The sequence below is a fragment of the Xanthocytophaga agilis genome (assembly GCF_030068605.1).
Lineage (GTDB): Bacteria > Bacteroidota > Bacteroidia > Cytophagales > 172606-1 > Xanthocytophaga > Xanthocytophaga agilis.
The window spans coordinates 346,029-403,699 of sequence record NZ_JASJOU010000006.1; the positions used below are offsets into that span (position 1 = coordinate 346,029).

Here is a 57,671-nt window from a genome sequence, read left to right on the forward strand (position 1 = left end):
ATTGCTTTTTTGCTCAATGCCAAGGCAAAAGATCGTACTGATAATGGAGTAGCCCGACCTGATGTAGAGAATACAAGTTCATTTGCCAGTACTGATCTGGGATTTTTGGCGGGTGTAGGGTTTAACTTCAAAGTTTCCAAAGCCCGTTGGGTACAAACAGATTTCCGCTTTCAGCAAAGTCTGACTCCGATTCAAATTTCTTCAGCTCCGGATCGTCGCAATACAAGTATCAATATATTGCTGAGTTATGCCTTTGGAGTAGGCAAGAAATACAGAAACTAGGGTTAAAGATGTAACATGAGTCATCCCAGATTTTGAGGAAAATAATATCACATTCCTTAAGAAAAAGAGAAACAAAGGAGTTACAAAGAGAGCCAAGATCACTTCAATCGTGGAAGGTTACGTAGGTGCGTGAGAATAAAAATTCCGCGGGCCTAGCGTTGGCCCTGTGGGGCGAAGCTTTGGAATTTTTTGCTCACGCACCGATCTGGCTCACCAAACTCTCGTTTGGTGCCCTGTTTTTTGGCAAGCAAAAAATGAAGGAGCCTAGAGAAGAGGGATGAAAGTGACTATAAACAAACTCAACTAAAGAGATTGCTTAAAAATTAACCAGCGTCTATACTCTTTTCAAAAGCATAGACGCTGGTTTTGTAAAACAAACTCTCATCCAAAATTCGGGATGACTCATGTTACACTTTTCCAGAAAGGTTTCTGGATGATAATGTATAGACTACATCTTTGTCTCTCTCAACTGGCAACACAATCTGATGGCTGGACAACTCCATGAGCAGTCGGGTGGCTCTACGCTCTGAAATATTGATCAGCTTTGCATACCGCTTGACTGTAATGTATTCATTAGACAAAAGGTATTTCAATAGGTTTTTCACATTTCCAGATTGCAGTAATGTCTTATCTGCATCGTTAGTATAACTTCCCAGATTACGGGCTGTCAGCTTTCCTGTAGGAACACTCTTATCGTGCATACGTACATATACCGTTTCCTCCCCATTTCTTTCTTTCAGCAAATGAGGTTTATCTTCACTTTCAGGTATGGTTACGGCCAGTATTTCCTTCCCATCTATGGGAATAAGCTCATAGCGAATAAGAATAGGCGGATGACAATACATATCTGAAGCTTCTTCCAGCAAGCTGATTATTTCTACTTCAGATTTTATCCCACATATTCTTTTATCATCTGTAACACCTATTAGTACTATTCCTCCTCCAGTATTGGCAAATGCAACTAATGTTTTGGCGATTTTGGCAGGACTTTCAATGGTGCTCTTAAATTCCAGTGTGCTACTTTCGCCTTGCCCAATAAGTTCTATAATATTCAAGTATCAAAATGTTTTATAATTAAAAACGTTTCCCTTATCTTTGCAGCGCCTTTCAGAAAGGCGGCTGCTCTAACATCGGTGTCAGGCACCAGATTCCTCTTATTCAAACTCCAAATCAGGAGTTGTGAGTCTTTTCAGACTTGCACAAATTTTCTTTTATACAAGTTTACTAAGATTTTGATTTTTGATGAAGCGAATTTCTTCATTTGAATCTGTTATTGGCAATGCCTACGGTATTCCGGTGCATCTATTTGCCAATGAACAGGTAAAAGTTGAAAACTCAGCCATTGAAGAATTGCTGGGCTTTCTTGAATTACAGCAGACCCTTGAACAGATACAACAAGCTGATCCCGATTTTTTTGGGACGACAGATATTGGCATTGGCCGGGTGGCTATTACACCTGATTTCCATAAAGGATCTGGCATACCTATCGGAACAACAATTACTACAAAAGGGTTTATTCTGCCTCAGGCTATCGGCAAGGATATTAATTGTGGCATGCGGTTATATATAACGGATCTGTCAGAAGAGCAGGTTCGTTCTAAGCTGAAAGAGATGACAAAGCGAATCCGTCATGTATACTTTCAGGGAGGTCGCGAGTTGCCGATTACACCCCGCCAGAAGAAAGCCTTGCTTCAATATGGTTTACAGGGCTTATGGGAAACCAGTCATGAAACTGTAGGCAAGGGATTGTGGCGTCAGTACAACGCACTACAACAAGAGGCTGATCTGCAACGGATAATCGATCGGGGTTCTTTACAGGCTGGTGGTATTTTCAATGGCCTGGAGAATTATACAAGTATTGATTATACATCCTATGATGCACAATTAGGATCTATTGGGGGCGGCAATCACTTTGTAGAAGTACAACGTGTGGCTGATATTACAGATGGTGCCATTGCCTATGAATGGGGGCTGAAGAAGGATGCTGTTGTGGTAATGATCCATACCGGTTCTGTTAGCATTGGGTATCCTACAGCGATGGCTTTTAAAGATTATCTTACAGATCTGTATCCAACAGGATTGCGAAAACCTGATAACGGAATTTTGCCCTTACCTATATCTGAGAAGTATGCAGGTTTTGTGGAGAACTTCTTTATGGGTTTATACAACGCAGCCAACTTTGCTTTTGCCAATCGGTTGTTTCTGGGACTGATGATGCAGAAAGTGTTTTCAGAGTTTTTTGGTGATACAGATTTTCGTTTGCTGTATGATTCAGGCCATAACATGGTATGGCAACAGAAAACAGTTGGCGAAGAATGGTTCCTGCATCGCAAAGGCGCTTGTCCGGCACGAGGTGCAGAACAGCTACAAAATACACCCTTTGCGTGGACAGGAGAACCTGCACTGATTCCGGGATCTATGGGAACCTCGTCATTTATTCTGGCGGGATGTGGCAATGCGCAAAGTAATTTCAGTGCCAGTCATGGTGCAGGGCGTAGTCTGTCACGTGGTGAGTCCATGAAATACGATGAGGCTGCCTTTTCAAAGTTTCTGGAAGAATTCCATATCATCACGCCTATTGATCCGGAGAGTACAGAAATCAGATCCAGGCGGGATATAATCCAGAAATGGCACGATGAACTGAAAAAAGAAGCCCCTTTTGCATTTAAGCCTGTGCGTCCGGTTATTGACACACAACTGGAAGCTGGTATAGTTCGCCAAGTTGCTGAAACAAAGCCAATTTTTACTGTGAAAGGATAATTTCTGCTCAACTCGTTGTAGGAGGCAATCGTCAGTCATCTCTACAACGGTATAAATTGATCAGAAGTCTGATATTTCTGAGGTGTGATCAATATTCAGATAATTTGGAAAAATGACTGGAGTTCCATTCAAACAGAAATTTGAACTAAACTCCAGTCAAATAAAAAAATGAACACTATTCGAATATTTCCTGGATGTAACCTGTATTCAGTTCAAAACAGGAAGTGATCGGAATTCTAGTCAAAAGCGATCTTGATCAGTTGGGAGTTGGATAATGACAGACCTGATCTATTTTTATAAATTGTGGCACATCGTGGAAGGTTATAAAGAGAAAAGCCTTTTTGTTTCCAAACAAAAAGGCTTCTCATACTTAGCTATAAACGTATTTATTAACAAGCTGCTACTGATTCTTCTTTGAATGACTTACGAGGTTTCAGATTTAATGTCTGGAACAACATTTTATCCGCATCTACTTCCGGATTTGGAGTTGTCAGCAGTTTATCTCCGGCAAAGATAGAGTTGGCCCCTGCCAGGAAACAAAGTGCCTGCTCTTCTGTATTCATACGTACACGGCCTGCTGATAAACGAACCATTGCCCGTGGCATTATAATACGTGCAGTAGCAATCATCCGTACCATTTCCCAAACAGAAACGCGCTCCTGGTCTTCCAGTGGAGTACCTTCTACAGGAACCAATGCATTTACAGGAACAGACTCAGGATGTTCGGGAAGGGTTGACAATACATGTAACATACCTATACGGTCGTTTTCTGTCTCTCCTAATCCAATAATACCACCAGCACATACAGAAATACCTGATTTACGCACATGTTCAATAGTTTCCAGACGATCATCGTAATTACGGGTAGTGATGATTTCGTTATAAAACTCCTCACTCGTATCCAGGTTATGGTTATAGGCATATAAACCTGCATCTTTCAGTTTTATTGCCTGTTCATGTGTCAGCATACCTAATGTACAGCATACTTCCATACCCATCTGGTTGACACCTTTGACCATATCCAGTACTTTGTCAAAGTCTTTGTTGTCACGTACTTCCCGCCAAGCAGCTCCCATACAAAAACGAGTACTACCATTGTCTTTGGCTCGCTGGGCTGTTTCCAGCACTTCCTCTACCTCTAGCAATCTATGCACTTTTACATTGGTCTGATAGCGTGCTGCTTGTGGACAATAGGCACAGTCTTCCGGACAACCACCTGTTTTCACTGAAAGCAAAGTACAAACTTGCACTTCTTGTGGGTCGTGGTGCTGACGATGTACAGTGCCTGCACGATAAATCAAATCTAATATAGGGGAGTTGAAAATTTCAGCGATTTCTTCGCGGGTCCAGTCGTTACGAATCATAATTAATTAAGTTCTGGGTTCTTGGTTTGAAGTTTAACGTTGGCAAGTCATCCCTTATTCAGAAAGAACGCAAGACGTATATTCTCTTAACGAGGCAAAATTACGATAAAAGTACAACAAAAAATCTACCCTTGACAAGGTTTCTGTGTTTTGGATGGAAACGACAGAATCGCAAATAGAGTTTCCTACAAGTTATTGATGATTAAATATACTTTCTGATAGGTCTATACCTTAGGATGGGAAGCCAACAGACTAAGAGGTTGTCTAAACTTATTTTTAAAGGCTGAAAAGTCATCTTTTAGGCTGCACCTTTGCCTGTTTTTCGGCCCATAGTCTCTGACTATGCCCCTCAAAATAGTCTTGGTTCGCTCTAAAATCTGCTCTTTTCGCCTCTTTAAAAATAAGTTAGACAACCTCTATATAAACAATTAAAGTCAATATCTCATACTTATACAATTCTTGTCTACTTTCTAAGAAAAGCTGTGAGAGTCTGATTTATACATTTTCTAAAAATAAATAACCTTACATATTTCGAGTAGCAGATAGCTATAGTTTAATTAAAATAAATGCAATTTCTGTTCTATTCTGTTGAAAACTATCTGTGCTTGTTAATGAGATGATTTTGGTCTGTAATTGTTTTAGTCCACTTTTTAATCATGGAAAAAGTATATTTATTTTTTATGTTCTCACGGGCGATAACTGGAAGATAGTTCATTCTTTTTGTTAACCAAGAAGAATAATTTGCCTCAGGAAGAAAAAATATGCATTTTGCCTGAATAAAAAGCGCATATCTGCATCAAATCTTACGTGAGGTATATATCTTATTATTTTCATATCTGCTTTTTTTTAATTACCTCGCTGTAAATCAGTTGAATAAAATAAAATTATTACATGCGCGTAACATACACATCATATTGCACGTATTGAGTACGAGTAAGCGAATTTATGAGAATTAATAGTTTAGATAAAGAAGACCTGACCATTTTGGTAGTAGATGGAGAGTTAGACGCGAGTTCTTCCATTTTGCTGGATGAATCAATTGAATCGGTGGTTGCGCAGGGAAAGAAGAAAATACTAATTGACGGACGATCCTTGAATTATATTTCTTCTGCGGGGTTAGGTGTTTTTATGTCACATGTACAGGAATTTGAAGAAAAAGGAATACAAATGATTCTTTTCGGCCTGAACGAGAAAGTTCTACGGGTATTTCAGATACTAGGCCTGGACCAGCTCCTTTCCATTACAGCTTCAGAGAACGAAGCCATACAATTGTTAAATGCAAGTTTGTAATATTGAATGACAAAATATTTACTAGTTACAAAGTCTGCATAGGATATAAAATCAATATGTAAGTGAGATGAATTACCACTATCAGTTTTCGTGTGACCGGAGGAATCTGAAATCAGTGCGGGATTTTGTAGCATCTGTACTGCGTGATGAGAATTTTTCTGAAAATGAGATTCCTGCAGTTGTATTGGCTGTAGATGAAATCTGTGCTAATCTGATTGTTCATTCCCATCAATCAGATCCTAATGATGTGATCGAAATTTGGTTAAAAGTTACTCTTGAAACCGTAATTTGTGAGATTATTGATCAGGACAGTATGTTCTATGATTTTTCAGCCCATAAAAATCCCGATATTCACCAGATTGTACGGGAAGGAAAAAATGGAGGAGTTGGATTAATGCTTGTTAAGTGTCTGGTTGATAAAGTAGAAGTAGAACGTCATGGTACACAAAGTATATGGCGTTTGACTAAAGAGTCTCCACGCCCTGTATTTAATTCATAATCAGGATATACTATTTGTTTTTTGCTGATCCAGAGTTATTGCTCTGGATTTTTATTTTCTGGTTTGTATGTGTGATTACCAGATATATGTTTGGTAAATAAAAAACACAGAAAACTTACAACTATCTCTTTATTTTCTGAGGGACAGACTATTTACTTTAAAAAATCGTTAAAATTGCGTTCTGTTTTTACGAAACTTTACGTATGCGAATTTTTCACCGAATAATGCTTGTGGTGGCCCTGCTTTTGTACTGGGGATGTAAGACCAACAAATCGGCCACTCAAAACACTACTACTAATCCAAACGACCCTGTTATCGCCTACCTTGGCCAGTCGCCAGTGTATCGCTCAGAGTTTTTATATGTATATGATAAAAATGGTGGTATTGCAGATACTACCAATCAGGTAAAAAGCATTGCAGAATACCTGGATCTGTATCTTAACTTCAGGCTAAAGGTACAGGAGGCTGAGAGCATGGGACTGGATACACTGGGTTCGTTTAAACAAGAGCTTTCCGGATACCGTGAACAACTGGGAGAGCCTTATCTGGTTGACAGCAGTGTAACCCGTACGCTAATACGGGAAGCTTATGAGCACATGAAAGAGGAGATCAGAGCTTCACATATTCTTCTTTCTGTTTCTCCTGAAGCGCCTCCTGAAGACACGGCAAAAATATATAACCAGATTCTGGACATCAGGCAAAAGGCACTCAATGGTCAGGATTTTAATGAACTGGCACGGCAAAACTCCCAAGATCCTTCTGTGCAAACCAATGGAGGTGACCTGGGATACTTTACTGCTTTGCAGATGGTATATCCTTTTGAGAAAGCTGCCTATCAGACGCCAGTAGGTTCTATTTCACAACCTGTACGTACTAAATTCGGTTATCACCTGCTAAAAATAGCAGATCGTCGGCCAAGTCGCGGAAAAGTAACCGTGGCACATATTATGGTTCGCATCAATCCGGATGCGCCAGAGGCTGACGCCAAAGCTGCAAAGCAAAAAATAGACGAGATCTACAGCCGTATCCAAAAAGGCGAAAGCTGGGATAAGCTTTGTGCTGATTTTTCGGAAGATGGCAACTCACGTAACAAAGGTGGTGTATTAGCACCATTTAGTACAGGTAGTACACTTCCCGAATTTGAAAATGTTGCCTTTGCACTAAACAACAAAGGTGATATTAGTCAGCCTATACAAACACCTTATGGCTGGCATATTCTGAAGTTAATTGAGAAAAAGAACTTAGAAACTTTTACTCAACTGGAACCTACCCTACGCCAGAAGGTAACGAAAGATTCCCGTTCAGAACTCAATCGTAAACTGCTTTTGGACAGATTGCGTAAAGAAAATAAACTAGTTGAGAATGCAGATGCCCGGAAAATTGCTTTTGCTCAGGCTACAGACTCGCTAAAGAGGGCTGTATGGAAATACAACGAGACTGATAAAAACTTGGGTCTGACATTATTTACAATCAAAAGTCAGAAATACACAGTTAAAGAATTTTTTAACTATGTAAAAGCCAATCAACAACCCCGTGAGAAGCTGACACCAGTTTATCAGATGCAATTGCTTTATACAGAGTTTGTCAATGAGTCTCTTATCAAATATGAAAAGCAGCATCTGGAAGAGAAGTATCCTGACTTTAAGTATCTTTTAAAAGAATACCATGATGGAATCTTGTTGTTCCAACGGATGGAATCAGAAGTATGGTCCAAATCCTTGTCTGATACAACCGGACAAAAGCGATATTATGAAGTCAACAAGGCTAATTATCAATGGAAACAACGGGTAATAGGTACTATTTATAATGCAGCAGATAACAGTGTACTTACAGAACTAAAGTCCAAACTGGCAAGCCGGCCTTTCGCTGTTGCTAATCCAAAGTATCCGGCATTATCTTTTGCAAAAAATGTAACTACATTGACCCCTCAGCAAAAAGAACAACTTGATCAGATTATTCAAACTTTGAATTTGGATAAAGCTCTCATAGTGGAAATTTCCGGACATGCAGATAAGAGTGAGAAAGCGGAGACATCAGCAGCCCGTAATCAGGCAGTAAGCACCTATCTGACAGAACACGGCGCAGATATTACACAATTGATTATTCGCGACTTTGGCTCTTCTACTCCTGCTTCCCGTACTGATGCCAAACGCAATTCGCGTGTAGCATTTGCAATTGTGAGCAATGATAAGAGTGTCCTGGAAAGACAGCTGAATGCGAAAAAGCCATTAAGTATAGAAATCACAGAGGGTATTTTCCAAAAAGGAGATAATGTATTTCTGGATCAAGTTGCCTGGAAACCGGGTACATATACCATAAATAATAATGGTCGTGTTGTATATATAGAGATTGTAAGTGTAGAAGAACCTCGTGCCAAAACATTTGAAGAAGCTCGTGGACAGCTGATTTCAGATTACCAGAGCTTTCTTGAAAAAGAATGGCTGAACACCCTTCACCAGAAATTCCCTATAAAACTGGTAGATACAGAAATTGAAGCCTTGAAAAACAGAAAATAGATATACAGCGGATTGAATAATAAAATGCCTGGATATCAATATACTAAATAAGCTCTCTTTTGTTATATCCAACTTTAGAGAAATAGTAGCCTTGTTTAGAATGTTGGTCTTCAGGTGTTTTTGTTCTTAGTCCTTGAAATTAGGTTTAAATATTTTTTTATTTATTTTAGTATATATTTATGTTGTTTTCTGAATCCAGAATGCGAGGGCTTTTGATCTTTGTATTGCTGCTGGGAGTAGGTTTGAGATGTTATTGGTATATTTATGATCGTTCTTTGTGGGGAGATGAGATAGCAATTGCAAGTAATTTTCTTAAGTATGATTTGAAATATTTGCTAACTTCAACCTTAGATAATTTACAAGCTGCACCTCCATTATATATAACACTTGAAAAGTTAGTAATCAGTATATTTGGAAATAAAGAACTTTCTCTGCGATTAGTTTCCTTCATTTCCAGTATTGCTAGTGTATTTATATTTTTCTTTATTTCTGCAAAAATTTTTAATAGAAGAACTACAATAGTATTTGCAAACCTATTATTCAGTATTTCCACCCCACTGATTTATTACTCTGCAGAAGTTAAGCAATACCAGACAGAGATGCTGGCCTCGCTTATTATTTTATGGATAGGCATCAAATATCGTTATTTTTTGTCATGGAAAGGCGCCTGCATAATAGGTGTATTAGGAGGAATACTTCTTTGGCTATCTAACCCTGCCATTTTTGTACTTGCAGGGATAGGATTCTGTATGTTTTTTTGGTTGCTTAAAAAGAAAGATTACTCATCTTTAGTTGCTTTACTTTGTGTGGGTACTTTTTGGTTGTTTTGCTTTGGCTTATACTACCTTCTTATTATCTCTAAAAATCAAAATGTATCTGTTCTTGTCTCAATGTGGCAAGATAAGTTTGCTCCACTGCCAATTTATGGTTCTTGGTATCTCAGAAGCCTTATCTATACATTCAATGATCCTTTGGGTTTGTCTATTGATTATTCTCTTATTCCTAGCCTTTCTATTCAATGGCGCTACCTGCTGTTATTTGGATATAGTGCTTTTATCTTGTTGATTCTTGGAGGTGTAGTTCTGTTTAGGACAAACAAGTATATATTAGGGTTACTCGTTTCACCTATATTACTAACTCTCGTTGCATCTTTTCTTAAACAGTATCCGTTTCATGAAAGATTTCTTGTTTTTTTGGCACCTTTCTTTTATCTGATAATAGCAAAGCCGCTAGATACAAATGAAGGATTTATAAAGAAAAGTTTATCACGCTTTATATCCGTTAAGTTTGTTAAAGCTATGATGATAATTAGTATACTATATTTACTGGTAAATATTATTGTCAAGTTGATGAATCCTGAGCTATTTGGTAATAGCTATAAGTTTTCCAACAAAAGAGAAGCTATAGAGCATATCCGAATAAAAAGCAGTCCAACCAGTACTATATATATATCTATTAAGGATAATCAGACATTTACCTATTATTCACAATTGGCTAAATATGATAAAAAGGCAGTTACATTTTTTCCACCGGATTTGTTTCGGAATAAACTTGAATTTGAGAGATATTTTTTTGATTTGATAAGTCAAAGTTCAAATAAACAGGTTTGTTCTTATATTATGTGTGTGAAGAATAAATATACATATAAAGAAAGTATTCAAGAGCAAACTGTTAATGAGAGCATTGCTCGAGAATTAATGAAATATGGGAAAGTAAGAGAAGTATATAATGGTTTTGATGTTGTAGTTTATGAGTTTACATACTCTAATAAGTAAATTAAATAGGAGTAATTGTTAATGATTTATGGCTGGATTTAATAGGTCCAGTTTATTATCAGTTTGTGGTAGATTGGATCATTATTTGAGTTATAAATGAAGTTTATACTGGATACTATTCTCTTTCTGGGTTGTTTGTATGTGATTGTGTGCATCATCTTATTTTTTCTACAGGAGAAAATTTTATTTTATCCTGAGAAATTGCCTTCTAATCATACATACCATTTCTCGACTTCATTTGAAGAGATTGACTTTCATCCTGACTCTGGTACTACAATTAATGCTCTACTATTCAAACATCCCAGGCCCAAGGGTGTAATTCTATATTTTCATGGCAATGCTGGTTCTCTGCAAAGTTGGGGTGCAGAGGGCGAATACCTAAGCCGGTTTAAATATGATGTACTGATGGTCGATTATAGGGAATATGGGAAGAGTCGAGGTGCAGTAAGCGAAGAAAATCTTTATAAGGATGCACAATATGTGTATGACTATCTGAAAAAAAACTATGCAGAAGAAGATATAATTGTTTTCGGGAGATCGCTGGGTACAGGTATTGCAACATTTGTTGCGTCTCGCAACTCTCCAGGAAAACTGATTCTGGAAACTCCTTATTATAGCATGCGAGCAGTTGCGCAGGATCGGTTTCCCTGGCTCCCCATTCGACTATTGTTAAGATATCCCCTTCTGACCTATGCCTTTATTGAAAAGGTACGCTGCCCTATCTGTATTTTTCATGGAACTCAGGATGAGGTAATTCCTTATCAATTTGGCTGGCAGTTGAAAAAACTACTAAAAAAAGAGGATCAGTTTATTACAGTGAAAGGAGGACATCATAATGATCTAGGACAGTTTTATGAATATGAAAAAGCGCTGACTTTGTTTTTATTATGAAAATAAAATAGGTATAAATTAAAATAGGTAAGTGTAACGGAACGGGTTTATAAATCTATCGGTTTTTATCTTTTTTCATATAATTTCTTTTGACTGCTTGCAAAATCAACTAAAAAATCTTTTTTTCGATGACGTTTTGCAGTGTATACCTAATCACCAAACCACATTGATTTATGTTCCTAAAAAATTACGTACGTGAGACCTCTCTTTTTTTACTTGCTTTAAGTGGTGTATTTCTTTTGAATTCCTGCGGAGGTGAGAAAAAAGCAGATGAGACTACAGCAGTAGATACTGCAGCAACCATGACAGAAGATACTACAGCTGTTGAACCTGCTGCTACATCTCCTATTTTGAGTGCACTTCCTAAAACCAGTGATATTCCTGCTACAATCCAATTGACTGGTGCTGATTTCAATCAGTCTTTGATTAACCCATCCAGTAAAGTTGCAAGTTACACTACTACTAATGACAAAGCTGCATTGAATCTGGGTGCTTATGCGACTGATATCGGCTATTTGAGCGTATACAAAAAAACACAGGATGTTTTGACTTATCTGAAAGGTGCACAGAAACTTTCTGATCATCTTGGATTAAGCAATGCATTTGGTGAAGCTATGCAGAAACGTTTTCAGAACAACCTTGCTACAGAAGATTCTCTGGTTAAGATTGTAGATGAGTCTATGCTATATGTTCGCAAATATCTTGCAGACAATCAGCGCGATGCTACAGGTGCTCTGGTTGTTACTGGTAGTTTTGTAGAAGGCTTGTACATTTCAACAGGCTTGATTAAGAAATATCCAAAAGATGTTCCTGCAGATGTACGTAATGGTGTATTGACTCAATTAATTCTTGATATTATTAAACAGAAACAATCACTGGCAGACTTGATTACAATTCTTAAGAGCGTAAAGCAAGATGAAGCAGTTGTGGCTTATACTCAGAAGCTAAATGATCTGTATGGACAGTTTGAGGCACTAAAATTCGAAGAGAGCCTGAAAAGTAATGCAGGAAACTTTGCTGTAACAGATAAAACATTAACAGAGATTACCAAAAAGGTAGAAGCTATCCGTGCTGATATTGTGAAGTAAGCAAAATATATATCTATATAATAAAGAGCGTGTTTTAGTAATAAGACACGCTCTTGTGTTTTTATACTAATTTTTAATCAGGATTAAACGTTTGCTTTTATTTTCTATCTAACCGCTTAGCAACTCACTACAAATAGTAAGAGATCTTACCGATTACTTTTGTTTTTAACTTCTCTACACTTTGGAAGACAAACAGATTTTAGAGCAGTTCCGGATTGCGGAAACGCGAACTGCTGCATTTAATGCGTTAGTAAAAAAGTATCAGCAAAAAATCTATTGGCACATACGAAAGATGGTCATTGATCATGATGATGCAGATGATTTAACACAGGAGGTCTTTATTAAAGTATGGCACAACCTTAGTGAATTTCGGGCAGAGTCTCAGTTATATACCTGGTTATATCGTATTGCCAGCAATGAGTGTCTCAATTTTCTAAGCAAGAAAAAACGAGCTTCTCTGACATCTATTGATGATGTTGTTGCCAATGAACTGAGCCAGAAACTGGATGAAGGTGTATTGATATCAGGAGATGAGATACAAATTAAACTACAGAAAGCGTTGCTGCGTTTACCCGATAAACAAAGACTTGTATTTAATATGAAGTACTATGATGAACTTACCTATCAGGAAATCTCTGAGATTACTGGAACATCGGAAGGTGCGTTAAAAGCTTCTTATCATCTGGCTGTGAAAAAAATAGAAGAATATCTGATGTCGAATTAAACTTTTATAAAAAAAACAAGTCAAAGTTGTAAAAATCCTGCTGCTTATACCATAAAAATAGATGTAACCGCTTGTGAGTGATGGAATCAAAAATTAATCTGCAAAACCTAACCAGGGAAAATGTTTTTCAAATACCGGAACAATACTTTGCATCATTGCCTTCTGCAATTCAGAAACGTCTGGCAGAGGCAAGCGATGATACATTGAACGATGATAAACCATTGCTGGAATATAGCGCTATAGAGGAAATAACCATAGATCACATTTTTATTACACCTCCCGATTATTTTGAAAATCTTTACCAAAAAATCCAGAGTAAAATATCAGATCAAACCGAGTCCTTGGTTAAACTGAATTTATCTGCATTGGATGGTTTTGAATCAGAACTGGAAAATACACATGGATATACAGTACCTGAAAGTTATTTTGAGACACTGTCAAATCGTATCATGACGCGAATAGCGTCCTCTGAAACAACTAACCCGTTGGACTTTGAGGAGTTGGACAATGCTGAATCAGGTATATTGGCAAGCATACCCAAACAAAATATCTTTCAGGTGCCTGATGCTTATTTTGAGAAACTGAATATCCAACTGGACGAAGATACTGCTATTGAAGAATCAACTACTGAGAAAACAAAATCTATCCGACTAATTCCTTCATGGGCAAGATATACAACTGTAGCAGCTGCCTCTGTGCTTTTATTGATGACAGGGTACTGGTTTTATTCGTCTACCACTCCTTCTTCTTCTCAGGAATGCACAGAATTGCTTTGTAATCTGACGGATGAAGAGATACTACATTATCTTGAAAAACAGGATACACGATTGACAAATACTAAAATGCCCGCTATCTCAGCCAAACACTCGGATAGTGAGATAGTAGACCCGATAGATATAAGTGATGAAGATATATTGAATGCTGCTGAAGGTATAGAATAACAATTATTTTTAACGAACATGATATTTAGAAAGCAGAAGATGAGAACATGGATGCATGTGCTGTTGTTAACGATAAGTAGTATAACTGTGGTTTTAGCTCAGGATGAAGATACAGGAGAAGATAGGGTGCAATCTGCTAAGGTAGCATTGATTACCCGACGGTTGAATCTGACAACAGAACAGTCTTCTCCTTTTTGGGCAGTGTATGACGAATTTGATAAGGAAAGAAAGGAGAATATCCGTTCGCTGAATAAACTGAAAGATCGGTTTCAGGTTGCTTCTGACGAAGAGTTGAAGGCTGGATTAAAACAGATGGTAGAGGTAAGACAGAAAGATGTATCTATTGAAAGAGACTATTTGAATAAGTTTACAAAGGTAATTACCTCACGTCAGACAGCTGATTTGTATAAAGTTGAATTTGAGTTTCAGAAGGCCATATGGGATAGAGTAGTAAAAGGGTATGGAAAAAATGGAGAATCTCTTGAAAGTGAAAGAGTTGCCTTTCTGACAAATAAGATGAAGCTGACCGCCGAACAGGCAAAACAATTCTGGCCTGTTTACAATGAGTTTGAGAAGGAAAAAGAAAAAGCTCAACAAGCAGCATCACAGGTACGGAATAGTATTAGTTCCGGTTCCAGTGAAGAAGAAATAAAAAGTGTATTGAAACAACTGATTGAGCTTCGGCAGAAAGAGGTTGACAGTATGAGACGCCAGGTAGATAAGTTCCTGAAAATAGTCAATAGCCGCCAGGTTGCTATGTTTTATAAAGGAGAGATTGACTTCCGAAGAAAGATTATCCGGGAATGGCGGGAACAGCGTAGGGAACGTATTCAGGATAATATGGGAGGGCGTCGTCAGCAGTTTCAGGAACGCAGAGAGCAAAGACAGGAACGTTTGAATCATTAAAAAAATACCCCGAGAGTTTATCTGCCGGGGTATTTTTATGTAGATGAATTAGATCTTGCCTACCATATCTTCAGGTTTTACCCATTCATCAAATTCTGCTTCGGTGAGATAGCCAAGTTTTAATGCTGTCTCTTTCAGAGTTTTACCTTCTTTATGAGCAGTTTGGGCAATCTCAGCAGCTTTGTAATAACCAATTTTTGTATTGAGGGCAGTTACAAGCATTAGTGAGCTTTCTACGTGTTTGCGAATATTGGCTTCCAATGGCTCAATTCCTTCTGCACACTTGTCATTAAAGGATACACATACATCTCCAATCAAACGGGCTGAATGCAGGAAGTTGTAGATCATAACAGGTTTGAACACATTCAGTTCAAAATGGCCATTAGATCCACCAATATTGATCGCAACATCATTACCTAATACCTGAGCTGCAACCATTGTCATCGCTTCACACTGGGTTGGGTTTACTTTGCCAGGCATGATAGAAGAACCTGGTTCGTTATCAGGAATAAAGATCTCCCCTATCCCTGCACGTGGACCTGATGACAACATACGAATGTCATTACCTATCTTCATCAGACTTACAGCCACTGTTTTCAATGCGCCATGAGCTTCTACAATTGCATCATGGGCTGCTAGTGCTTCAAATTTATTTTCAGCAGTAATAAATGGAAGACCAGTAAGGTTTGCAATATGTTTGGCTACATTCTCTGAATAATTTGGAGGAGTATTGATACCTGTACCAACAGCAGTACCGCCCAATGCCAATTCTGATAAGTGCGCCAATGTATTCTTAATAGCTTTCAGGCCATGATCCAGCTGAGATACATAACCTGAAAACTCCTGTCCCAGTGTTAACGGTGTTGCATCCATGAAGTGAGTACGTCCGATCTTTACTACTTTCATGAATTTTTGCGCTTTGGCAGCTAGCGTATTGCGAAGTTTCTCAATACCAGGAATCGTTACTTCAATCAACATTTTGTATGCTGCAATGTGCATTGCAGTTGGAAATGTATCATTAGAGGACTGGGATTTATTGACATCATCATTGGGATGCAATGCTTTCTTCTCATCTGTAAGGCTTCCTCCATTAATAACATGAGCCCGATAGGCTACCACCTCATTTACGTTCATGTTAGATTGTGTACCAGAGCCTGTCTGCCATACCACCAGTGGAAACTGGTCATCCAGCTTACCTGCCAGCACTTCATCACATGCTTTACCGATCAGATCACATTTTTCTTTTGATAGTACACCTGCATCAAGGTTTGTTAATGCGGCTGCCTTTTTCAGATATGCAAACGCCTGGATAATCTCACGAGGCATCTTATTAATATCCTGAGCTATTTTGAAATTTTCAATGGAACGTTGGGTTTGTGCACCCCAATATACGTGGGAAGGTACTTTTACTTCGCCCATCGTATCTTTTTCAATTCTATAATCCATGCTTCGTAAGTAAGAATTAAAATGAAGAATAAGATAACCAGATGTTTTGTGAATGAGTCTATAGTAAGCGGAGAGCGCTTATACAAAGCTCAGACAGTGGCGCAAATGTACAAAGCAAATTAACTTTTAATGCCTTTAAACCAGATTTTATAAAAGGTTAACCGAAAAAAGTTTCCCAAAAACAAAGCCCCGCAACAGATCTGGTATTGCGGGGCTTTGTTTATTATTTGATCAGATTTTTTTGTCGGAGTATTCGTTCAAAAAATTTAAGATCGTTGTCGGAGTTAAAAATGTTGAAAGGAAGGTGGATAAATTGTCCACGGGATAATACCAGTGTATAGGCATCTTTCTCTTTATACACATCTTTTACCATATCCCAGCCAATCTGCATTCCTTCTTTGGCATTAATCATCGCATTGATCTGCTTGGTATTGATGTCATAAGAGAATTTATCAAACATCACTTTGTATTGCTCAAGCTGAGAGATACCAGTAAACTGAATGGCCCAGAACAAAACATAACCCAATGCTACCAGAAAAGCAATAAGATAGATCCACCAGTTGGTATATACTTTTGTTATATTCAGAATAATGTTTAAAACAATAATTCCAACAGGCACAAATACCCAGTACCACTGAGTTTTAAGCAGATGTGTCATTCCAAGGCGTACATATACTTTTTTATCCATCTGATACTTTTTCGTCTTTGCGCCAGGTACAGGTACCGCCTGCTGTTGCATCATTGGATTACGGAAAAACTGATTTGGATTGCGTGCCATATATTGTGAAAATTAATAAATATGCAATATAGTGTATTTTTTAATTGGTTGATTACTAGATGTGTATATGGTGGTTTTGCTGTTTTGCCTAAAATTGTATAATGAAAAGAATGATAAAAAAATGTATACTTTTTATGTCTTCACTATGAAATAGTATGAGTTTAAAATAGTTTATACACTTTTCCCCAATCAGGGATACAAAGGTAGATAAGTAATTATAGAAATGAAACCGTTAATAGAGAAGAATTTTAAATATTTTTTTGTTATTTAACTCATTGATTTACAGGTGTTTATTAGATTAGTAGGATGTGAGGTTACAGGAAAAACAGTAGAATAAGGAAACCTTCTAAAAGTAATGTCGTAGAATATAATATACTGATAGTCAAATGCTTGCAATCAGCTATTTTATATTGTTTAATTTTTAGACTACAAAACCTTGCAACTCATGAAAAAGAATTGGATTTTAGCCGTAATTATTGCTGTAGGTGTAACTTTTAGTGGATTTGCCCAAACCACACCTTCTCAAACTACGCCTTCTCAAACAACTCCTTCCGGAAATAAAAAAGATAAAAAGATGGAGAAAAAAGAGAGACGAGATAGCACTAACACACGTAAAGCCCCTGTTCAAAAAACAGATACAACTGGACGTAAGTAAAAGACTAATTACATATAGAATATATATCTGGAGCCGATGCATTGCATCGGCTTTTTATTTTAGAACGCCTTTAGACTAATATCCAGACTTTTAACAGAGTGTGTCAGCGCACCTACAGAGATATAATCTACTCCACTTTCTGCTACAGCCCCTATTGTTTCTTCTGTAATACCACCAGATGCTTCTGTTGGAAAGCGACCATTAATTAATGCAATGGCTTCTCGCATACGATCTGGAGGCATGTTGTCCAACATGATCCGGGTTATATTACCAATTTGTAATACTTCTTCTACTTCTTTCAGATTACGGGTCTCAACAACGATATTTAAGTTTTTGTCTTTCTCCTTCAAATACTGATGAGTGGCCTGAATAGCCTGAGTTACTCCTCCCGCATAATCGATATGGTTATCTTTTAAAATAATCATATCAAATAGGCCGAACCTGTGGTTTAAGCCACCTCCAATAGCTACAGCCCATTTTTCCATAAGTCGGAAGTTAGGAGTTGTTTTTCGGGTATCCAGGAGTTTGGCTTTGGTATGTGAAATCAGTTGCACTAATTGATGTGTATAGGTCGCAATACCACTCATACGTTGCATACAGTTTAATACCAGTCTCTCTGCTTGCAGAATGGATTGGGCTTTACCTGTAACTGTAAGGCCTATATCCCCATATTTTACCATAGACCCATCTTCAATCAGAGTTGTTACCTGTAGTGCAGGATCAACCGCATGAAAGATATATGACGCCAGTTCCATTCCTGCCATCATGCCAGTATCTTTAATGATAAGCCTAGCCTGACGCTGGGCAGTTGCTGGAACAGCTGCTAATGTAGAGTGATCTCCATCTCCGATATCTTCGTGAAGAGCAGTCTGAATGAATGTATCAATAGATCGAGTATTGAGATAGGTAGGACGAAAGTTTAGAGCCATAGATAAATACTGGTTGTTGCATCTGTCCAGAGCAGGAGAGGCGCATTTTTTAGGAATGGTCTGAATGATGCCGAAAACTACATTTTTCAGCGGATAAAATGTAGTTACAGTCTACCATATTTCTATTGTGGTCAAAAATACTGCCTTTTAGGAAGAAAACGTGATAGCTTGTATGAAATTTTAAGCATTTCATTTGTTTACTTGTAACGAAACCTATAATTTTGCCCCCTCAATTTTCAAAGCTTCTGCTACCTACGCCTTCCTTTTATTATGGCATCGTCTTATTCAGTCAAGTTATTTTCGGGTACCGCTTCGCGATATCTGGCAGAGAAGATTGCGTATTATTACGGGAAGCCTTTGGGAACCGTTACTTTACAGCAATTCAGCGATGGCGAAATGTCGCCTTATTTCGAAGAGTCAGTAAGAGGATGTGATGTGTTTCTGATTCAGTCAACATTTCCACCTGCAGACAATCTGATGGAGTTACTTCTGATGATTGACGCAGCTAAACGCGCTTCAGCAAAATATGTAACAGTAGTAGTTCCTTATTTTGGTTATGCTCGTCAGGATAGAAAAGATAAACCTAGAGTGGCCATTGCTGCCAAGTTGGTCGCAAATCTTTTGTCTGCTGCTGGAGCAAGCCGTCTTATGGCATGTGATCTTCATGCGGGTCAGATTCAGGGATTCTTTGATTTTCCTGTAGACCATCTGGATGGATCAGCTGTTTTTGTTCCCTATTTCAGAAGTTTGAAACTTGATAACCTAATCATTGCTTCACCAGATGTTGGGGGGGTAAGCCGGGCAAGAGCGTTCGCCAAGTATTTTGGTGCTGATATTGTGGTTTGTGATAAGCATCGTAAACGTGCCAATGAGATTGCTTCGATGCAGGTTATTGGTGACGTAGAAGGTGCCAATGTTGTTTTGATTGATGATCTGGTAGATACGGCAGGTACTATCACCAAAGCAGCCAAGATCATCATGGAAAAAGGTGCAAAGTCGGTGCGTGCTATTACCACACACCCTATTTTGTCTGGAAGCGCCTATGAAACGATCAATAATTCTGTACTGGAAGAATTGGTAGTAACAGATACTATTCCACTGAAGCAGGAATCTCCAAAGATCAAAGTCCTTACTGTAGCTGAGCTTTTCGCGAAAGCTATTCGTAACGTACATGATCATGAGTCAATTAGTACTTTATTTTTACAAGTATAGTTTATATTTTATTTATTTCACTTAATCTATTTATTTTATGAAGACAATCGAGATTATAGGGTATAACAGAGCAAATCTCGGAAAGAAAACAGCGAAAGAGCTGCGTACATTGAGCCAGGTACCTTGTGTACTATATGGTGGAAAGCAGCAAGTTCACTTTTCCGTTCCAATGATTCTTTTCCGTGACCTGTTGTATACACCAGAAGTTCATCAGGTAGATCTGAACATCGAAGGAACACATTACAAAGCGATTGTACAGGATGCGCAGTTTCACCCGGTAAATGAAATGATTCTGCACGTTGATTTTCTGGAACTGGATGAAAATAAACCTGTAAAAATGAACATTCCGGTTCGTTTACAAGGAACAGCCGTAGGTGTGACTAAAGGGGGGAAATTGATTTCAAAACTGCGCAAGCTTACTGTTAGTGCATTACCTAAAGATATGCCTGACTATGTAACTGTAGATGTATCAGGACTGGATCTAGGTAAGTCTATCAAAGTTGGCGAAGTAAACGCTGAAAACTTTGTTATTCTGAATTCTCCTTCTAACCCAGTTGCTTCTATTGAGATCCCAAGAGGTCTTCGTGGAAAAAGCGCTGAATAAGAACATATATTCGCTCAAACAAAAAAGCTTTCTCTTACAGGAAGCTTTTTTGTTTTATAGAGCAGGTCTCATTAAAATTACACTATAGCATACTCTCTTTAGGATATTTCTTCTTCAGATATGCAAAATATCTCTTAAAGTCAGAGTTGAATTTTGTACGAAATTCTTCTTCAAATTGATTCTGTTTTGCCCGATACCTGATGTATTCCATAAAGAAAGTATTATTAGGCAGAGGTCCCTCCCACCCTAATGGATTGGGTTTCCCATTCACTGTTATTGTATCTTCCGACTGAATAATCTGACGAATAAGTCTGAATTTTAATGTATCCTTTTGCTGAGTTGTTAGTTTATTGGTAAAAGTCTTATAAAGGCTATCCAGTTGCTGAGATCCCCGCAGAATATGGGAATAGTGCTTTTCACGATATATTTTTCTGGATGTGTATTTGGTATACTCAGGAGATTCTTTTCCATATTTATGAATTAGAAAAAGCTTGGCTCCCTCGTCTCCTACAAAGTCAGCAAGGTTTTCATTATATTCTATGTTATCTTTAATAAAGAGAGTACCATGCGTTAGTTCATGAATAATCAGATTGGATAGGCTACCTGGCTGACGATAAAGCATGCTACTCAGAATAGGATCCTTGAACCATCCCAATGTGCTCCAGCCTGCTGCTGTGCCAATGTCTGTGTCCAGACCTTTTCCTTTCCAGATCTTTTCCTCTTTTACTGCCTTCAATGAGTCAAAGAACCCTTTGTAAGGCATACTTCCCAGAAACGAGTACTCCCATTGGTGAGGCTTTAATTCATATGGATCGCATGCCGTTACAACCCACATCAGCGTCTTACCTTTCTGATCAAATAAGGTAGTATAGTTATCGGACTCATTAATACCCAATGAATCTATAGCAAAGCTTCGTATCTCCTGTATAAGTGCTAGTTTTGTTTTTAATGAATCCGGAAAACTCTTATCCTGCATTACCTCAGTTATGGGGCGTGCATTCCAAACAATAGTTAATTGTCCTTTAAGTTGTCCTAGTCCGTAAATGATTAATTGTAGATTCCATACAATCATGATTAAAAGTATACCTACTAAAATAAGACCTGCTCTTTTTAATTTTCGTTTCACAGTTGTTAAAATTTATATAAACTCAGAAGCCTTTAGTCTAAAAAGATGTTATTTTTGAGTTAAAGATAAAAGATACTTTTGAATGCCTGAATGATAAAGTCGTTCTTATTTGAGAGACAGAAAAATATAGTCACCAACTGAACGTTTTTATAGATAGAACACCTTCTTTTTTTATTTGTGACAATTGTCTGATTATCAAAAATGTATATTTTATGTCAAATTTTAATAACCATTTATAATTAAAAAATTATTTTACTCGATATTGGTATTATTAAAAATAATACATACCTTGCATTCGCAATAAGAAACTTTCACGATTAAAAGACCTATACAAATGGCAGAAAAAGATAAGTCAGCAGATGACAAACTAGCAAAACTTAAAGCTCTGCAAACCACCATTGAGAAGTTGGACAAGGCATATGGCAAGGGTACGGTGATGAAGTTGAGTGAGAATAAAATTATGGATATTGCTACAATTTCTACAGGCTCTATCGGTTTGGATATTGCTTTGGGAATTAGTGGCGTACCTCGCGGACGTATTGTTGAGATTTTTGGACCGGAATCTTCAGGGAAAACAACTTTGACGATGCATTGTATTGCAGAGGCACAGAAAGCTGGCGGACTTGCTGCATTCATCGATGCAGAGCATGCTTTTGATCGTGTGTATGCTGAGAAACTAGGTATTGATGTTAGTAACCTATATATAGCTCAGCCAGATAATGGTGAGCAAGCCTTAGAAATTGCAGAGAACCTGATTAGCTCAGGAGCCATAGATATCATCGTGATTGACTCTGTTGCTGCATTGGTGCCCAGAGGTGAACTGGAAGGTGAAATGGGAGATAGCAAAATGGGCTTACAAGCACGTTTGATGTCTCAGGCATTGAGAAAACTGACTGGTACAATTAATAAAACAAATTGTTGTTGCATCTTTATTAACCAGTTGCGTGATAAGATTGGGGTTATGTTTGGTAGTCCGGAAACAACTACTGGTGGTAACGCATTGAAATTCTACGCCTCAGTTCGTATGGATATCCGTAGAATTGGGCAGATCAAAGAAGGTGCTGACAATGTGATTGGTAACCGTACCAAAGTGAAGGTTGTGAAGAATAAACTGGCACCTCCTTTCAAAGTGGTAGAGTTTGATATTATGTATGGTGAGGGTATCTCAAAAATTGGTGAAATTATAGATTTAGGTGTAGAGCTTAGCATCATCAATAAATCTGGTTCTTGGTTCTCTTATGAAGGAAGCAAGATCGGACAAGGCCGTGATGCTGTGAAAAAGATGTTGGAAGACAATCCTGAACTAGCAGTTGAGATTGAAGGTAAAATTCGGAAGAAATTCAAAGAAGGCGCTGATGTGGCTGAGGAACCTTTGACTCCGGAAGAGGCTAAAGAAGCGAAAGAGATTGTAGAAGACGAAGCATAATTATAAAAAGAAGCCTCATTCTTCAATGAGGCTTCTTTTTTATGTGTGAAATCTTAAACAGTAGCTTTATGCAATACTTCAGAAACTTTTGTGAGCATTTCGTCATCAAAATCAAGATGTGTTACAAAACGTATTTGTTCCTTTCCAAATGCTGAAGCCAGAATTTCATTGGCTTTCATATAATGAAGTAACTTTTGGGTGATTTCTGACGAAGGCAATGTGAAGATAACAATGTTAGTCTGAACAGGTAGTATGGACGTAACATAAGGTAAATCATTTAGGGTTCTTTCAAGATCCCTTGCTCTTTGATGATCTTCTTTCAGACGTGTTACATGATTATCTAAAGCATAAATACCAGCAGCTGCCAGATAACCAGCTTGTCTCCATGCTCCTCCAAATACCTTACGGATACGTCTGGCTTTTGCTATATGTGCTTTTGTTCCTACTAATACAGATCCGACAGGTGTACCCAAACCTTTAGAAAGGCAAATGGAAATTGTATCAAAATAGCTTCCAATTTCTTTAGTTGTCTGATTGGTTTCAACCAGGGCATTAAACAGCCTTGCTCCATCCATATGAAGTGGAAGATTGTACTGCTTACAAACCTTATTTATCTCTGCTATTTGGTCTGTTGTATAATAACACCCTCCTCCTTTGTTTACTGTATTTTCTATTTCTACCAATGCTGTCTGGGGGAAATGAATATCATCTCCGTTAATATTAGCTATTACCTGCTCTGCTGTAAATATTCCTCTCTGACCATCGAGCAAACGGATAGAAGCTCCAGAGTTAAAGGCGATACCTCCTCCTTCATAATTGTAAATATGCGAAAGTTTATCACAGATTACTTCATCTCCAGGCTGTGTATGTACCTTGATGGCAATTTGATTAGTCATTGTTCCGGAAGGGCAGAATAAACCAGCTTCCATACCAAACAATTGTGCCGCCTTTTCCTCCAAGGCATTTACAGTTGGATCTTCACCATACACATCATCGCCAACGATGGCTGAAAACATAACCTCACGCATTTCTTTTGTTGGGCGTGTTACCGTATCACTTCGGAGGTCAATAAATTTTGTCATAGTTTGCTATGGTTTTAGTTTTGCAGATGTATATATTTCAGCTATTTTAATTTCCATCGGAACTGCATAATAATTTTTTTACTTTTGCTGCTTCAATTTTAGTAAAAAATCGTATATGAAAATTTCCCTTAACTGGCTTAAGCAATACATTGACCTTCCTGAGTCTCCTGAAGAAATTGAAAAGCTCCTGACTCGGTCAGGATTGGAGGTGGAGCATATTGATGAGATACAGCCTATTCCAGGTGGATTACGTGGATTTGTTGTAGGAGAAGTACTAACCTGTGAGCGATTTGAAGTAAAGGACAAAAAACTTAGTCTGACAACAGTAGATATTGGTACAGACACTCCTTCAACTATTGTTTGTGGTGCTGCTAATGTGGATGCAGGACAAAAGGTGATAGTCGCAACCATTGGTACTACCTTATATGACAAAGAAGGTAAACCTCTTTTTACCATCGACAAGAGAAAGGTATATGGACAACCTTCTGAGGGGATGATCTGTGCAGAAGATGAAATAGGCATAGGAACATCACATGATGGGATACTGGTGTTACAGACCGATTTGCCTAATGGTACACCTGCTGCAAAGTATTTCAATATTGAACCGGATTATGTATTTGAGATTGGGCTAACACCTAATCGGGCCGATGCAGCTTCGCATATAGGAGTAGCTCGTGATTTGAAAGCATTACTGGATAGAGATATGACTCTACCAGAAGTATCTGGATTTGCAGCTATAAAGGATACTACATTAGTTGAGATACTAGTAGAGAATAAGGAGGCTTGTCCTCGTTTTTGTGGAGTTTCTATTGAAGGAGTTAAGATAGGTCCATCACCAGACTGGCTACGCAAGCGACTGGAGGCGATAGGATTGAACCCGATCAATAATGTGGTTGATGTAACTAACTTTATTTGTCATGAGTTAGGACAACCCATGCATGCCTATGATGCAAATGCATTAGCAGGGAATAAGATTATTGTAAAAACATTGCCAGAAGGAACTCCTTTCACAACATTGGATAAGGTAGAACGTAAGTTATCCGCAACAGATCTGATGATTTGTGATGCAGAAAAGCCTGTTGGCATTGCTGGAATAATGGGAGGGTTGGATTCTGGAATCAAAGATACAACTACTAACGTTTTTCTGGAAGTTGCGTATTTTTCTGCTGATTGGATTCGGAAGACCGGGCAACGCCATGGTTTAAAAACGGATGCCTCATTCCGCTTTGAACGTGGTACAGACCCTAATCTGAAGCTATATACATTACAACGTGCAGCTTTGCTGATTCTGGAAGTAGCTGGAGGCAAAATTGCGTCTTCCGTTACAGATTTTTACCCTGAACCGATTGGTAACTTTGAGTTTGCTGTTACTTACAAAAACATCAATCGGTTGATTGGTAAAGAACTTGGAAATGCCTACATCCGGAAGACACTTGAATCTCTGGATATTCAGATTCTGGATAAAACCGAGGAAGGTTTCCGTGTGTCTGTGCCTCCTTATCGTGTAGATGTACAACGGGAAGCAGATATAGTAGAGGAGATCCTGCGGATTTATGGTATTGACAATATTGAACTGTCAGACAATCTGAATACAGACTTCCTGGCACAGTTTCCGGAACCAGATCCAAATACCTTACAAGCAAAGATTACTTCTCTGTTGGCATCCAAAGGGTTTCATGAGATTCTAACCAATTCACTAACCAAGCCATTCTATGTACAGCAGTTTCCTGCTATAGCCAATGGGGAGAATGTAGAGATTCTGAATTATCTGAGTGAAGATTTGATGGTGATGCGTCAATCGTTGTTATTCTCAGGGCTGGAAGTGCTGGCTTATAATATTAACCGTCGTCAGAAGGATTTGAAAACCTTCGAGTTTGGTAAAATCTACTATAAGAAAGACGATAAGTATATAGAGAAGAAAAGGCTTTCAATATTTATAACAGGTGATCAGCATACGGAGAGTTGGATTAGCAAAAGTCAGCCTGTAGCATTTCATGATCTGGCAGCTGTAGTACTACAACTGCTACACCGGATGCAGGTAAAGAATATTGATAGTGTAGAAACAGAGAATTCTATCTATTCCTATGGATTGAGTTATCAGGTCAATAAACGGGAGATCGTATCATTAGGCTTATTGAAGCCGGGTGTCACAAAAGCAGCGGATATTAAAGTCCCTGTCTTTTATGCTGATATTGATTGGGAGTATTTACTGAAGCAATACAATCCAAAAGTAGTATTCGCTGAGATTCCGAAGTTTCCAGAGGTGCGTCGTGACTTGTCATTGGTAATTGATAAATCACTCTCATTTAAAGAAATTAAGGCGTTGGCTGAGCGTACAGAGAAGAAACTTCTTAAAGCAGTAAATGTTTTTGACATATACGAAGGTCAAAACCTGGGAGAAGGTAAAAAATCCTATTCTGTGAGCTTTACACTTCAGGATGAGAGCCAGACATTGACAGATACAGTAATTGAAAAGACTATGCAGAAGTTGATTCAATTGTATGAAAAAGAACTGGGAGCCGAAATCAGAGGTAAATAGTTACCAAAATTCCGGGAGAAGTCAATTTTAGAAAGATTCTCCCGGAAAATTTTATTATATTACTAAAACAACACTCTTTCCACTGTAAGTAACCTATGGAACTCAAAGACCTGATTGCACAGTTTGATCTTTTGGAAAAACGGTTGCAGGAGGTACTGGCAGAAAAGAATGATCTGCGTCGTCAGTTAGAACGTGCAGACGAGGAGCGTGAACAACTGCGAGGACACGTACGTCAGCAAGCAGATCTAATAAAAAAATTACAAAAAAAGCAAGAAACCCTACAAAACAATTTTCAAAAACAATTTAATATTACTAAAATTGTAAATTCAATAGGTGCAGATGTTAAAGATACTGCAGAGTTGAAGGGAAAAATAGAAGCTTATATACAAGATATTGATAAATGTATTGCGTACCTGAGTCAATCGTAACGCAGCATGGATGAGGTTATTTCGATTAAGATAAAGATTTTAGATAAAGAATATCCACTGCGGATTCCTGCTGCTGAAGAAGAATTATATCGTGCAGTAGGGAAAGAGCTAAATGAACGTTGCCGCGAGTTTCGGGAAAACTATGGGGCACGGGCTGACAAGCAAGACATCCTGTCTATGGTAAGTTTTGTGGCCATGTTGGAAAAATTTAAACTCGAAGCCGAGAAAGACACATTACAGAATACAGTTACTCAAAAGATTGTATCATTACAAAATTTACTCCATCCATCTTAACAGATAGAGTTCTTCTATTATATCTCTCCTGCCTGTTTGTCTGCATTTGCATTTAAAGACAGCATAAGGGTACATAGAGTGTACCTGTCTGTGCTTTACATGTGGTCTACGTTTCACTTAAAGACAAAAGGAAAATGTCTAATACAAATTTTTTGATTCTCTCATTGGTAGTTGAGGTAGTCATCGGTGTAATAGTTTGGTTAGTCCTGTTTCGGATCTTTGCTAAGAAATCTCTGAAAAGACGTGAAGAAGAGATTGACGAAAAAGCACGCCTGATCATAAAGGAGGCGGAAATCCATGCAGAGACTATCAAGAAGGATAAGATACTGGAAGCAAAAGAAAACTTTTTGAAGCTCAGAACGGAGTTTGAAGAGGAATCAAATAAGAAAAAGCAAATTATTATTACGAACGAAGGTAAGCTAAAACAGCGAGAGCAAAATCTGGTGCAAAAGGAACAAGCTGTTTCTAAAGCACTGGAGCAGACTAAACGCAAGGAAGACGAACTGGATAAGCTAAAAACAGATTTAGTCGAACAGCTTGAAGTTGCCACAAAAAAGCGTGATGAGGCTGAAAAAATGCGTTCATCACAAATTGAGCAATTGGAGAAAATCGCCAATCTGAAAGCGGAAGATGCCAGAAATCAGTTGATTGAAACACTGAAAAGTGAAGCTGAGTCAAAAGCATCAACTTATGTTAAAAATATTGTAGAAGAAGCTAAGCTAACTGCTACAAAAGAAGCCAAGAAGATAGTTATAGAAACTATTCAACGTACTGCTGCTGAACAAGCTATAGAGAATGCCGTATCTATATTCAACATTGAGTCGGATGATGTAAAAGGAAAGATTATTGGTCGGGAAGGTCGCAATATCCGGGCATTGGAAGCTGCTACCGGAGTAGAGATTATTGTAGACGATACACCTGAAGCAATCATTATATCTGGTTTTGATCCGGTGCGTCGTGAAATTGCCCGTTTGTCATTGCACCGTTTGGTGCAGGATGGTCGTATTCACCCTGCCCGCATTGAGGAAATTGTAACAAAGACAACCAAGAGTATTGAAGAAGAGATTGTTGAAATCGGAGAGCGTACTGTAATAGATTTAGGTATTCATGGTATACACCCTGAATTGATTAAACTGATTGGCCGGATGCGTTTCCGTTCTTCTTATGGACAGAATCTGCTTCAGCACTCACGTGAGGTTGCTAAGCTGTGTGCCACAATGGCTGCTGAACTGGGATTAAATGCGAAGATGGCTAAACGTGCCGGACTCCTACATGATATTGGAAAAGTATGGCCGGAAGAACCTGAGTTGCCACACGCTATCTTAGGTATGGAACTGGCTCAGAAATATAAGGAACATCCGGATGTATGTAATGCTATCGGCGCTCACCACGATGAAATTGAGATGACTGCAATGATATCGCCGGTTATCCAAGCATGTGATGCTATTTCCGGTTCTCGTCCCGGGGCTCGTCGTGAAGTGATGGAATCGTATATCAAACGTCTGAAAGAACTGGAAGAGTTGGCTGTGAGTTTTGATGGCGTTCAAAAATGTTTTGCGATTCAGGCAGGACGTGAATTACGTGTTATGGTAGATGCTGAAAATGTAACAGATGATAAGGCGAATAACCTCTCTTTTGAGATAGCCCAGAAGATTGAAAAGGATATGCAATATCCGGGTCAGATTAAAGTTACGGTGATTCGGGAGATGCGTTCTGTAAATTACGCGAAGTAATTATCTGAAAAGAATACAAAAACAATCCCTTATTAGATAGTCTCTAATGAGGGATTTTGTTTTATAGTTATGGGTTCGTATATATTTCGTTTAAGTACAAAGATTGTCTAATGCTATAGCTATTATTTTTCGATTCATTTCTACTTTCAATGTTCCTCACATTAAAGAAGATTATACCCTGCTAATTCTGACAGAGGCCTAGCTGCTGATAGTGGAAGTGCCTGATTTAAAAAGTTTTAAATCATATTGCAGATATTCTTTTTTTTTCTGAAACTTAACTTTGAGGAAACATCTCTTCTATTCATCCTCAGTACTTTTACATATATTTTCAACAAACCTTTACTTACAATTTATGCAACATTTTTTACCCCTTACTAAGCGGGTGGCTATGCTGTTGTGTTTCTGGCTATGTAGTTTTACTGCCTGGGCACAAGTATCCATTACAACGCTTAACTCTGCTTATACGCAAGACTTTAATAGCCTGGCCATTAGTGGAACTGGCACCGCCGTTCCTACAGGGTGGACATTTGCAGAAAGTGGTACCAATGCCAATGCAATCTATACTGCCGGGACAGGCTCCGGAACAGCCGGAGATACGTATAGTTTTGGTTCTGCAAGCGCAACAGACAGAGCCTTCGGTGGATTGCTTTCAGGTTCTCTTACCCCAACCATTGGGGCTGGATTTACTAACAATACAGGAAGCACAATCACCTCTCTGACGATTGTGTATACAGGTGAGCAATGGCGTATTGGTGCAACCTCAGCCAACCGGACAGTGCGTGATACACTAAACTTCCAGTTTAGTACCAATGCCACCTCACTAACTACTGGTACCTGGCAGAATGCAGATGTGCTGGATTTTGTTTCACCTGTAGCTCCAGGAACCACTGTTGGTGCTCTGGATGGAAATGTTACTGCCAACCGTCAAACCTTGTCAACAACGCTTACGGGTCTTTCTATCCCTGTAGGTGCTACTATCTGGATACGGTGGGCAGATGCCAATGTGGCTAGTTCAGATGATGGATTGGCTGTTGATGACTTTTCTCTAACTGCGAATGGAGAGGTAGCCAATCCAATCCCAACCTTGACAGTCTCTTCCAGTACAATAGGGTTCGGGGAAATAGCTGCCAATACTACTAGTGTAAAGTCCTTTACGATAACAGGAAGTAATCTTACAGATAATGTAAAAGCAGTTGTTACAGGTTTGGGTTACACCATCTCAAAAGATAGCATCACCTTTGACACATTGGTATCTTTCACATCTGCAGAGGTAAGTACTCCCAAAAAAATATTTGTTCGTTTTACGCCTGCAGCATTTGGTTCCTTCACAGGTACAATAGCCATAAGCACTACAGATGCTATAACACAAACTGTAAATCTGAGTGGTTCTTCTGCTAATCCTTTTGAGCAGAACTTCAATGTCTGCTCCGCCACACTTCCTGGTGGATGGAGCCAGTATAGTGTAACAGGTGCACAAACCTGGGCTTGTACTACTTTTGGACGTACAGGTAATGCTGTGCAAATCAACGGATATTCAGGTGGGGCTGTCGAGAATGAAGATTGGTTGATCTCTCCTGCTCTTGATCTGACCGGACTTACCTATCCGTTACTTTCATTCTGGTCTCGTACTGCTTTTACAGGTCCAACATTGAAACTACTGGTTTCTACCAATTATAGTGGAACAGGAAATCCTTCTGCAGCTACATGGACAGAGTTGAATGGACAGTTCCCATTAATCAATTCAGATGTATGGACGCAGTCAAGTGGTATCAATCTGGTGAACTTTAAACAATCAGGTGTATACGTTGCTTTTGTCTATACTTCTTCACCTGCATTAGAAGCTGCCCGATGGACAATTGATGACTTTTCTATTATCAATTCAACAATGCCGCCTTCTCCTCTTTTAAGTACATCGATTACACCTCTGACAGAGTTGTATTTTGAAAGCAGTGTCAATGTGCCTTCTGCTGCCAGATCGTTTCAGGTATCTGTAGCTAATGCTACATCTGATCTGACTGTGTCTGTTCCTGCACCTTTTCAGCTTTCAAAGGATGGAAATAATTTCTCAGGATCTGTAGTGTATTCGATATCAGAACTTGACTTTACGAATACAGTATATATTCGTGCACTGCCTGCTATTGAAGGAGCGTTTGCCGGACGTATACAGCTTACAAGTGGTTCTATTCAAAGTGCACAGGGGTACGCTACAGCTTCATCTATTAGTAAGAATAAGACTTTTGACGTGGCTACTATGAATGTGGAGTGGTTTGGGCATCCTAGTAATGGTCCTTCTAACAATGCGCTTCAGGCTGCTAACCTTCGTACATTGATTAACCGTCTGGATGTAGATATATTTACACTGCAGGAGATTTCGGATACAGTATTGTTTGTTGATAGTGTAGCCAATCTTCTTCCTGGATATAAATATGTGGTATCCCCTTATGTCTCTAACCCTGAGACAAATGATCCCTACGCACAAAAGGTGATAACTTTGTACAAGACCACTACTGTTTCTAAGCTGAGTTCAAAAACACTACTGACAGGAGTTAATGTAAATACATTGACTAATTATCCGGGAGGTGATCCAACACGTTTCTGGGCTAGTGGCCGTTTGCCTCTTTTACTGGATGCACAGGTAACTATCAATGGAGTAAGTAAGCGTGTTGCCGTAGTAAATATTCACGCACGCGCAAACTCTGGAGATGATATTAGTCGCTATCAGATGAGAGCGTATGATGTAAAGGTGCTGAAAGATACACTGGACGCTTACTATGGTAACGTTGCTTTATTACTTCAGGGTGATTACAACGATGATGTAGACTCTACAGTCGCTCCTATTCCATCGCCACTGATCTCTTCCTATCAGCCTTATGTACTGGATAGCACTCATTACAAAACAGCTACCCGTGTATTGAGTGATGCAGGACTTCGTTCTTATATCACTCAGGCTAATGTGATTGATCATATCACGATGACAGATGAATTGTTCTCAGAACATCTGGCTGGCTCTACCCGTATCGATTATGCCTTGAATTATATTACTAATTATGAGAATACACTGTCTGACCACTTGCCTTCTCTTACTCGTTTCAAATTTAAGTCAGCACCAACTGTAGCTGTAACTGCACCGGCTGCCGGATCTGTCATTCTGAAGGGAACAGACGTGGTAGTAACTGCAACTGCTTCAGATGTGGATGGAAATATTGCAAAAGTTGAGTTTTATAATGGAATAACGTTGTTAGGTACAGACTATACTAGTCCATATTCTTATACCATCTCTCAGGCTGCTACTGGCACATATACACTGACAGCTATTGCGTATGATGATGATAACCTTAAAACACAGTCAGCTTCTGTCCAGGTTAAAGTGGTTGAAACGGGTATTCAGGGTAGTGATTGTGCCACTCCAGGGCAAAGCTATACTTATGAATTATTTGTTGATCCTGCCTCTGTATCCAGTATTAGTTGGTGGGTTAATGGAAGCGCTACCATTGTGAAAGACCCTGCCAATGCACAAAAGGTGACTATTACCTTTACTCAATACAACAGTGCTTCTATACAGGTATATGCAGGTGTATCGTATAAGAAATCGCCTTGGTATACACAATTCAGTAAAGTAGTGAAAGTAGGGGGATGTACTCCTGCAGATACTACAACCTATCCAACAGGGATATCAGGTACTTCATGTGCTACACCTTCTCAAGTATACGAATTTGAGTTGAAGACAAAGCCTACGCTTTCAGTGAGTTCTATCAGCTGGTGGGTAAATGGAAGTGCAACTATTACTGTTGATCCTGTCAACAAGAAGAAAGTAAAAGTTGTATTCACAAAGTATAATAGCTCGAATGTACAACTTATGGCTGGCGTGACTTATTCTTCTAGTCCATGGTATGAGTCATTTACTAAAACCATTCAGATTGGTGGTTGTTCAAACTCTGTCCGTATATCTGATGAACTGTCTTCTGCATCTGCCACTCAAGCTTATCCAAATCCTACAAATGATAGGTTAACTATATCATTAGGTACCTATGCTGCTGGTGAGGTAAAATTGCGGATTCTGGATTTGTTAGGTAAGGAATATGTTCTGGAGAAGAATATTGTTTCAGAAAACGAAGTAGAGCTTAATACAAAATCTCTACCATCGGGTGTGTATATATTGCAAGTAGTATCTTCTCAGAAAACAGAGACACTTCGTGTAATAAAGCAATAACCAATTATATCTAACTACTTATACAAAAAAGTCCTGTCTTCAAAAGACAGGACTTTTTTGTATGACACGAGTCATCCAGATTACAGAGTCACTTGCGTTTAATATGCGGTACTTGGGCACTATGTGCATAGTTCTATGCAAGTAGACGTTTTGCGTTGAATTCCGATCAGATTTTGATTTTGCGGTGAACGATGCGCAAGACAAAAAAGTGATCGGAATTCCGATCAAAAAAAAGTTTGCCGTGAGTTATGCGCAGCAAAGAAAATGATCGGAACTCTGATCAAAACAGAAAGTGATTGGAGTTATAGGCAATTCCTCTGCCAATCAGTTGCTCTGTCTTGCCTTTGCTGAGAAAGCTTTTGCCTTGAACTATGCGCAAACAGAAAATTTCTCTTATACATGCCTATTGCCTTCTATTTAAAATAGATAACCAAGCCAAAATAGCCTTATTGCCATCCACCACCCAGGCTACGATAAAGGTCTATAAGTGAGAAGAACTGATCCCGTTTTACTGTTGCCAGTTCGAGCTCAGCTTCCAGTACACTACGCTGGGCTGTGATAACTTCCAGGTAAGAGGCATAGCCTGTCACATACAAGTCATTGGAAGTAGATACTGCATTTTGCAACACATCTACTTCCTGTTTACGGTAATCATATACTTTCTGAAGGTTCTCTATTCCTTTCATACTTGTAACAACTTCCTGATAGCCGTTTAAGATCGTTTTATAATAATTATAAAACGCTTCCTGATTAACGGCCTGAGATTGTTTGTAATTGGACTTTAAAAGGTTTCTACTAAATAGAGGACCTGTAAGGCCTCCTAAAATACCATAGGCTATAGAGGCTGGGTTAAATAGGACAGAGGCGTTAAAAGAGTTAAATCCTGCATAAGGAGAGATGGTAAGCGAAGGCAGGAAGGCGGCGCGCATGGCTGTCACATCGGCCTTGGTTGCTTCCAGTTCCAGTTCTGCCTGTCGGATATCTGGACGATGCCGAAGCATATGTGCCGGAATACCTGACTTCACTACTGTAGTTAGTGTTTGCTGAAGAATCGGATTGCTTCTTTCAATAGGTTGAGGAAAACCTCCCAGCAAAAGGTTTAACTGATTTTCAATAATTACAATTTCCTGTTGAACACGTCCTTCCAAACTACGGGTATGTAGCAATTGTGCTGTTGACTGTTGTACTGCCAGTTCAGTAGCACGGCCTCCCATTTTCTGAGCTGTAATAGTTTCAACAGCCTTTTCCTGTAATCCGATGTTTTTCCGGATGATTTCCAGTTCATTGTCCAGCCTAAGTAAATCATAGTAAAACTGAGATACTTGTGCTACAAGAGCTGTTACAATGGCTTGTCTTCCTTTTTGTGAAGCCAGAAATCGATTATAGGCAGCTTTTTTCTGATTGCGCAATTTTCCCCAGAGATCTATTTCCCAACTGCTACGCAATCCAAGGAAATAATCAGGAGTAGGATTAGGTATCTTTTTCTTCCCATCTATATTTCCGGATAAATTGGTATCATAATTACCTACCCCGTTCATGGTGTAGTCACCATATTTGTCAACACCTGCTGACGCAATTACATTTAGTGATGGTAGTAAAGCGCCACGACCCAGTTGAAAACTTGCTCTGGCAAACTCTATGCGCTGACGGGCAATGTTTAGATCCGGGTTGTTGTGTAATGCGGTATCTATGAGTTTTATTAATAGTGGATCAGTAAAGAAATCCTTCCAGGCGATGTCACCAATGCTGGTAGTATCAGAGTTGCCAGTAAAAGTTTCCGGCAGTTTAACAGAGCTATGTTGAGTGGTGACTGTTGCGACTTTACAACTCCCTAGCAACAGCACTAAAAGGATGCAACTATATTTTAATGAATGGCTAAGCATTGTTCAAAGTAAGAGTTTATGTATCTTTTAAGAACAGAGGAAATCATTGATTCCTCAGTTCTTAAAAGAATAGGGATGGTTAATAGATTTATGAAGTACAGACAGCACATTACCTGCCTGTCAGAATTATTGTTCAGACTCAGTAGCCGACGCTGTAGAAAGCTGCGCTGGTTTATCCTGAAACTTCTCTGCAAGTGAAGCAAAAAGAACATACAGGCCTGGTATGAGGAATACTCCAAAAATGGTCCCGATCAACATACCACCCGCTGCCGCTGTGCCAATGGAACGGTTTCCCAAAGCTCCGGCACCAGATGCTATACAGAGTGGCATCAGACCCGCAATAAAGGCAAAAGAAGTCATTAGGATAGGGCGTAAACGACTAACTCCTCCTTCCATGGCAGCCTGTAACACAGAGTATCCTTCACTTCTGCGCTGTATGGCAAACTCAACAATAAGAATAGCATTTTTACCCAGAAGACCGATAAGCATTACCAAGGCTACCTGAGCATAGATATTATTCTGTAAGCCTAAAAGCTGTAATGAAAGAAAGGCTCCAAAGATCCCAGTAGGTAAAGACAAGATAACTGGTAGAGGAAGAAGAAAACTTTCGTATTGAGCTGCCAGCAGCAAATACACAAATAACAGACAGACCAGGAATATATAGATAGCCTGATTACCTGAAAGGATTTCTTCACGAGTCATACCAGACCAGTCGTAACTGTAACCTCTGGGTAAAGATTCTTTGGCTACACGTTCTACAGCTTTGATCGCATCTCCACTACTAAATCCAGGCGCTGCATCTCCATTAATCATAGCCGAAGTATACATATTGTAGCGGGTCAACTGCTCAGGTCCATATACTCTCTCCAGTTTGATAAATGTAGAGAAAGGAACCATCTCTCCATGATTGTTCTTAACATATAGTTGGAGCAGATCTTCCGGCTTAGCCCGATAAGTGGGCAATGCCTGAACCATCACTTTATACATCTGCCCAAAACGGATGAAGTTAGAGGCATAATAGCTTCCCAGATAGGTTTGTAGTGTACTCATGGCCTTATCAATTGTCACACCTTTCTTGGCTGCCATTTCCTGATCTACATGAATCATATATTGAGGGAAGCTAGCATCAAAGCTGGAAAAGGCACTGCTGATTTCTGGGGCATTTTTTAATGCTGCAATAAATTTATTAGATACCTCTGCTGTTTCCTGAAGAGATTCTCCTGTAGTACGATTTAACAGACGAAGTTCAAAACCACTGGAGTTACCAAACCCTGGCACTGTAGGTGGAGGAAAGAACTGAATATCTGCATCCTGTATTTTTCGGGTTTTTTCTTCCAGTGCAGCAATTATATCCTGGACAGATTCTTCCCGTTCATCCCATGACTTTAGGTTAATCATTGCCATACCATACGACGCACCGGCTGCCTCTGTTAACAAACTATAGCCTGCAAGAAATGAAACAGACTCAACCGCTTTCATATCTTTTGCCACTAATTGTACTTCATCTAATACCTTCTCAGTACGTTCTACTGTAGCTCCTGCAGGAGTAGTAACATTGACATAGATCATGCCCTGATCTTCTGTTGGAATAAATCCGGTAGGTAAAAGAGAATTTACCCCCCAGGTAGCGATGAAAAAGAAGATAAGCAAAGCAATTGTGATAACTCGTCTACCTGCGATAAAAGAAGTAGCTTTTTTGTATTTGCCCTCTACAGACTCATATGCTCTGTTAAATCCTCTAAAGAAACGATTTAATAATCCTTTCTTTTTGGGCGCACCATGTGTATTTTTAAGCATAATAGCACATAAAGCCGGAGTAAGTGTAACCGCATTGATCCCTGAAATAACGATGGATATGGCCAGCGTAAGTGAGAACTGGCGGTAGAAGATACCCACAGGCCCACTCATGAATGCAACAGGTATAAACACTGCTGACATGACCAGCGTAATAGCGACAATAGCTCCACTGATTTCACGCATAGCAGCAAATGTGGCCTCCTTGGCCGACATATGTTTTTCTGCCATCTTAGTATGTACTGCTTCGACTACTACAATGGCGTTATCAACCACAATTCCAATCGCAAGAACCAAAGCGAATAAAGTGAGGAGATTGATAGAGAATCCAAGCAGATCCATAAAGAACAGTGTACCAACCAATGATACCGGAACTGCCAGAGCTGGTATGAGGGTAGAACGAAAATCCTGAAGGAAGATGAACACAACAATAAATACCAGAATACAAGCTTCTACCAGTGTCCGTAGTACTTCATGAATAGACGCATCCAGGAAACGTGATACATCATACGTGATATTGTATGTCATTCCAGGAGGGAAAGATATTTCTTTTAGTTCCGCCATCCGTTGCTTTACATTCTCAATAACCTCCTTTGCATTGGAACCCGGACGTTGTTTGATCATGATAGAGGCTGAGAAGCGACCATCTGTTTTAGAGGCCATACTGTAATCCATTGCTCCAAATTCGACATCAGCAACATCTCGAATACGTAATACGGAACCATCCGAATTAGCGCGGATAACAATATTTTTGTACTGTTCTGGTTCAAAGAACTTACCAGTGTATCGAAGTACATATTGCAGCATCTGAGGATTTTTTCCTGAGCTTTCGCCTGCTTTTCCAGGAGCAGCTTCTACATTTTGATTGCGAATAGTTTCAATTATCTCATCTGTAGAAACTTCATAGGCTGCCATTCGGTCAGGCTTCAGCCATATCCGCATCGAATACTCTCTGGACCCCATAATCTCACAGAACCCAACCCCATTAATGCGTTTCAGTTCTTTAAGAACGTTGATGTCTGCAAAGTTGTAAATAAATTTTTCGCCAACAGTACTGTCTTCACTCATCACATTGAGATACATGAGCATACTGTTTACTTCCTTTTCTGTGGCCACACCAGCCTTGATTACTTCTTCAGGAAGTTCATCTATAACCGTCTGGACACGGTTCTGGACGTTAACCGCTGCCAGGTCTGGATCTGTACCAACTTCAAAGAAAACCTGGATCAGGGTAGTACCATTGTTACTGGTCACTGAGGTCATGTAAGTCATGCCTGGTACACCATTAATCGCCCGCTCCAGAGGAGTCGCTACGGCTTTGGTACACACTTCCGCATTGGCACCTGTATACTTGGCTGTTACAGTAACAGAAGGTGGAACAATTTCAGGGAATTGTGTCACAGGTAATGTAAAGAGTGACAGAACGCCTAAAAATACAATAAGTAAAGATATAACTAATGACAGGACAGGCCTGTGAATAAAGATGTCAAACATGATTACCTCCGTCTAATGAATAATTAAATAAGAGGAGGTCTGCCAGATGCTATTCAGGATAACTCTACAGATACATAAAAATGATTGTTCTATAAATAGAAATAGGCCGAACCTTGCTTAAAAGTCCGTTAGTACGAATAAACTTGAATGTTAATGAAATAAAAAATATAGTATTTGTTAAATGGAGTATCCCTTTGGTGGCAAGACCTCTTTTGAAGCAAGAATAGACTACTAATTACTTACCATGAGTAGTTGTAAGAAGGCTGTCCATTGCTATAAATTCGGGAACAATCTGAGATCCTTCACGAATGTTCTGAATACCCTCATAAACAACTTTATCTCCTGCCTGTAATCCGGAATCTACAATGTAAAAATGTGAGAAGCGTGTTTTAGGCTTAAATTCCTTCATTTTTACTTTGTTGTTACCATCGACTACATACACATAATTTTTATCCTGAATTTCAAAAACAGCCTTTTGTGGAACCATTAAGGCATTGTCAACATCGTTGGCTAAACGAACTTTACCAGTAGATCCATGTTTGAGGATTTTTTCTGGATTGGGGAAATGGGCGCGGAATGCGATGGAACCAGTACTCTCATCAAATTCCCCCTCCATTGTTTCAATTTTTCCTTTTTGCTCGTAGTTTGTACCATCTGCCAGAATTAGTTTGATATTTGCCGAATTAGGCTTGGCACCACTGAGCTTGGTCTTTATGTATTGTAGGTACTCATTTTCAGAGACATGAAAATAAGCATAGACAGCGTTTATGTCCGAAACTGTAGTAAGTAATGCCCCTTCGTCAATCAAGCTACCTGTCTTTAAAGGTATCCTGTCAATGATACCGTCAAAAGGAGCACGAATGAACGTATAAGACAATTTGAGTTCGGCATTTGCATAAGCAGAACGAGCCTCTTCAATGCGGGCATTTGCAACAGCAAGTTTAGCCTTGGCTACTTCAAGTTCTGTTTTGGAAATAACCTTTTTTTCAACCAATAATTTAACTCTATCTAGTTCCAGTTCATCTGTCTTCGCTTCTGCAATAGCACTGGTTAATGCAGCTTTTGCTTTCGCTAGTTCAGATTTGTATTCCGCATCGTTGATTTGAAATAAGGGTTGGCCTTTTTTTACTTCTTTTCCTTCATCTACCAGTATTTTATCCAGATAACCTGATACCCGTGCTCTAATCTCTACATTGCGTACTGCCTGAATATCGGTTACATATTCATGTAGTAATATAGTGTCTTTAGTAATCAGCTTTGTTACAGGAAGTATTTCTTTAGAAGAAGAGTTGTCAACCTGACCACTTGCGGTACAACCTGCTATACCTATAGCGGTCAAAGAAGTGCCAACGAGTGCACTTAGTAAGGAGTTTGTTTTCATAATTCCAAGATTTGTACGGTGAGCTAAGAACAACTTGTTTTACAATATAGGACGTTTCACCAGAAAGTAAAAGGAGTTAGCTATGAAATGTGGAAATTACTCAGAAAAGTTGTCTAAAAAGTGCAAATAGTTCAATTTTTAGCTATATGGCGGTACAAATAGCTGCTTTTTGGATTTTAGCAATAATATACAAAAAAGAGTATTGTTACTCGGCTATAATATAAGCATAACTATAATATATATAAATAAAAAACACTATCCGATATATGGATAGTGTGAGTATAAATACTTGATTTTTAGCTATTTAATCTCTTTTGCTAAGAATTTTTCCTTTAGTGGACAATACCACATTCTTTGCAATATTTCTTCTTTCCGGGCCGATGCTTTTTAGGCTTATGTTTATGTCCAAAATAGCTTGGGTCATTGTAACGGGGGTTGCTAGCCATTTCCTGGGCTATTTTATTGTTTCTTTTCGCATTTGCTTCCCGTAAGTCACGTGCACGTTGTATGCCTTCTTCAGCAGTTGGGTATTTCTTTTTAGAAAAACGCATCTCAGAAGAAAATACTCCAGACTCATTGGAAGAACTTTTGGATGAGACCTCTGTACTGGAAGCTTTATCCTTGTCATTCTTCTTCTTTTTCTTTTTTCCGAATTGAGCATGGCCTTCAGTTGCTATCAGCATGAATCCAAACGCAAATATTACAAACAGGAATCGCATCATAAAAGTAAAAGGTAACAGAAATTATGTTTGTACATACTAATAACTCCAAAACAGTATTTTAGATTGTATAAGAAGACTAATTTTTAATTGCATCTAACCTGTTTTGTGTTTTTACTTGAATGTTTTCCAATGCTGGTATATTGGTTTAGGAAGGCTACTATTATCTTGAATAACCTATCATTTATCCGGATTCAGAACTAAAAGAAACTTAATAAGTAATATTTTTGATGTTATTACAGACTATATAAACTTCTGTAATCTGATAAATAGGTAACTACACCAAGTTATATACTGTAACAGATATATTCAGTGCTGTCAGTTCATCATTAATAATATCCACAATAATTTCCCATTTTTCTCCTGCCAAACCTGCCCCTATACGTGGTATATGGCAGTAGATTATTGTGCTAAGTTTGCTACATTCTTTAAACCTTCCCGTACTGCTTCATATCTAATTGGAGAAATACCATTTAGTATTTGTATATCATGTTGAGCAATCATATTTGCAACAATAACATCCTGTTCAACAGATACAAACTGTGCTTCACCTAATGAAAATTTCTCTCCTCTTTTATACCACTGCCTGTATTGTTTTTCAGGTTTAGACTGTCTCTTTGAGAGTACTGCACAAATCCTCTTCTCCATCCTCCTATATCATTGCAAATATGGAAAATGATCTTATTGCCTTCCGTTTGAGGTTTAGCCGCATCTCCTTTAACATATTGAATATTCATATGTTCGGGATACCAAGTGGGTTGTTAAGAAGATAGGTTAGTAAACGTTAAATGATCTGAGAGGTTTCAGTAAATTATCAATAAGAGGATAATATTGTAGAAAAGGACATAGCTATTCTTAATGATGAATGAATAGCGTTTAAAATGCAATGGCTACATACGAGTTTTAAAAGGTATTTGGTATCTTGTACTAACCTCTGGTTAGCGGGGATGCTGAGTGGAGGAACTGATCATATAATGGTAAAAGAAAAGCTGAATTATCTAAATCCAGCTTTTCTTTAAACAGCATAAAATATAAATCTTTTAGATCGCGAATTCCTGAACAGGGACACTTTCGTAAAGTTCTTCAATAAAGCCTACACCCACTGTGTTATTTGTTCCTGGGTCCACACAAATAAATCCTCCATTGGATCTATTTGTCGCAAAGGTATCTGCAAAGATAGGATGTGCTAGTTTAAGTGAGAGCACTGCTATATCATTAAGTTTTAATTGAGTAGCACTTTGATGCTCCAATGTATTTGGTATGATTACATGCTGAATGGCATCTATCTTAGCCTTCACTAGTTGATTACCATGTTGTAACCAGTATACCTTACCAATAGATAGTGGTTCATGTGCCATCCAGCATACGTGTGCCACAATGTATTTAGCTGCAGTAGGCTCCTGACCTTTTTTTACCAGCATGTTGCCTCTGCTGATATCTATATCATCCGTTAAAAGCAGGGTTACAGATTCTTTGGAATGTGCTTCTTCCAGACTGCTTTCAAATTTTTGAATCTTTTTGATAACAGATGTTTGCTCAGATGGAAGCGCTGTAACGGTATCTCCTACCTTAAAAACTCCACTGCTTATTTTACCTGCATACCCTCTGTAATCATGGAATTCGTCGGTACGTGGACGAACTACATATTGTACAGGCATCCGGGCTGGTAACTCATCATTATTTTCTTTTAGATTTGTTGTTTCCAGTTCCTGTAATAGCGTCTTTCCTTCATACCACGGCATCCTGTCTGATCCTTTGGCTATATTGTCACCATGCAGGCTACAAACTGGAATAAAATCAATGATCTGTCCTTCAAACTTGATCTTCTCAGCAAAAGCGTAAAAATCAGAAACAATATTGGAGAATATATCCTGTGAGAAATTCACAAGATCCATCTTGTTTACACAAACCAATACTTTGGGAATACGCAACAAGGTAGAAATAAAGAAGTGACGGTATGTTTGCTCTACAACACCATGACGGGAATCTATCAGAATAATAGATACCTGTGCTGTAGACGCTCCTGTTACCATGTTTCGTGTATACTCTACGTGGCCTGGGCTATCCGCAATAATGTATTTGCGGGTAGGAGTAGAAAAATACACATGGGCAACATCAATAGTGATTCCTTGTTCACGTTCTGCAATAAGCCCATCTGTAAGTAGAGAAAGATCTACGAAGTCAAGGCCTTTACGTTGACTGGATGCTGCAATAGCCTCCAGTTTATCTTGTGGAATAGATTGGGTATCAAATAACAAACGTCCAATCAATGTACTTTTGCCATCATCTACACTTCCGGCAGTATTTAATCGTAAGATATCCATTTCGGTTCAATATGGGGTAAGCGAATGGTCTGGCTAACAGCTTCCGTATATCGGCTTGACCATTCAAACGTATTAAAAATATCCTTCTTGTTTGCGTTTTTCCATGGCTGCCTCACTACGCTTGTCATCGATACGTGCACCACGTTCAGAAATAACTGCGCTGAGAATTTCTTCTATGATGCCATCTATATTATTGGCATAGGATTCAACGGCTGCTGTACAAGTCATATCCCCTACTGTACGGAAACGAACTACCCGACGCTGAACGATTTCATCTGGTGTTGTATGAAGGAATTCTGAATATGGCCATATCATTCCATCTCTTTCAATGATTTCACGTTCGTGAGCATAATAAACAGATGGAATACCAATACCTTCTTCACGAATATAATTCCATACATCCAGTTCTGTCCAGTTACTGATTGGAAATACCCGAACATTTTCTCCAACATTTATTTTTCCATTCAGTATATCAAACAATTCTGGCCTTTGACGTTTCGCATCCCACTGACCAAATTCATCTCTTACAGAAAAAATACGTTCTTTTGCACGTGCTTTTTCCTCATCGCGGCGTGCTCCTCCAATACACGCATCCAGTTTCAGTTCTTCAATTGCATCTAATAGTGTTACCGTTTGAAGAGCATTTCGGCTGGCATATTTACCTGTTTCTTCTTTTACCTTACCCTGATTAATGCTATCCTGTACATAACGTACCTCCATATTTAAATGAAGTTCCTTGGCTAGCTGATCCCGAAACTCAATGGTTTCCGGGAAATTATGCCCTGTATCAATATGTAATAAAGGAAAAGGAATGCGTGCCGGATAAAATGCTTTCTGAGCCAGACGTACCAGTGTAATAGAATCCTTGCCACCTGAGAAAAGCAATGCTGGACGGTCAAATTGTGCGGCAACTTCACGAATAATGTAAATTGCTTCGTCTTCTAGCTGACGGGGAAATTTTCTCTTTGAGAGTACACTCATAATTCTAATGAGTAGATGTGGAATAAGTAATTAAACTATACAGTATGTTAGTATACATGCTGTATATAGATTCTTTATAGTTTCTGATTGTTGTTATTTTACAATACTGGATGAAGCTCCGTTTGGAATTTCGCTTGAGGAGGATTCATGTAAACCACATTCTTTGTGTGAGACTTCCCACCACCAGCGTCCTGCTCTCAGGTCTTCTCCTGGTTCAATTGCTCGGGTACAAGGTGCACAGCCGATGCTTTTAAAACCTTTATTGTACAGTTTGTTGTAGGGTACACGATTCTTGTCAATATATTGCTCCACTTCTTCCAGAGTCCAGGTAATCAATGGATTGTATTTGATTAATTGATTGCCTTCATCCCATTCCAGATTATGCATATGCTGGCGGTTTTCTGACTGACCTCCGCGCAAACCTGTAATCCAGATCTTCACACCCTGCAGAGCTCTTTTAAGAGGTTCTATTTTGCGAATAAAGCAACATTGCTTTCGATTTTCTACGGATTCATAGAAACTATAAGGGCCTTTCTCTGTTACAAGCTTTTCCACGGATGCCTTATCTGGAAAGTATACTTCTATATTTTGCTTGTATTTTCCCTGTGTTTCATAGAATGTTTGGTAGGTTTCTTCAAACATCCGGCCTGTGTCCAATGTAAACACACGTACAGGTAAGCGATTCTTGAAAATGATATCACTTATTACCTGATCTTCATGACCGAATGAGGTAGAAAAGGCTACCTGGCCTGGAAATAACTCTGTCAACTGTCGAATCGCCTCGGCAATAGGTTTTTCCTGTATCTGAACGGCTATGTTATCTATCTCCTGTTGCATACAAAAAAGGAAAAAATAAGGACAAATGTATTATATAATCTATGGATTTAATAGAGATTTTTGTTGTTTTTTTGTAAAAACCGTATAACAAACCAAAAAATATTGGATTTGTACTATTAGTTGTTATTGTCTACTAGTTAAATAGTAAAGACAAGGTAAAATTACGCAAGTTTTACAATGAGACAAATGAAGATGAAGTATTGAAACCGCTTGAAGGTTTATTGAATGTCAATATCCTGTAGATGAAAGCCCTTCTGTAATAGAATCCTGTACTTGTCCCTGATAACATTGCAACACTCTGGCTGGATGTGTTTGCAAAAATGCATGGTTATGAGTTGCCATCAATACAGCTGTTCCACTTTTGTTGATATCAAAAAACAGTTTCAAAATTTCTTCAGCCACTTCTGGGTCAAGATTTCCTGTAGGTTCGTCTGCAAGAAGTAATAGGGGTTCATTCAAAAGGGCTCTGGCGACCACAATACGTTGTTGTTCACCACCGGATAATTGATGTGGCATTTTATTGCCAACAGATCCCAAACCTACCTGCATAAGAACTTCTGCAATACGCTTTTTCATTTTTGCACTATCGTACCAACCCGTAGCACGTAATACAAAAATGAGGTTTTCTGTCACTGTACGATCAAAGAATAACTGAAAGTCCTGAAAAACAATGCCTAATTTCCTACGTAAGTAAGGAATATCCTTTTTTCGAATATTATGTAATTCAAAATCAGAAATAGCAATATGGCCCTGTTGCAAAGGCAAATCAGCATAAAGTGTTTTTAAGAGAGAGGTTTTGCCACTACCTGTTCTACCTATAAGATATATAAATTCTCCTTTCTGAATAGAAAAGTTTACATTATCCAGAATAGGCTTTCCTCCCTGAAATATCTGGGCGTCTTTTACACGAACTATGGGATCGTCGGAGAACATACTTTTCACTAATTGAATGAATGATTGGTTATAGGTATTGGGGTGCCTTCGACCAATCATTCATTATGCCTTTAAATGGCTAGAAGCTGTAATTTGCCAAACGGCAATTCCCGAATTACATTTTCCAATTCTGTTTCTTTGCCTGCAAGTCCATATTTCTCCAGATTTTTTAACGGACGATCTGCTCGAAAATAGGCAATGAGTACAAAGTTTTCATCACGTAGCTGAATGTAATCCGGGATTTTGGCTTTGCCTTTTACTTTAATGATATACATGAATTTAGTGTTTTACAATTTCAGATTCTGGCTATATGCAAAAATCCGTAAGAACATAGTTTATAGGAGTGTTTTGCACTATAAAGGAAACATAAAATTGTAAATCCTGATTATGCGTTTCCTTTACGATAGTCTGCCAGGAATTTTTCAAGGCCTACATCTGTCAATGGGTGTTTTAATAAAGCAAGGATTGCACTTAAAGGTCCTGTCATTACATCTGCTCCAAGTTCAGCACATTTAACAATATGCATTGGGTGGCGTACCGATGCTGCCAGAATTTCGGTTTCATAACCATAATTCTGATAGATAGTTACAATTTGCTCAATAAGATCTAAGCCATCTGTAGCTACATCGTCCAAACGTCCTATAAAAGGCGAAACATACGAAGCACCTGCTTTAGCGGCCAGTAATGCTTGTCCTGCAGAAAACACCAGTGTACAGTTTGTACGAATTCCTTTCTGAGAGAAATATTTGATAGCCTTAATTCCATCTTTGATCATAGGAACTTTCACTACGATTTTCTCATCAATCTCCGCAAGTTCCTCTCCTTCACGAATCATACCTGCAAAGTCTGTTGCAATTACTTCTGCACTAACATTATTATCGACAATGTTACAGATGTCCTTGTAATGTTTCAGAATATTGTCTTTTCCTGTGATGCCTTCTTTGGCCATCAGAGAAGGATTGGTAGTTACACCATCAAGAACTCCCAGATCATGAGCCTCACGGATCTCATTAAGGTTGGCTGTGTCAATAAAAAATTTCATCGGACAAGTAAGAATTATTTAGTTATCAAATAGTTTGACTTGACATTCAACATTTCACTGAAGCATTGCATGTATTTGAAATACAATCATACCTGTTGATAGGTTCCAGTGGAAGTAGGTATTGCAGGCAAAGGTAGAAATCCCTGTTTTTAAACAAAAGAAAAAACCCGCAACGTTTCTGAAAACCTTGCGGGTTGAAAACAAAAAGCAAGCCAAGTATCGCACCGCTACAACCACCTACCCTTGCTGCGGTCAAGCCCTGGGGGAATTCAGCAGGAGCTGGTCGTACCGGCTTGCGGGTGCAAAGATAGAAATACAATTAATAATTAAAAACAGGTTGCAAAAAAAAGTCTGTCAGAATTATCATTTTATTGTGTTTGTGGTTGTAAAATGCAGATTGTCAGGATGCTATTTTCTCTTGCGATGGGCTTTAAATTCTTTGCGACGTTGTCTTTCTCCTTTTTTTGTGCCGGGACAACCACAATCTTTATTCTTTTTGTGCTGATCGTTGCTCTTTAGAAACCCAAATGGATCGGGGGGTTTTCTGGACGCAGTGGCTGCAGCTCGGGCATCAGCCTCCATATAAGCCGCATTATCCTTACTTTTTTTCTTCCGCTGACTATGTGCCGAAAAAGGAATAGCTAGTAGTACTAATCCTAACAAGACAATCCGTGTATATTTTTTTATTTCCATAGCTATAAAATAATATCTTTTAGAAGACAAAATCTTGGTAATAGATAAAAAAGATGTATTTTACTAAATCGGCTGATATAGTGCATTCATACTCAGCTAATGTAATATTACTAAAATTGCTTTAAGAATGTGAAAAGTATAATTGAAAGTAAAACGAAAATCATGTAAGATATTTTATTGTAACAAAGAATATTTATTTTTAGCCAACTAAAAACCAAACCTTTCTTCTGTAGAAACATCTCATCCGTGAAAAATTTATTCCGAAAAAAAACTGTTGGTCAGATTCTGACTGATCTGAGTACACGTGAAAGCGAGCATGGTGGATTGAACCGAATGCTTAAAGTCAGAGACTTAACATCTTTTGGTATTGCAGCTATTATTGGCGCTGGTATTTTCAGTACCATTGGGCGTGCGAGTTTTAATGGCGGGCCTGCAGTTTCCTTATTGTTTGTCTTTGTAGCAATTGCCTGTGTATTTACCGCTTTATGTTATGCCCAGTTCGCATCTACTGTTCCAGTAAGTGGTAGTGCTTATACCTATGCCTATGTTTCCTTTGGCGAAATATTTGCCTGGATAATTGGATGGGCATTGATTTTGGAGTATGCAGTTTCTAATATGGTGGTAGCCATTTCCTGGTCAGAATATTTTTCTTCAATGCTTAGTGGGTTTGGTGTAGAACTGCCTCGATGGATTACTACAGACCCAATTTCTTCTGGTAGAGCATTTGCAGAGATGCAGGAGGCTATTCAGAATAATACCTTGAATGAGCTTCCTTCTAATACACGCATTCTGGCTGAGGCTTACCAGAATGCACCTTCTATTGGAGGTGTTAAAGTATTGCTTGACCTTCCCGCAGGGATAATTACTGCTTTGGTTACATGGCTCGTATATATGGGAATTAAAGAATCTCGCACAACCAGTAATATCCTGGTAGTATTAAAACTAGCTGTAATCTTATTGGTGATTTTTGCAGGGGCCTTTTTTGTAAAACCTGAAAATTGGTCTCCTTTTGCTCCAAATGGTGTAAATGGTGTCTTGAGTAGCGTTGCGGCAGTATTCTTTGCTTTTATTGGATTTGACTCTATCTCTACTACAGCTGAAGAATGTAGTAATCCTCAAAGAGATTTGCCCAGAGCAATGATTTACTCCTTGATTATTTGTACAACGTTATATGTTATCATTACCTTGGTGCTTACAGGTATGGTTAATTACAAAGATTTAAAAGTAGATGATCCATTGGCTTATGTATTTTCCAGAGTGAATATGGATTTTATTGCTGGGGTTATCTCTGTAAGTGCTGTAGTGGCTATAACGAGTGCATTGTTAGTGTATCAATTGGGGCAACCACGGATTTGGATGACAATGAGTCGGGATGGTCTTTTGTGGAAGAAATTCAGTGAAATTCACCCTACATACAAGACTCCAGGCTTCGCTACTATTATTACAGGTTTGCTAGTAGCAATTCCATCTTTGTTTCTTGATATGCAGTTCTTTGTTGACTTGACAAGTGTAGGTACTTTCTTTGCTTTTATTATGGTATGTGGAGGTGTATTGTATATGGATAAGAAAGGACTGAGCAAAGATTCTAAATTTAAAATGCCTCGCATCAGTGGAAAGTATATAGTAGGGTTGTTGTTTGGTATTGGGTTATATTTTGCGTTAAAGCAGGAAAACTATATGCAGACTTTAGAAGAGAAGCCATTATTGATTGTTTTCTGGATTACGTGGCTGGTGCTGTCTGTATTGAGCTTCCTCTATGACTTTCTGCTTATTCCTGTATTGGGAATATTAACCAACTTGTATCTCATGACAGAGTTGGGATTATCTAACTGGATTATGTTTGTTATCTGGTTAATCATTGGCTTAGTTATTTATTTTGCTTATGGTTATAAGAAAAGCAAACTAGCTGCTACTAAAATGCAGAGTATCTAATAAAATAAAAAAGGTAATAAGTTTAACAGATAAGGCAACTCATCTAATGGGTTGCCTTATCTGTTAAAAATAGATATCTGAATAAACTATTTTGTTAAATAATCTTGAAAAAAGAAAAGTGTAATATGAAATTATTATATTTGTTAGAGGCCCGAAAATTTTTCTGCAAGCGAAGTCTCTAAAGCAATAGTATTTCTTCTTTCTATTTTCTGATTCTATAAACAGCGTATTGGTTAGTGTTTATGAGTAAACGCAGAAGGAACTTTCTGGTTGTGGGTATAGGTGGTCTGGCTGTCCTTATTTTTTTATGGATAAGACCACACAAAAAGGTAGACTTCAATGCAGAGGTACGTCCTATTATAAATACCAAGTGTATTTCCTGTCATGGTGGGGTAAAAGAAAGTGGTGGATTTAGCCTGTTTTCCCGCGAAGATGCCTTAAAACCGACAAAGTCCGGTAAACCTGCAATTATACCTGGTGATCCAGATGACAGTGAGTTTATGAAGAGGCTGGTACATGCTGATCCGGAAGAGCGCATGCCCTATCATGCAGAACCACTAAAGCCAGAAGAAATCGAAATACTACGACAGTGGATTGCTGATGGGGCTAACTGGCAGGATCATTGGGCATACCTGAAGCCAGTAAAACCTGAAATTCCAACCATAGATACTACCTGGGGTAATAATGTTATCGATAATTTTATCTATCAGAAACTTAAAACAGTACATCTAAATCCAGCCCCACAGGCAGATAAGACTACACTTCTGCGTCGATTGAGCCTGGATTTAATTGGTTTACCTCCAACAGAAAAAGAACTGGCAGAGTTCTTGGCTGATTCAGCCGTTAATGCTTATCAGAAGCAGGTAGATAGATTGCTAGCTTCTCCACATTTTGGAGAGCGGTGGGCTGCTATGTGGCTGGACTTGGCCCGATATGCAGACAGCCGTGGTTATGAAAAAGACCAGCCACGCAATATCTGGCGATACCGTGATTATGTAATCAACTCCTTTAATGAAGATAAACCTTTTGATCAGTTTACAATAGAACAACTGGCAGGCGATTTACTACCAAACCCAACGGAAAGTCAACTTATCGCGACTGCCTATCATCGAAATACTACCAATAACGATGAAGGAGGTACTGACGATGAGGAGTTTCGTACAACTTCTGTGATTGATCGGGTCAACAATACCTGGGAAGTCTGGCAGGGAACTACTATGGGATGTGTCCAATGTCATAGTCACCCTTATGATCCTGTACGGCACGAAGAGTTTTATCAATCAATGGCCTTTTTCAATAACTCCAGGGATGAAGATGTGCCAGATGAAACTCCCGTGTTAGCACAATATAAGCTTGCGGATCAGGAGAAAATAAATTCTCTGAAAAAATGGATCAGCACTCACACCTCACCATCGGAAAAGTCTAACGGTCTTTCTGAGATTAATCAGCTATTTAGTATTGCAGAGCCAAAAATACATCCCCATACATTTGATACATTGACCAATGCTGCTCTTATGGATGGGAAGTTTATGGGTATTGGCCATACAGGTTTTGCACGAGTTAAAAATGTTGATCTTACAGACAAGCGTCATATATTATTAAATGCGGGCTTTGGTAGTAGTGATTGTCGTTTAGAAATACGAAAAGACAAATTGAATGGAGATGTTATTGCTGAAGCTACTTTTGAAAATGAAAAGAAACCTGGAGCCTGGAGTTTTCGAAAAATGCTTATCGATCTGAAGCCAGTAAATGGAAAGCATACTCTGTATTTTATTGCCTACAATCCTAGGACTAAAAATATACAGGATTATGCAGCCTCATTTCGATGGATTTATTTTATGAATAAAATACCAGGTTCGGATCATGCCGACTTTGTTCCAATAAAAGATACACTTCTTGCCATACTTAACCGATCAGACATAGACTACACACCGGTTATGCAGGAAAATCCAGCTAACTTTAAGCGTAAATCATTTGTATTTGAGCGTGGGAACTGGTTAACAAAAGGAAAAGAGGTGCAGCCTATTACACCTAAGTTTTTAAGTAGCTTTGCTAGTTATTCTTCAGATCGTTTGGGGTTAGCCAAATGGTTAGTTAGTAAAGACAATTCCTTAACTGCCAGAGTAACAGTAAATAGATTTTGGGAGCAATTATTTGGGACAGGTATTGTAGAAACATTGGAAGATTTTGGATCACAGGGTGCAAAACCTTCACATCCGGAGTTATTGGATTATCTGGCTATGTCGTTTCAAACAGACTTTCACTGGAGTGTAAAAAAGCTTCTCCAACAGATTGTTATGTCTGCAACTTATCAGCAGTCATCTGGGGCTAGTAAACTACTGATTAGCAAAGATCCTGCTAACCGATATCTGGCACGTGGACCAAGAGTTCGTCTCAGTGCTGAACAGGTTAGAGATCAGGCACTGGCAGTTAGTGGATTGCTCAGTAAAAAGATGTATGGCAAAAGCGTTATGCCCCCACAACCTGATGGCGTATGGCAAGTTGTGTATAGTGGAGAACAATGGAAGACAAGTGATGGTGAAGATGCATTCAGACGTGCACTGTATACCTTCTGGCGACGTTCAAGCCCTTATCCGTCTTTAATGACGTTTGATGCTGCCGGACGTGAAGTTTGTGTATCGCGTCGCATCCGGACTAATACGCCTTTACAGGCATTGGTGACGCTCAATGATACAGTTTTTATCTCGGCAGCCAGAGGCCTTGCCTCCCAAATGCAATGCAGTAGAGGAAGCATATCAGATCAATTGCTCTATGGTTACAAAAGAGCCTTACTTAAAAATGGCAATACTCGAATAGCAAAAGTATTACTGAAATTGTATCAGAATGCAGATCTATACTATAAAAAGAATCCGAATGAAATTGCAAAGATTTTAGGTAGAGTTCCAGAGAAGAAACGGATTATGCAAACAGTTGGAATGAATAGTTCTGTAGATTCTGATCAAAGGCATTTAGCCTGTCTGACCATTGTTGCCAATGCCATTATGAACTTAGATGAGTTTATTATGAAGGAATGATGGAATTGAGATCTAAAAAATACAAAGAGGGGGACATTTTATGAATCCATTATTTTTAGAAGCTATTCAGCGTCAAACTGAATATATGACCCGTCGGCATTTTCTTTCAAAATGTACTACGGGTATTGGAGCTATGGCCTTAGCATCTTTGACAGGGTGTTTTGCAGACAAAAAGTCGTCACAGGAACAAGTATCCGGTATTGTAAGAGATTTATCAAGACCGTTTGCCCCTCTCCCATCTCATTTCGCACCCAAAGCCAAACGCGTCATCTTTTTGCATATGGCTGGTGCACCCTCTCAGTTGGAGTTATTTGACTACAAACCTGAGCTTCAAAAACTAGATGGACAGTTATGTCCTCCTTCACTGTTGGAAGGAAAGCGATTTGCTTTTATCAAGGGTGTGCCTAAAATGTTGGGACCACAAGCCCTGTTTAAGCAGTATGGACAATCTGGTACATGGGTATCTCATCATTTACCAGAATTTGCCAGTATGGTAGATGATGTTTCATTTCTGAAAGCTATGCACACAGACCAGTTTAATCATGCTCCTGCTCAACTGCTGATACAAACTGGTAATGCCAGGTTAGGAAGACCGAGTATGGGAGCATGGGTTACGTATGGACTAGGATCTGAAAATGAAAACTTACCAGGGTTCATTGTATTGCTCTCAGGAGGAAAAGCACCTGATGCTGGCAAAGCAGGTTACGGGTCTGGATTTCTGCCAACAGTATATCAGGGAGTAGAATGCCGTAGCAAGGGTGAGCCAGTACTATATGTAGCTAATCCGGAAGGCATGGATAGGGATTTGCGAAAAGCCTCTTTACAAGCTATCAATGATATAAATCGCATCCAACATGAAGAAACTGGTGATCCGGAAACAATCTCCAGAATTTCTCAATACGAGATGGCATTTAAGATGCAGATATCAGTACCTGAGGTGATGGATATTAAGGACGAACCTCAATGGGTTCATGAAATGTATGGAACTGAACCCGGAAAATCTTCTTTTGCTAACAATTGTCTGTTAGCTCGTAGACTAACCGAACGGGGAGTACGTTTCGTACAACTCTTTGACTGGGGATGGGATTCACATGGCAATGATCCGTCAAATGCATTGGACAAAGGTTTTTCTACGCTGTGTCATAACATAGACAAACCCATTACTGCGTTGCTGAAAGATTTGAAAATGCGTGGGCTATTGGATGAAACGCTGGTTGTATGGGGAGCAGAATTTGGTCGCACTCCAATGCAGGAGAACCGGGAAGGAAAACAAATGGAGTTTAAAGGAAGAGATCATCATACTGAAGCATTCACAGTCTGGATGGCTGGAGGAGGTATAAAGTCAGGATACACACATGGAGAAACCGATGAAATCGGATATTATGGAATCAAAGACCGAACAGATATCTATGATCTCCAGGCTACTATTCTACATTGTTTGGGCTTTAACCATGAAAAGCTTACCTATCCATTCCAGGGACGAAATTTTCGTCTGACAGATGTACATGGAAAAGTAATTACAAAAATTTTAGCGTAACAATCCGATTTACATTCTACATGTTTACCATAACACCAATTTTAGGACAGATTGAAAATACACCTGAATGGGTCTTATTTCTGGGCCGGTTCCATCCTCTGATTGTCCATTTTCCTATTGGAATGGTGATTATGGCAGCTATTATTGAAGTGTTTGCCAGATCTCCCAAATTACAATCATTACGGGAAGCCAATAGCTTTATTCTGTTATGGGGAGCACTAGGTGCCACAGTAGCTTGTATAGCAGGTTTTATGTTATCAAAAAGTGGTGGCTATGACAAAGAATCTCTTAAAACACATGAGTGGCTGGGTTATGGCGTCGCTGCTTCGTGCTGGTTTGCGTATTTTCTAAAACGAAGCCAGACTACTATTCTACATAAGATCTATACTCCTATTTTTACAGGCTGTGTATTTCTTATTTTTGCGGCAGGGCACTATGGTGGCAACCTGACACATGGGTCTGACTATCTGACACAATACATGCCTCAACCTATTCGGTCACTAGCCGGGCTTCCTGTTCAGAAAAAAGAAAAACAAACTACCCGGAAAATTACAGACATTAATCAGGCACTGGTATTTGAAGATTTAGTACAACCTGCCTTGGAGCAAACCTGTATTAGTTGCCACAATCCAGAGAAACAAAAAGGAGATTTGCGTATGGATACACCTGAGATGCTTCTAAAAGGTGGCAAGAATGGTCCTATTCTGGTCGCTGGTAAAGCTGAAGATAGTGAAATGATTAAAAGAATACACCTACCACTGGAAGATGATGATCATATGCCTCCTAAAGGCAAAACGCAGCTAAGCGACAATCAGATGGCAATGCTTATATGGTGGATTAATCAGGGTGCGTCTTTTAATAAAAAGATTTCAGATTTGACAGTTAGTGAAGATATGAAGCCTGTACTCGCATCTTTTATAAGTGGGGGAAATACTGAGAACAAAGAAGATAAGCCTGCCATAATTAATGTTCCTAAGGCGGATGCGAGAGCAATAGATGCATTAAGAAAAATAAATGTATTTGTAATGCCTATTGCTCAGGAAAATAATTTACTTGAAATCAGTTTCGTTAATGTCAAGACTTTTACAGATGAAAAGGCCACTTTATTATCACCTGTTTCACAGCAGACCATCTGGCTTAAAATGAGCCACCTCGCCATTGGAGAAAAAACAATTGCAGAAATTGGTAAATTTAATAACCTGACTCGATTACATTTGGAGTATACCAACATTACAGATCTGGATTTGAAAAAAATCGGAAAACTAAGCTCACTGGAATACTTAAACCTGATAGGTACTTCAGTCTCAGATATAGGTCTGAAAGAACTTACTTCTTTAAAAAAACTCAAGAAGCTATACCTATGGCAGACCAAAGTGACTCCACAAGGAGCTGTCGAATTACAAAAAGTATTACCTGAGACAGAAATTAATCTGGGAGATGATACTATATCTGGCACAGCCAGATTAATTTCTGAGAAGAAATAAGCAACCAGCATCTTACAAGAGTAGGTGTATAAAACATTTTAATTTTTTATATCGTATTCTTACAAATAATTGAATGCTAACCATTTGATAGTTCCCAATTTGTATTACTATCTTTGCCCGCTAAACACAAACACTTATTTGGTGTTTTGGATAAAGATTGAATAAATTGGTATGATCAAACCATTAAGACCTCTATTACTGCTTATTTACATTGCCGTATTTCTTGCAATTGTACTTACTCTTCTGCCTCCTGAGATCCGTATCTATGATACATTGACATTTCGTTCGTTTTCATTAAGGAGTCTGATCGAGAAGCCAAAGGATACATATGCTGATATTTCAGCAATTACCTCTCAGCTCTCAACAACTGATTCTCTGGTTACTCAGGCATCTTCTACAGAGAAGATAGATACTCAAAAAACAGTGCTGGACACTGTAAAAGCACTGAATCTACCTGTAGAGAGTCAGTACAGGCTTCAATTCCCTGAAGAGGACACAACAGTGATGAATAATTTCTTCGCTGCATTAAGAGAGTCATCTGGCACACAATTGATTCGTGTGTTGCATTATGGAGATTCACAGATTGAAGGGGATCGTATTTCATCCTATCTCAGAAGCCGGCTTCAGCAGCGTTTTGGCGGGTGTGGTGTAGGTCTTGTCCCTTTGCTTGATGTAGTAGGGAGCCGGATGTCAATAGCTCAGTACTCAGATCCTGAATGGCAAAAATTATTTGTGTATAGCAATGGATATAAGAAAGCTGATGCAGATAGCTATGGTGTAATGGGTGCTGTTTTCAGGTATTCAAGTGCTAATCGATCTGCAAAGAATGAATATTTTGCTATGAAGATAGACACCATTCGGGATACTTCCCAACACGCAATTTATATACCTCGCAAAGATCCTGGAGTATTGGTTTCCTATGCTGAATTAAAGAGAGGATATCCAAAGGACAAACAGGCTCAGGTACTAAAAATCTTATACCGTAATCCACAAGCCCCTTTTCAGGTAACAATTCAGGAAGGTTTTGATAGCACGCAATATGCCAGGTTAGACACTTCCTCTCAGTTTCATATCTATTCTCACCGACTAAAGAAAGATTTTGATAAGTTAACGCTTACCTTTAGAGGTACTCCTAGTCCGGATTTGTATGCCGCCTGTCTGGATTGTGAACGAGGAGTCGCTGTAGACAATATTCCTTTTAGAGGAAGTTCTGGGGTGGACTTCACGCGTATGAATAAAAGCCTATTAGGGGCTCAGATTAAAGCCTTGAATGTACGGATGATTATTCTCCAGTTTGGTGTAAATATAGTTCCCTATGTACAAAAGGATTATTCGTGGTATGAACAATCTTTATCCCGACAGTTAAAGCTATTCAAGGAACTAGCACCCAATGCATCTATCCTGGTTATTGGTGTTTCGGATATGTCACATCGGGAAGGAGAATCCTATGTATCCTATCCAAATATTGAGAAGATTAGAGATGCACAGCGAAAAGCAGCATTTAAGGCCGGTTGTGCATTCTGGGATACATATGTGGCTATGGGTGGAAAGAACTCTATGCCTAGTTGGGTATTTGCCAAACCTGCCTTGGCTAAGCATGATTTCATACACTTTACTCCTAAAGGCGCAATGATTATCAGCGAGATGCTTTACAAGGCATTGATTCGCGAATACGAATTATATAGAACGTCTGTTAGCACTGTTGTTCAATAAAATACAAGTGTTCAGATGCTATATAAATAAGCATCTGAACACTTGTATTTTATTGTGCCCAATAATCCACTACACAGGCTTTTTCGAGGTAAGGCTTCACATATTTTTCTCCAAATTCCTTATGAGCCGGGTGTGGAAGATAGGCATCCCGATCTTTTTCCGAATCAAAAGTGAGCAGGAAACAGTGAGTGAAGCCTTGATTTAAGCCTTCCGGACTATTATTGAGGCCAAACTCAAGACCTTTGATCTCTTTTATTTTATTTGCCAGAGTAGTGAATGCTTTCTCTACCTCTTTGATTTGTTCAGGGGTAGTGCTGTCTTTAAACTTAAATAAAACTACATGTCTTAATACTTTGGGATTTTTCTTCATAGTCTGACTATATAGAGAAGT

Annotated in this window: 45 protein-coding genes (1 of these 45 only partly in view); 25 read left to right on the forward strand and 20 right to left on the reverse strand. The window is 38.8% G+C overall.

All coding sequences use genetic code 11. The features are described 5' to 3' along the window. Positions 1 to 282, forward strand: the 3' portion of a protein-coding gene (locus tag QNI22_RS19555; RefSeq protein WP_314513244.1) for a porin family protein. It extends 369 nt beyond the left edge of the window; the window shows 282 of its 651 coding nt (coding positions 370-651); the start codon falls outside the window, past its left edge; its stop codon occupies positions 280 to 282. Between the two features lie 407 nt (positions 283 to 689). Here QNI22_RS19555 and QNI22_RS19560 read toward each other — a convergent pair whose 3' ends face one another. Next, the gene (locus QNI22_RS19560) at positions 690 to 1,337 is read right to left on the reverse strand and encodes an AlbA family DNA-binding domain-containing protein (protein ID WP_314513247.1); all 648 of its coding nucleotides are present in this window, start codon (positions 1,335 to 1,337) and stop codon (positions 690 to 692) included. Positions 1,338 to 1,524: 187 nt separating this feature from the next. Between QNI22_RS19560 and QNI22_RS19565 the strand changes: the two genes are divergently transcribed. Next, complete coding sequence (locus QNI22_RS19565; protein WP_314513250.1) at positions 1,525 to 3,042, forward strand: RtcB family protein; 1,518 nt, start codon at positions 1,525 to 1,527, stop codon at positions 3,040 to 3,042. A 389-nt stretch (positions 3,043 to 3,431) separates the two neighbouring features. On the opposite strand, the gene bioB is transcribed toward QNI22_RS19565, so the two are convergent. Beyond that, on the reverse strand, positions 3,432 to 4,406 hold the full coding sequence (bioB, locus tag QNI22_RS19570) for a biotin synthase BioB (protein WP_314513251.1): 975 nt from the start codon (positions 4,404 to 4,406) through the stop codon (positions 3,432 to 3,434). 945 nt (positions 4,407 to 5,351) lie between these two features. Here bioB and QNI22_RS19575 point away from each other — a divergent pair. From QNI22_RS19575 to QNI22_RS19615, 9 genes are all read left to right on the forward strand, one after another. After that, positions 5,352 to 5,696: an STAS domain-containing protein gene (locus tag QNI22_RS19575; RefSeq protein WP_314513253.1), complete on the forward strand. Its 345-nt coding sequence runs from the start codon at positions 5,352 to 5,354 to the stop codon at positions 5,694 to 5,696. A gap of 67 nt (positions 5,697 to 5,763) precedes the next feature. After that, entirely contained in the window at positions 5,764 to 6,195 is a 432-nt protein-coding gene (locus tag QNI22_RS19580) for an ATP-binding protein (RefSeq protein WP_314513255.1), read from the forward strand. A gap of 203 nt (positions 6,196 to 6,398) precedes the next feature. Beyond that, on the forward strand, positions 6,399 to 8,711 hold the full coding sequence (locus QNI22_RS19585) for a peptidylprolyl isomerase (RefSeq protein ID WP_314513257.1): 2,313 nt from the start codon (positions 6,399 to 6,401) through the stop codon (positions 8,709 to 8,711). Positions 8,712 to 8,890: 179 nt separating this feature from the next. Continuing rightward, positions 8,891 to 10,486 (forward strand): glycosyltransferase family 39 protein, encoded by a 1,596-nt coding sequence (locus tag QNI22_RS19590; protein ID WP_314513259.1) that lies wholly within the window; start codon positions 8,891 to 8,893, stop codon positions 10,484 to 10,486. A 96-nt stretch (positions 10,487 to 10,582) separates the two neighbouring features. Continuing rightward, the gene (locus QNI22_RS19595; RefSeq protein WP_314513261.1) at positions 10,583 to 11,377 is read left to right on the forward strand and encodes an alpha/beta hydrolase; all 795 of its coding nucleotides are present in this window, start codon (positions 10,583 to 10,585) and stop codon (positions 11,375 to 11,377) included. A gap of 173 nt (positions 11,378 to 11,550) precedes the next feature. Next, on the forward strand, positions 11,551 to 12,465 hold the full coding sequence (locus QNI22_RS19600) for a hypothetical protein (RefSeq protein WP_314513262.1): 915 nt from the start codon (positions 11,551 to 11,553) through the stop codon (positions 12,463 to 12,465). Positions 12,466 to 12,646: 181 nt separating this feature from the next. Further along, positions 12,647 to 13,189: an RNA polymerase sigma factor gene (locus QNI22_RS19605; RefSeq protein WP_314513264.1), complete on the forward strand. Its 543-nt coding sequence runs from the start codon at positions 12,647 to 12,649 to the stop codon at positions 13,187 to 13,189. 80 nt (positions 13,190 to 13,269) lie between these two features. Continuing rightward, positions 13,270 to 14,130 carry a hypothetical protein gene (locus tag QNI22_RS19610; protein ID WP_314513266.1) on the forward strand — a complete coding sequence of 287 codons (861 nt, stop codon included), beginning with the start codon at positions 13,270 to 13,272 and terminating at the stop codon, positions 14,128 to 14,130. A gap of 18 nt (positions 14,131 to 14,148) precedes the next feature. Continuing rightward, positions 14,149 to 15,036 (forward strand): Spy/CpxP family protein refolding chaperone, encoded by an 888-nt coding sequence (locus QNI22_RS19615; RefSeq protein ID WP_314513267.1) that lies wholly within the window; start codon positions 14,149 to 14,151, stop codon positions 15,034 to 15,036. A 48-nt stretch (positions 15,037 to 15,084) separates the two neighbouring features. Here QNI22_RS19615 and fumC read toward each other — a convergent pair whose 3' ends face one another. Both fumC and QNI22_RS19625 read right to left on the reverse strand, forming a co-directional pair. Beyond that, the gene (fumC, locus tag QNI22_RS19620; RefSeq protein ID WP_314513269.1) at positions 15,085 to 16,482 is read right to left on the reverse strand and encodes a class II fumarate hydratase; all 1,398 of its coding nucleotides are present in this window, start codon (positions 16,480 to 16,482) and stop codon (positions 15,085 to 15,087) included. 223 nt (positions 16,483 to 16,705) lie between these two features. After that, positions 16,706 to 17,260 carry a YcxB family protein gene (locus QNI22_RS19625; RefSeq protein WP_314513271.1) on the reverse strand — a complete coding sequence of 185 codons (555 nt, stop codon included), beginning with the start codon at positions 17,258 to 17,260 and terminating at the stop codon, positions 16,706 to 16,708. A gap of 445 nt (positions 17,261 to 17,705) precedes the next feature. On the opposite strand from QNI22_RS19625, the gene QNI22_RS19630 reads away from it, so the two are divergent. Then, positions 17,706 to 17,915, forward strand: a complete 210-nt coding sequence (locus QNI22_RS19630; protein WP_313991640.1) for a hypothetical protein — start codon at positions 17,706 to 17,708, stop codon at positions 17,913 to 17,915. A 59-nt stretch (positions 17,916 to 17,974) separates the two neighbouring features. Here QNI22_RS19630 and nadC read toward each other — a convergent pair whose 3' ends face one another. Beyond that, a complete protein-coding gene (gene nadC / locus QNI22_RS19635; RefSeq protein WP_314513273.1) occupies positions 17,975 to 18,844 on the reverse strand; it encodes a carboxylating nicotinate-nucleotide diphosphorylase in 870 nt (289 codons plus the stop codon). Positions 18,845 to 19,114: 270 nt separating this feature from the next. On the opposite strand from nadC, the gene QNI22_RS19640 reads away from it, so the two are divergent. Further along, a complete protein-coding gene (locus QNI22_RS19640) occupies positions 19,115 to 20,056 on the forward strand; it encodes a ribose-phosphate pyrophosphokinase (protein ID WP_313980901.1) in 942 nt (313 codons plus the stop codon). 37 nt (positions 20,057 to 20,093) lie between these two features. After that, on the forward strand, positions 20,094 to 20,660 hold the full coding sequence (locus tag QNI22_RS19645; RefSeq protein ID WP_314513277.1) for a 50S ribosomal protein L25/general stress protein Ctc: 567 nt from the start codon (positions 20,094 to 20,096) through the stop codon (positions 20,658 to 20,660). Positions 20,661 to 20,742: 82 nt separating this feature from the next. On the opposite strand, the gene QNI22_RS19650 is transcribed toward QNI22_RS19645, so the two are convergent. Continuing rightward, positions 20,743 to 21,786: an aminopeptidase gene (locus QNI22_RS19650; protein ID WP_314513279.1), complete on the reverse strand. Its 1,044-nt coding sequence runs from the start codon at positions 21,784 to 21,786 to the stop codon at positions 20,743 to 20,745. 334 nt (positions 21,787 to 22,120) lie between these two features. On the opposite strand from QNI22_RS19650, the gene recA reads away from it, so the two are divergent. Continuing rightward, positions 22,121 to 23,212, forward strand: a complete 1,092-nt coding sequence (recA, locus tag QNI22_RS19655; protein WP_314513281.1) for a recombinase RecA — start codon at positions 22,121 to 22,123, stop codon at positions 23,210 to 23,212. A gap of 53 nt (positions 23,213 to 23,265) precedes the next feature. Here the strand turns inward: recA and ltaE are convergent, their stop codons facing one another. After that, positions 23,266 to 24,294: a low-specificity L-threonine aldolase gene (gene ltaE, locus QNI22_RS19660; protein WP_314513283.1), complete on the reverse strand. Its 1,029-nt coding sequence runs from the start codon at positions 24,292 to 24,294 to the stop codon at positions 23,266 to 23,268. Positions 24,295 to 24,409: 115 nt separating this feature from the next. On the opposite strand from ltaE, the gene pheT reads away from it, so the two are divergent. The 5 genes from pheT to QNI22_RS19685 all read left to right on the forward strand — a co-directional run bounded on the left by pheT (position 24,410) and on the right by QNI22_RS19685 (position 33,498). Next, positions 24,410 to 26,833, forward strand: coding sequence for a phenylalanine--tRNA ligase subunit beta (gene pheT / locus QNI22_RS19665; protein ID WP_314513285.1), 2,424 nt, complete (start codon positions 24,410 to 24,412; stop codon positions 26,831 to 26,833). A gap of 95 nt (positions 26,834 to 26,928) precedes the next feature. Next, complete coding sequence (locus QNI22_RS19670; protein ID WP_313980844.1) at positions 26,929 to 27,261, forward strand: hypothetical protein; 333 nt, start codon at positions 26,929 to 26,931, stop codon at positions 27,259 to 27,261. A gap of 6 nt (positions 27,262 to 27,267) precedes the next feature. Further along, on the forward strand, positions 27,268 to 27,555 hold the full coding sequence (locus QNI22_RS19675) for a cell division protein ZapA (protein WP_313980841.1): 288 nt from the start codon (positions 27,268 to 27,270) through the stop codon (positions 27,553 to 27,555). A gap of 134 nt (positions 27,556 to 27,689) precedes the next feature. Then, on the forward strand, positions 27,690 to 29,288 hold the full coding sequence (gene rny / locus QNI22_RS19680) for a ribonuclease Y (protein WP_314513288.1): 1,599 nt from the start codon (positions 27,690 to 27,692) through the stop codon (positions 29,286 to 29,288). A gap of 352 nt (positions 29,289 to 29,640) precedes the next feature. Continuing rightward, positions 29,641 to 33,498: an Ig-like domain-containing protein gene (locus QNI22_RS19685; protein WP_314513289.1), complete on the forward strand. Its 3,858-nt coding sequence runs from the start codon at positions 29,641 to 29,643 to the stop codon at positions 33,496 to 33,498. Between the two features lie 446 nt (positions 33,499 to 33,944). On the opposite strand, the gene QNI22_RS19690 is transcribed toward QNI22_RS19685, so the two are convergent. The 12 genes from QNI22_RS19690 to QNI22_RS19745 all read right to left on the reverse strand — a co-directional run bounded on the left by QNI22_RS19690 (position 33,945) and on the right by QNI22_RS19745 (position 47,579). Next, positions 33,945 to 35,381, reverse strand: coding sequence for a TolC family protein (locus tag QNI22_RS19690; protein ID WP_314513291.1), 1,437 nt, complete (start codon positions 35,379 to 35,381; stop codon positions 33,945 to 33,947). Between the two features lie 126 nt (positions 35,382 to 35,507). Next, positions 35,508 to 38,669, reverse strand: coding sequence for an efflux RND transporter permease subunit (locus QNI22_RS19695; RefSeq protein ID WP_314513293.1), 3,162 nt, complete (start codon positions 38,667 to 38,669; stop codon positions 35,508 to 35,510). Positions 38,670 to 38,904: 235 nt separating this feature from the next. Continuing rightward, entirely contained in the window at positions 38,905 to 40,050 is a 1,146-nt protein-coding gene (locus QNI22_RS19700; protein WP_314513294.1) for an efflux RND transporter periplasmic adaptor subunit, read from the reverse strand. 332 nt (positions 40,051 to 40,382) lie between these two features. Continuing rightward, positions 40,383 to 40,772, reverse strand: coding sequence for a hypothetical protein (locus QNI22_RS19705; RefSeq protein ID WP_314513297.1), 390 nt, complete (start codon positions 40,770 to 40,772; stop codon positions 40,383 to 40,385). Between the two features lie 548 nt (positions 40,773 to 41,320). Then, the gene (locus QNI22_RS19710; RefSeq protein WP_314513298.1) at positions 41,321 to 41,506 is read right to left on the reverse strand and encodes a macro domain-containing protein; all 186 of its coding nucleotides are present in this window, start codon (positions 41,504 to 41,506) and stop codon (positions 41,321 to 41,323) included. A gap of 303 nt (positions 41,507 to 41,809) precedes the next feature. Next, on the reverse strand, positions 41,810 to 43,093 hold the full coding sequence (locus tag QNI22_RS19715; protein WP_314513299.1) for a sulfate adenylyltransferase subunit 1: 1,284 nt from the start codon (positions 43,091 to 43,093) through the stop codon (positions 41,810 to 41,812). Positions 43,094 to 43,165: 72 nt separating this feature from the next. After that, complete coding sequence (cysD, locus tag QNI22_RS19720) at positions 43,166 to 44,074, reverse strand: sulfate adenylyltransferase subunit CysD (RefSeq protein WP_314036972.1); 909 nt, start codon at positions 44,072 to 44,074, stop codon at positions 43,166 to 43,168. A gap of 93 nt (positions 44,075 to 44,167) precedes the next feature. Then, positions 44,168 to 44,911 (reverse strand): phosphoadenylyl-sulfate reductase, encoded by a 744-nt coding sequence (locus tag QNI22_RS19725; protein WP_314513301.1) that lies wholly within the window; start codon positions 44,909 to 44,911, stop codon positions 44,168 to 44,170. A gap of 228 nt (positions 44,912 to 45,139) precedes the next feature. Further along, positions 45,140 to 45,844 carry a cell division ATP-binding protein FtsE gene (locus tag QNI22_RS19730; protein WP_314513303.1) on the reverse strand — a complete coding sequence of 235 codons (705 nt, stop codon included), beginning with the start codon at positions 45,842 to 45,844 and terminating at the stop codon, positions 45,140 to 45,142. 71 nt (positions 45,845 to 45,915) lie between these two features. After that, on the reverse strand, positions 45,916 to 46,119 hold the full coding sequence (locus QNI22_RS19735) for a fructose-6-phosphate aldolase (RefSeq protein ID WP_313980817.1): 204 nt from the start codon (positions 46,117 to 46,119) through the stop codon (positions 45,916 to 45,918). Positions 46,120 to 46,229: 110 nt separating this feature from the next. Then, a complete protein-coding gene (gene fsa / locus QNI22_RS19740; protein WP_314513306.1) occupies positions 46,230 to 46,886 on the reverse strand; it encodes a fructose-6-phosphate aldolase in 657 nt (218 codons plus the stop codon). A 408-nt stretch (positions 46,887 to 47,294) separates the two neighbouring features. Beyond that, positions 47,295 to 47,579 carry a hypothetical protein gene (locus QNI22_RS19745; protein ID WP_314513307.1) on the reverse strand — a complete coding sequence of 95 codons (285 nt, stop codon included), beginning with the start codon at positions 47,577 to 47,579 and terminating at the stop codon, positions 47,295 to 47,297. A gap of 246 nt (positions 47,580 to 47,825) precedes the next feature. Here QNI22_RS19745 and QNI22_RS19750 point away from each other — a divergent pair, with 246 nt between their 5' ends. The 5 genes from QNI22_RS19750 (at position 47,826) to QNI22_RS19770 (ending at position 57,280) form a co-directional block, all read left to right on the forward strand. Next, positions 47,826 to 49,511 carry an amino acid permease gene (locus QNI22_RS19750; protein WP_314513308.1) on the forward strand — a complete coding sequence of 562 codons (1,686 nt, stop codon included), beginning with the start codon at positions 47,826 to 47,828 and terminating at the stop codon, positions 49,509 to 49,511. Between the two features lie 242 nt (positions 49,512 to 49,753). Next, on the forward strand, positions 49,754 to 52,546 hold the full coding sequence (locus QNI22_RS19755; protein ID WP_314513310.1) for a DUF1553 domain-containing protein: 2,793 nt from the start codon (positions 49,754 to 49,756) through the stop codon (positions 52,544 to 52,546). Between the two features lie 40 nt (positions 52,547 to 52,586). Continuing rightward, complete coding sequence (locus QNI22_RS19760; RefSeq protein WP_314513312.1) at positions 52,587 to 54,083, forward strand: DUF1501 domain-containing protein; 1,497 nt, start codon at positions 52,587 to 52,589, stop codon at positions 54,081 to 54,083. A gap of 20 nt (positions 54,084 to 54,103) precedes the next feature. After that, entirely contained in the window at positions 54,104 to 55,567 is a 1,464-nt protein-coding gene (locus tag QNI22_RS19765) for a c-type cytochrome domain-containing protein (protein WP_314513314.1), read from the forward strand. Between the two features lie 171 nt (positions 55,568 to 55,738). Continuing rightward, complete coding sequence (locus QNI22_RS19770) at positions 55,739 to 57,280, forward strand: GDSL-type esterase/lipase family protein (RefSeq protein ID WP_314513316.1); 1,542 nt, start codon at positions 55,739 to 55,741, stop codon at positions 57,278 to 57,280. Between the two features lie 49 nt (positions 57,281 to 57,329). Here QNI22_RS19770 and QNI22_RS19775 read toward each other — a convergent pair whose 3' ends face one another. Next, positions 57,330 to 57,650, reverse strand: coding sequence for a Dabb family protein (locus QNI22_RS19775; protein ID WP_314513318.1), 321 nt, complete (start codon positions 57,648 to 57,650; stop codon positions 57,330 to 57,332). Positions 57,651 to 57,671: the final 21 nt, after the last annotated feature.

Coding starts and splice junctions, on each gene's coding strand:
- QNI22_RS19630 (WP_313991640.1), top strand. CDS start 17,706: ATGAAAAAGAATTGGATTTTAGCCGTAATTATTGCTGTAGGTGTAACT.
- ltaE (WP_314513283.1), bottom strand. CDS start 24,294: ATGACAAAATTTATTGACCTCCGAAGTGATACGGTAACACGCCCAACA.
- QNI22_RS19700 (WP_314513294.1), bottom strand. CDS start 40,050: ATGAAAACAAACTCCTTACTAAGTGCACTCGTTGGCACTTCTTTGACC.
- QNI22_RS19710 (WP_314513298.1), bottom strand. CDS start 41,506: ATGAATATTCAATATGTTAAAGGAGATGCGGCTAAACCTCAAACGGAA.
- QNI22_RS19600 (WP_314513262.1), top strand. CDS start 11,551: ATGTTCCTAAAAAATTACGTACGTGAGACCTCTCTTTTTTTACTTGCT.
- QNI22_RS19775 (WP_314513318.1), bottom strand. CDS start 57,650: ATGAAGAAAAATCCCAAAGTATTAAGACATGTAGTTTTATTTAAGTTT.
- QNI22_RS19690 (WP_314513291.1), bottom strand. CDS start 35,381: ATGCTTAGCCATTCATTAAAATATAGTTGCATCCTTTTAGTGCTGTTG.
- QNI22_RS19675 (WP_313980841.1), top strand. CDS start 27,268: ATGGATGAGGTTATTTCGATTAAGATAAAGATTTTAGATAAAGAATAT.
- QNI22_RS19705 (WP_314513297.1), bottom strand. CDS start 40,772: ATGATGCGATTCCTGTTTGTAATATTTGCGTTTGGATTCATGCTGATA.
- QNI22_RS19645 (WP_314513277.1), top strand. CDS start 20,094: ATGAAGACAATCGAGATTATAGGGTATAACAGAGCAAATCTCGGAAAG.
- QNI22_RS19695 (WP_314513293.1), bottom strand. CDS start 38,669: ATGTTTGACATCTTTATTCACAGGCCTGTCCTGTCATTAGTTATATCT.
- QNI22_RS19725 (WP_314513301.1), bottom strand. CDS start 44,911: ATGCAACAGGAGATAGATAACATAGCCGTTCAGATACAGGAAAAACCT.
- QNI22_RS19745 (WP_314513307.1), bottom strand. CDS start 47,579: ATGGAAATAAAAAAATATACACGGATTGTCTTGTTAGGATTAGTACTA.
- QNI22_RS19595 (WP_314513261.1), top strand. CDS start 10,583: ATGAAGTTTATACTGGATACTATTCTCTTTCTGGGTTGTTTGTATGTG.
- bioB (WP_314513251.1), bottom strand. CDS start 4,406: ATGATTCGTAACGACTGGACCCGCGAAGAAATCGCTGAAATTTTCAAC.
- QNI22_RS19585 (WP_314513257.1), top strand. CDS start 6,399: ATGCGAATTTTTCACCGAATAATGCTTGTGGTGGCCCTGCTTTTGTAC.
- QNI22_RS19580 (WP_314513255.1), top strand. CDS start 5,764: ATGAATTACCACTATCAGTTTTCGTGTGACCGGAGGAATCTGAAATCA.
- QNI22_RS19765 (WP_314513314.1), top strand. CDS start 54,104: ATGTTTACCATAACACCAATTTTAGGACAGATTGAAAATACACCTGAA.
- QNI22_RS19565 (WP_314513250.1), top strand. CDS start 1,525: ATGAAGCGAATTTCTTCATTTGAATCTGTTATTGGCAATGCCTACGGT.
- QNI22_RS19590 (WP_314513259.1), top strand. CDS start 8,891: ATGTTGTTTTCTGAATCCAGAATGCGAGGGCTTTTGATCTTTGTATTG.
- QNI22_RS19625 (WP_314513271.1), bottom strand. CDS start 17,260: ATGGCACGCAATCCAAATCAGTTTTTCCGTAATCCAATGATGCAACAG.
- QNI22_RS19685 (WP_314513289.1), top strand. CDS start 29,641: ATGCAACATTTTTTACCCCTTACTAAGCGGGTGGCTATGCTGTTGTGT.
- fumC (WP_314513269.1), bottom strand. CDS start 16,482: ATGGATTATAGAATTGAAAAAGATACGATGGGCGAAGTAAAAGTACCT.
- QNI22_RS19615 (WP_314513267.1), top strand. CDS start 14,149: ATGATATTTAGAAAGCAGAAGATGAGAACATGGATGCATGTGCTGTTG.
- fsa (WP_314513306.1), bottom strand. CDS start 46,886: ATGAAATTTTTTATTGACACAGCCAACCTTAATGAGATCCGTGAGGCT.
- nadC (WP_314513273.1), bottom strand. CDS start 18,844: ATGGCTCTAAACTTTCGTCCTACCTATCTCAATACTCGATCTATTGAT.
- pheT (WP_314513285.1), top strand. CDS start 24,410: ATGAAAATTTCCCTTAACTGGCTTAAGCAATACATTGACCTTCCTGAG.
- QNI22_RS19575 (WP_314513253.1), top strand. CDS start 5,352: ATGAGAATTAATAGTTTAGATAAAGAAGACCTGACCATTTTGGTAGTA.
- rny (WP_314513288.1), top strand. CDS start 27,690: ATGTCTAATACAAATTTTTTGATTCTCTCATTGGTAGTTGAGGTAGTC.
- QNI22_RS19735 (WP_313980817.1), bottom strand. CDS start 46,119: ATGTATATCATTAAAGTAAAAGGCAAAGCCAAAATCCCGGATTACATT.
- QNI22_RS19730 (WP_314513303.1), bottom strand. CDS start 45,844: ATGTTCTCCGACGATCCCATAGTTCGTGTAAAAGACGCCCAGATATTT.
- QNI22_RS19755 (WP_314513310.1), top strand. CDS start 49,754: ATGAGTAAACGCAGAAGGAACTTTCTGGTTGTGGGTATAGGTGGTCTG.
- QNI22_RS19770 (WP_314513316.1), top strand. CDS start 55,739: ATGATCAAACCATTAAGACCTCTATTACTGCTTATTTACATTGCCGTA.
- recA (WP_314513281.1), top strand. CDS start 22,121: ATGGCAGAAAAAGATAAGTCAGCAGATGACAAACTAGCAAAACTTAAA.
- QNI22_RS19610 (WP_314513266.1), top strand. CDS start 13,270: ATGGAATCAAAAATTAATCTGCAAAACCTAACCAGGGAAAATGTTTTT.
- QNI22_RS19670 (WP_313980844.1), top strand. CDS start 26,929: ATGGAACTCAAAGACCTGATTGCACAGTTTGATCTTTTGGAAAAACGG.
- QNI22_RS19640 (WP_313980901.1), top strand. CDS start 19,115: ATGGCATCGTCTTATTCAGTCAAGTTATTTTCGGGTACCGCTTCGCGA.
- QNI22_RS19760 (WP_314513312.1), top strand. CDS start 52,587: ATGAATCCATTATTTTTAGAAGCTATTCAGCGTCAAACTGAATATATG.
- cysD (WP_314036972.1), bottom strand. CDS start 44,074: ATGAGTGTACTCTCAAAGAGAAAATTTCCCCGTCAGCTAGAAGACGAA.
- QNI22_RS19715 (WP_314513299.1), bottom strand. CDS start 43,093: ATGGATATCTTACGATTAAATACTGCCGGAAGTGTAGATGATGGCAAA.